The sequence below is a fragment of the Methylobacterium sp. Leaf361 genome, from assembly GCF_001424445.1.
GTDB lineage: Bacteria > Pseudomonadota > Alphaproteobacteria > Rhizobiales > Beijerinckiaceae > Methylobacterium.
In genome coordinates, this window is the sequence record NZ_LMPY01000017.1 from 1 (window position 1) to 55,195 (window position 55,195).

At 72.3% G+C, this 55,195-nt stretch carries 53 protein-coding genes and 2 pseudogenes (1 of these 55 cut by a window edge); 28 read left to right on the top strand and 27 right to left on the bottom strand.

Features of this window, described 5'->3' with window-relative positions; all coding sequences use genetic code 11:
- Positions 1-330: pseudogene (locus tag ASG32_RS13905) on the bottom strand (hypothetical protein); the annotation flags it as partial.
- 111 nt (positions 331-441) lie between these two features.
- Here ASG32_RS13905 and ASG32_RS13910 point away from each other — a divergent pair.
- Positions 442-783, top strand: coding sequence for an MmcQ/YjbR family DNA-binding protein (locus ASG32_RS13910; RefSeq protein ID WP_056526985.1), 342 nt, complete (start codon positions 442-444; stop codon positions 781-783).
- A gap of 84 nt (positions 784-867) precedes the next feature.
- On the opposite strand, the gene ASG32_RS13915 is transcribed toward ASG32_RS13910, so the two are convergent.
- The 3 genes from ASG32_RS13915 to ASG32_RS13925 form a co-directional block, all read right to left on the bottom strand.
- Positions 868-1,347 (bottom strand): YidB family protein, encoded by a 480-nt coding sequence (locus tag ASG32_RS13915; protein WP_056526988.1) that lies wholly within the window; start codon positions 1,345-1,347, stop codon positions 868-870.
- 126 nt (positions 1,348-1,473) lie between these two features.
- Positions 1,474-1,863: a nuclear transport factor 2 family protein gene (locus ASG32_RS13920; RefSeq protein ID WP_056527156.1), complete on the bottom strand. Its 390-nt coding sequence runs from the start codon at positions 1,861-1,863 to the stop codon at positions 1,474-1,476.
- A gap of 160 nt (positions 1,864-2,023) precedes the next feature.
- Positions 2,024-3,040: an LLM class flavin-dependent oxidoreductase gene (locus ASG32_RS13925; RefSeq protein ID WP_056526992.1), complete on the bottom strand. Its 1,017-nt coding sequence runs from the start codon at positions 3,038-3,040 to the stop codon at positions 2,024-2,026.
- A 235-nt stretch (positions 3,041-3,275) separates the two neighbouring features.
- Here ASG32_RS13925 and ASG32_RS13930 point away from each other — a divergent pair, with 235 nt between their 5' ends.
- On the top strand, positions 3,276-4,562 hold the full coding sequence (locus tag ASG32_RS13930; protein ID WP_056527000.1) for a hydantoinase/carbamoylase family amidase: 1,287 nt from the start codon (positions 3,276-3,278) through the stop codon (positions 4,560-4,562).
- Between the two features lie 11 nt (positions 4,563-4,573).
- Here ASG32_RS13930 and ASG32_RS13935 read toward each other — a convergent pair whose 3' ends face one another.
- Together ASG32_RS13935 and ASG32_RS13940 are read right to left on the bottom strand one after the other, a co-directional pair.
- Positions 4,574-5,893: a dihydroorotase gene (locus ASG32_RS13935; RefSeq protein ID WP_056527002.1), complete on the bottom strand. Its 1,320-nt coding sequence runs from the start codon at positions 5,891-5,893 to the stop codon at positions 4,574-4,576.
- A 13-nt stretch (positions 5,894-5,906) separates the two neighbouring features.
- Entirely contained in the window at positions 5,907-6,587 is a 681-nt protein-coding gene (locus ASG32_RS13940; protein WP_020094496.1) for an aspartate/glutamate racemase family protein, read from the bottom strand.
- Between the two features lie 169 nt (positions 6,588-6,756).
- Between ASG32_RS13940 and ASG32_RS13945 the strand changes: the two genes are divergently transcribed.
- The gene (locus ASG32_RS13945; protein ID WP_056527005.1) at positions 6,757-8,223 is read left to right on the top strand and encodes an amidohydrolase family protein; all 1,467 of its coding nucleotides are present in this window, start codon (positions 6,757-6,759) and stop codon (positions 8,221-8,223) included.
- A gap of 19 nt (positions 8,224-8,242) precedes the next feature.
- Here the strand turns inward: ASG32_RS13945 and ASG32_RS13950 are convergent, their stop codons facing one another.
- From ASG32_RS13950 to ASG32_RS13975, 6 genes are all read right to left on the bottom strand, one after another.
- On the bottom strand, positions 8,243-9,835 hold the full coding sequence (locus ASG32_RS13950; protein WP_056527008.1) for an ABC transporter substrate-binding protein: 1,593 nt from the start codon (positions 9,833-9,835) through the stop codon (positions 8,243-8,245).
- 180 nt (positions 9,836-10,015) lie between these two features.
- Entirely contained in the window at positions 10,016-11,182 is a 1,167-nt protein-coding gene (locus ASG32_RS13955; protein WP_056527011.1) for a Xaa-Pro peptidase family protein, read from the bottom strand.
- A gap of 26 nt (positions 11,183-11,208) precedes the next feature.
- Complete coding sequence (locus ASG32_RS13960) at positions 11,209-11,889, bottom strand: GntR family transcriptional regulator (RefSeq protein ID WP_020094492.1); 681 nt, start codon at positions 11,887-11,889, stop codon at positions 11,209-11,211.
- 67 nt (positions 11,890-11,956) lie between these two features.
- On the bottom strand, positions 11,957-12,766 hold the full coding sequence (locus tag ASG32_RS13965) for a transporter substrate-binding domain-containing protein (RefSeq protein WP_020094491.1): 810 nt from the start codon (positions 12,764-12,766) through the stop codon (positions 11,957-11,959).
- Positions 12,767-12,831: 65 nt separating this feature from the next.
- Entirely contained in the window at positions 12,832-13,515 is a 684-nt protein-coding gene (locus ASG32_RS13970; RefSeq protein WP_020094490.1) for an amino acid ABC transporter permease, read from the bottom strand.
- Between the two features lie 34 nt (positions 13,516-13,549).
- Positions 13,550-14,356: an amino acid ABC transporter ATP-binding protein gene (locus tag ASG32_RS13975; RefSeq protein ID WP_056527014.1), complete on the bottom strand. Its 807-nt coding sequence runs from the start codon at positions 14,354-14,356 to the stop codon at positions 13,550-13,552.
- Positions 14,357-14,679: 323 nt separating this feature from the next.
- Here ASG32_RS13975 and ASG32_RS13980 point away from each other — a divergent pair, with 323 nt between their 5' ends.
- Genes ASG32_RS13980 through ASG32_RS14000 form a run of 5 tightly spaced genes read left to right on the top strand, consistent with a single transcriptional unit; the run spans position 14,680 to position 18,941 of the window.
- Positions 14,680-15,936 carry a Zn-dependent hydrolase gene (locus ASG32_RS13980; RefSeq protein WP_056527017.1) on the top strand — a complete coding sequence of 419 codons (1,257 nt, stop codon included), beginning with the start codon at positions 14,680-14,682 and terminating at the stop codon, positions 15,934-15,936.
- Positions 15,937-15,962: 26 nt separating this feature from the next.
- Positions 15,963-16,736, top strand: a complete 774-nt coding sequence (locus ASG32_RS13985) for a 5-oxoprolinase subunit PxpA (protein WP_056527019.1) — start codon at positions 15,963-15,965, stop codon at positions 16,734-16,736.
- Positions 16,729-17,463 carry a 5-oxoprolinase subunit PxpB gene (gene pxpB, locus ASG32_RS13990; protein WP_056527022.1) on the top strand — a complete coding sequence of 245 codons (735 nt, stop codon included), beginning with the start codon at positions 16,729-16,731 and terminating at the stop codon, positions 17,461-17,463. The genes ASG32_RS13985 and pxpB overlap by 8 nt, the downstream gene beginning before the upstream one ends.
- A complete protein-coding gene (locus ASG32_RS13995; RefSeq protein WP_056527025.1) occupies positions 17,456-18,490 on the top strand; it encodes a biotin-dependent carboxyltransferase family protein in 1,035 nt (344 codons plus the stop codon). The genes pxpB and ASG32_RS13995 overlap by 8 nt, the downstream gene beginning before the upstream one ends.
- 37 nt (positions 18,491-18,527) lie before the next feature.
- Complete coding sequence (locus ASG32_RS14000; protein WP_012329553.1) at positions 18,528-18,941, top strand: VOC family protein; 414 nt, start codon at positions 18,528-18,530, stop codon at positions 18,939-18,941.
- Between the two features lie 63 nt (positions 18,942-19,004).
- Here ASG32_RS14000 and ASG32_RS14005 read toward each other — a convergent pair whose 3' ends face one another.
- The 10 genes from ASG32_RS14005 to ASG32_RS14050 all read right to left on the bottom strand — a co-directional run bounded on the left by ASG32_RS14005 (position 19,005) and on the right by ASG32_RS14050 (position 28,831).
- Positions 19,005-20,600: an ABC transporter substrate-binding protein gene (locus ASG32_RS14005; protein ID WP_056527028.1), complete on the bottom strand. Its 1,596-nt coding sequence runs from the start codon at positions 20,598-20,600 to the stop codon at positions 19,005-19,007.
- 132 nt (positions 20,601-20,732) lie between these two features.
- On the bottom strand, positions 20,733-22,256 hold the full coding sequence (locus ASG32_RS14010; RefSeq protein WP_056527159.1) for a class I adenylate-forming enzyme family protein: 1,524 nt from the start codon (positions 22,254-22,256) through the stop codon (positions 20,733-20,735).
- Positions 22,253-23,065 (bottom strand): VOC family protein, encoded by an 813-nt coding sequence (locus tag ASG32_RS14015; protein ID WP_020094481.1) that lies wholly within the window; start codon positions 23,063-23,065, stop codon positions 22,253-22,255. The genes ASG32_RS14010 and ASG32_RS14015 overlap by 4 nt, the downstream gene beginning before the upstream one ends.
- Positions 23,062-23,481: a PaaI family thioesterase gene (locus ASG32_RS14020; protein WP_020094480.1), complete on the bottom strand. Its 420-nt coding sequence runs from the start codon at positions 23,479-23,481 to the stop codon at positions 23,062-23,064. The genes ASG32_RS14015 and ASG32_RS14020 overlap by 4 nt, the downstream gene beginning before the upstream one ends.
- Positions 23,482-23,507: 26 nt before the next feature.
- The gene (locus ASG32_RS14025; RefSeq protein WP_056527031.1) at positions 23,508-24,524 is read right to left on the bottom strand and encodes a zinc-binding dehydrogenase; all 1,017 of its coding nucleotides are present in this window, start codon (positions 24,522-24,524) and stop codon (positions 23,508-23,510) included.
- 31 nt (positions 24,525-24,555) lie between these two features.
- Positions 24,556-25,536 carry an ABC transporter substrate-binding protein gene (locus tag ASG32_RS14030; RefSeq protein ID WP_056527163.1) on the bottom strand — a complete coding sequence of 327 codons (981 nt, stop codon included), beginning with the start codon at positions 25,534-25,536 and terminating at the stop codon, positions 24,556-24,558.
- 64 nt (positions 25,537-25,600) lie between these two features.
- Positions 25,601-26,416 (bottom strand): ABC transporter permease, encoded by an 816-nt coding sequence (locus ASG32_RS14035; protein WP_020094477.1) that lies wholly within the window; start codon positions 26,414-26,416, stop codon positions 25,601-25,603.
- A complete protein-coding gene (locus ASG32_RS14040) occupies positions 26,407-27,177 on the bottom strand; it encodes an ABC transporter ATP-binding protein (protein WP_056527034.1) in 771 nt (256 codons plus the stop codon). Before ASG32_RS14040 ends, ASG32_RS14035 begins: the two co-directional genes overlap by 10 nt.
- A complete protein-coding gene (locus tag ASG32_RS14045; RefSeq protein WP_056527037.1) occupies positions 27,174-27,938 on the bottom strand; it encodes a GntR family transcriptional regulator in 765 nt (254 codons plus the stop codon). The genes ASG32_RS14040 and ASG32_RS14045 overlap by 4 nt, the downstream gene beginning before the upstream one ends.
- Before the next feature lie 365 nt (positions 27,939-28,303).
- On the bottom strand, positions 28,304-28,831 hold the full coding sequence (locus ASG32_RS14050; RefSeq protein WP_056527040.1) for a MarR family transcriptional regulator: 528 nt from the start codon (positions 28,829-28,831) through the stop codon (positions 28,304-28,306).
- A 121-nt stretch (positions 28,832-28,952) separates the two neighbouring features.
- Between ASG32_RS14050 and ASG32_RS14055 the strand changes: the two genes are divergently transcribed.
- The 13 genes from ASG32_RS14055 (at position 28,953) to ASG32_RS14120 (ending at position 43,705) form a co-directional block, all read left to right on the top strand.
- Entirely contained in the window at positions 28,953-30,236 is a 1,284-nt protein-coding gene (locus ASG32_RS14055; RefSeq protein ID WP_056527044.1) for an amidohydrolase/deacetylase family metallohydrolase, read from the top strand.
- A gap of 10 nt (positions 30,237-30,246) precedes the next feature.
- On the top strand, positions 30,247-31,116 hold the full coding sequence (locus ASG32_RS14060; RefSeq protein ID WP_056527166.1) for an alpha/beta hydrolase: 870 nt from the start codon (positions 30,247-30,249) through the stop codon (positions 31,114-31,116).
- The gene (locus ASG32_RS14065) at positions 31,113-33,467 is read left to right on the top strand and encodes a xanthine dehydrogenase family protein molybdopterin-binding subunit (protein ID WP_056527047.1); all 2,355 of its coding nucleotides are present in this window, start codon (positions 31,113-31,115) and stop codon (positions 33,465-33,467) included. Before ASG32_RS14060 ends, ASG32_RS14065 begins: the two co-directional genes overlap by 4 nt.
- The gene (locus tag ASG32_RS14070; RefSeq protein WP_056527050.1) at positions 33,464-34,336 is read left to right on the top strand and encodes an FAD binding domain-containing protein; all 873 of its coding nucleotides are present in this window, start codon (positions 33,464-33,466) and stop codon (positions 34,334-34,336) included. The genes ASG32_RS14065 and ASG32_RS14070 overlap by 4 nt, the downstream gene beginning before the upstream one ends.
- On the top strand, positions 34,333-35,532 hold the full coding sequence (locus ASG32_RS14075; RefSeq protein WP_056527053.1) for a 2Fe-2S iron-sulfur cluster-binding protein: 1,200 nt from the start codon (positions 34,333-34,335) through the stop codon (positions 35,530-35,532). Before ASG32_RS14070 ends, ASG32_RS14075 begins: the two co-directional genes overlap by 4 nt.
- A 34-nt stretch (positions 35,533-35,566) precedes the next feature.
- Complete coding sequence (locus ASG32_RS14080) at positions 35,567-36,715, top strand: ABC transporter substrate-binding protein (RefSeq protein ID WP_020094468.1); 1,149 nt, start codon at positions 35,567-35,569, stop codon at positions 36,713-36,715.
- Between the two features lie 83 nt (positions 36,716-36,798).
- The gene (locus tag ASG32_RS14085; protein WP_056527058.1) at positions 36,799-37,671 is read left to right on the top strand and encodes a branched-chain amino acid ABC transporter permease; all 873 of its coding nucleotides are present in this window, start codon (positions 36,799-36,801) and stop codon (positions 37,669-37,671) included.
- A complete protein-coding gene (locus ASG32_RS14090; RefSeq protein ID WP_056527061.1) occupies positions 37,668-38,702 on the top strand; it encodes a branched-chain amino acid ABC transporter permease in 1,035 nt (344 codons plus the stop codon). The genes ASG32_RS14085 and ASG32_RS14090 overlap by 4 nt, the downstream gene beginning before the upstream one ends.
- Complete coding sequence (locus ASG32_RS14095) at positions 38,699-39,517, top strand: ABC transporter ATP-binding protein (RefSeq protein ID WP_056527063.1); 819 nt, start codon at positions 38,699-38,701, stop codon at positions 39,515-39,517. Before ASG32_RS14090 ends, ASG32_RS14095 begins: the two co-directional genes overlap by 4 nt.
- Positions 39,510-40,214, top strand: a complete 705-nt coding sequence (locus ASG32_RS14100; protein WP_056527068.1) for an ABC transporter ATP-binding protein — start codon at positions 39,510-39,512, stop codon at positions 40,212-40,214. Before ASG32_RS14095 ends, ASG32_RS14100 begins: the two co-directional genes overlap by 8 nt.
- The gene (locus ASG32_RS14105) at positions 40,207-40,605 is read left to right on the top strand and encodes a Rieske (2Fe-2S) protein (RefSeq protein WP_056527071.1); all 399 of its coding nucleotides are present in this window, start codon (positions 40,207-40,209) and stop codon (positions 40,603-40,605) included. Before ASG32_RS14100 ends, ASG32_RS14105 begins: the two co-directional genes overlap by 8 nt.
- A 665-nt stretch (positions 40,606-41,270) precedes the next feature.
- Positions 41,271-41,867: a response regulator transcription factor gene (locus ASG32_RS14115; protein WP_056527077.1), complete on the top strand. Its 597-nt coding sequence runs from the start codon at positions 41,271-41,273 to the stop codon at positions 41,865-41,867.
- Entirely contained in the window at positions 41,864-43,705 is a 1,842-nt protein-coding gene (locus tag ASG32_RS14120; protein ID WP_056527080.1) for a hybrid sensor histidine kinase/response regulator, read from the top strand. Before ASG32_RS14115 ends, ASG32_RS14120 begins: the two co-directional genes overlap by 4 nt.
- 81 nt (positions 43,706-43,786) lie before the next feature.
- Here the strand turns inward: ASG32_RS14120 and ASG32_RS14125 are convergent, their stop codons facing one another.
- Positions 43,787-44,230 (bottom strand): PACE efflux transporter, encoded by a 444-nt coding sequence (locus ASG32_RS14125; protein WP_020094459.1) that lies wholly within the window; start codon positions 44,228-44,230, stop codon positions 43,787-43,789.
- 89 nt (positions 44,231-44,319) lie between these two features.
- Here ASG32_RS14125 and ASG32_RS14130 point away from each other — a divergent pair, with 89 nt between their 5' ends.
- Both ASG32_RS14130 and ASG32_RS14135 read left to right on the top strand, forming a co-directional pair.
- Positions 44,320-45,219, top strand: a complete 900-nt coding sequence (locus ASG32_RS14130) for a LysR family transcriptional regulator (RefSeq protein ID WP_056527083.1) — start codon at positions 44,320-44,322, stop codon at positions 45,217-45,219.
- 167 nt (positions 45,220-45,386) lie between these two features.
- On the top strand, positions 45,387-46,289 hold the full coding sequence (locus tag ASG32_RS14135) for a LysR family transcriptional regulator (protein WP_020094457.1): 903 nt from the start codon (positions 45,387-45,389) through the stop codon (positions 46,287-46,289).
- Positions 46,290-46,457: 168 nt separating this feature from the next.
- On the opposite strand, the gene ASG32_RS14140 is transcribed toward ASG32_RS14135, so the two are convergent.
- From ASG32_RS14140 to ASG32_RS33370, 4 genes and pseudogenes are all read right to left on the bottom strand, one after another.
- Positions 46,458-47,150, bottom strand: coding sequence for a helix-turn-helix domain-containing protein (locus tag ASG32_RS14140; RefSeq protein WP_056527092.1), 693 nt, complete (start codon positions 47,148-47,150; stop codon positions 46,458-46,460).
- A 156-nt stretch (positions 47,151-47,306) separates the two neighbouring features.
- Positions 47,307-47,645, bottom strand: a complete 339-nt coding sequence (locus ASG32_RS14145; protein WP_082557873.1) for an SPW repeat protein — start codon at positions 47,643-47,645, stop codon at positions 47,307-47,309.
- Positions 47,646-47,988: 343 nt separating this feature from the next.
- Positions 47,989-48,804: methyl-accepting chemotaxis protein (locus ASG32_RS33365; protein WP_244491942.1), on the bottom strand; the 816-nt coding region annotated here is incomplete at its 5' end.
- 1 nt (position 48,805) lies between these two features.
- Positions 48,806-49,765 (bottom strand): annotated as a pseudogene (locus tag ASG32_RS33370) (MCP four helix bundle domain-containing protein); the annotation flags it as partial.
- A gap of 409 nt (positions 49,766-50,174) precedes the next feature.
- Here ASG32_RS33370 and ASG32_RS14155 point away from each other — a divergent pair.
- The 5 genes from ASG32_RS14155 to ASG32_RS14175 all read left to right on the top strand — a co-directional run.
- Positions 50,175-50,597, top strand: a complete 423-nt coding sequence (locus ASG32_RS14155; protein WP_056527098.1) for a response regulator — start codon at positions 50,175-50,177, stop codon at positions 50,595-50,597.
- A gap of 249 nt (positions 50,598-50,846) precedes the next feature.
- Positions 50,847-52,010 (top strand): allantoinase PuuE, encoded by a 1,164-nt coding sequence (gene puuE, locus ASG32_RS14160; protein WP_056527101.1) that lies wholly within the window; start codon positions 50,847-50,849, stop codon positions 52,008-52,010.
- A gap of 178 nt (positions 52,011-52,188) precedes the next feature.
- A complete protein-coding gene (locus tag ASG32_RS14165; RefSeq protein ID WP_020094451.1) occupies positions 52,189-53,685 on the top strand; it encodes an NCS1 family nucleobase:cation symporter-1 in 1,497 nt (498 codons plus the stop codon).
- Between the two features lie 178 nt (positions 53,686-53,863).
- The gene (locus tag ASG32_RS14170; RefSeq protein ID WP_020094450.1) at positions 53,864-54,601 is read left to right on the top strand and encodes an aspartate/glutamate racemase family protein; all 738 of its coding nucleotides are present in this window, start codon (positions 53,864-53,866) and stop codon (positions 54,599-54,601) included.
- Positions 54,602-54,700: 99 nt separating this feature from the next.
- Positions 54,701-55,195 carry the start of an MFS transporter gene (locus ASG32_RS14175; protein WP_056527107.1) on the top strand. The gene runs 873 nt beyond the window's last position, so only the first 495 of its 1,368 coding nucleotides appear in the window; its start codon is at positions 54,701-54,703; the stop codon falls past the right edge of the window.

The following is a 55,195-nucleotide window of genomic DNA, read 5'->3' on the forward strand; positions in this document are numbered from 1 at the left end:
CGTCGTCGACACCGCCCGCATCACAGGCAGCAGCCCCTTCAGCACCGTCCTCAAAACCATCGGCGCCTGAACCCCGCCATCACAGGCCTGGGTAATCACGACCGTCTCGTCGATCAGCGTACGCAGGAACGTCTCGTACGGGTCGAGCTTGGAGCGGCGGGCACGCCCCTGCGGCAGGGCGGCCACCGTCCCAGTCGCGGCGAGCGCCGCCATCCAGCGGATCGCGGTTGCTTGGCCGACCCCGAAGCGGGCGGCCGCCTGACGGCGCGAGGTCGCCGCAGCCGCGGTCACCACCCGCTCGCGCAGGTCCAAGCTGTAGGGGCGGCCCATGCATCACTCCGGCTGTCGACCGGCCTGAGTGAATCAGCCTCCCAGCGCCGAGTGAACCCTACCAACCCGACTCAGCCCAAACCGAAAACGCTCTAGGGGAGGAGGGCCGCGATGGGCGTCGATATCGCGCGCGTGAAGGCGCTCATCGCGACGTTGGAGGCTGTGACCTCCGCCCCCCACTTCCACAGGACGGCCTTCCGGACGCCGCGCAAGACCTTCGCGACGCTGGACGAGGTGGGCCACGACATCAACCTGATGTTCGACCCGGACCTGCGCGACTTCTTCTGCGAGCAGGTGCCGGCGGCTTTCAGCCCCGTTCCGGGCGGCTGGGGGCGGATGGGCGCGACGCGGTGCGACCTCGCGATCGTCGACGAGGCGACCCTGATGTCGGCCCTGACGGCGGCCCACCGGCTCGCCGCGCCGAAGCCGCGCGCGCGGCGCGGCGGCGCCTGAGACCGGCGCCCGTCGCCCACGCCCCGCCGACCGTGACGGTCCCGACCCCCAAGGTCGGGCCGGGATCCGTCCGCCGGCCTGACCTCAGGCCGGGATCCGTCCGTCGGGCGTGTAGCGGTCGACGGCCCGGGGGAGCTCGCGGGACAGCCGGGAGAGCAGCTCATCGCGGGACAGTCCCGTCCGCTGGGTGAGAGCCGAGAGGACGTCGGGTCCGATCGCCTGTTCCAGGTGGTGCGGCGCGATCTCCTGGTTCGGTCCCGTCTTGACCCAGGACTGGGCGGCCGTCCCGTGACCGGCCTGCTGGAAGCGGTCCAGCATCTCGCCGAGTCCGCTGTGCAGGAACCCGCCGGGAGCCTCGCCGCGCCGGTCGCCCAGGAGGCCGCCGAGGAGACCGCCCAGGCCGGCACCGGAGCCGCCGTTGGAGCCGCCGGCCGGACCGCCGGGGCCCGCGGGCGCGGTCTGACCGGCGCCGCCCAGCAGCTCCGCGAGCTTGTCGCGGTTCTGGTAGCCTGCCAGGGCGAGGAGGCCCAGGAGCGCCGTCATCGAAGGGTAGCCATCACTCATGGTTCGTCTCCCGCTGCGGGCAGCGGGCCCGCGCCCGTTCGCCACGCGACGCCAACCAACGCGCGCGGACCCGGTTGCGATGCGGGCGGCCCCGCCGAGGCCGGCGCGGCCGCATCGCGAACGGCTCTAGCCCGCCGCGGCACCGACGGGGTTGTCGACGCCGATCGGGTAGGTGCCGTGCCCCGCCCGCACGCGGCCATCCTCGAAGACGAGCACCTCGCTGACGCTCACACCCTTCTGGTTGCGATACTGGATCACCAGCGTGTCGATGCCCGCGAAGACCTGCTCTACCGCGAAGTGGAGGTCCGGGATCCGCCGCAGGGCCTCCGTCCAGTAGGCGCGCAGCGCATCCTTGCCCCGCACCGTTCCGCCCGAAGCGGGAGCGATCCGCGCGGCGCCCGGCGAGGTGAACACGGCGTCGTCGTGGAAATGGGCCAGCACCCGCTCGACATCGTGGGCGTTCCAGGCGGCGCACCACGCGTCGGCGAACGCGTTCCAGTCCACGGGGTGCGACATCCCGGTGATCTCCATGCAAGTGCCGGACTCGGGCACCGCGTGACGGGCCGACGGGAGGCTACCGCACGCTCGCGGCGATGGGTAGGCCGACGGGCCCCGGGACAGGGCCGGCCGAGGGGCTGCATGCCCTCGGCGCCGGTGAACCCGGCCGGAGGTCGGCTCAGCGCCACCCGAGCGCGGGGGCCACGTGCGTGAGCAGGCTCTCGATGAGGTGGGCGTTGTAGGCGACGCCCAGCTGGTTCGGGACCGTCAGCAGCAGGGTGTCGGCCTCCGCGATCGCCGCGTCGGCGCGCAGCTCGTCGACCAGCCGGTCCGGCTCCGCGGCGTAGGAGCGGCCGAATACCGCCCGCATGTTGTCGATGATGCCGACCTGGTCGCTGCTCGTTCCGCGCCCGAAATAGGCGCGGTCGAGGTCGTTCACGAGCGCGAAGATCGAGCGCGAGACCGAGACCCGCGGCGTGCGGGCGTGCCCCGCATCCTGCCACGCCTGCCGGTAGCGGCGGATCTGCCTGGCCTGCTGGACGTGGAACGGCTCGCCGGTCTCGTCCGCCTTCAGGGTCGAGCTCTGCAGGTTCATGCCTTGCTGCGCCGCCCAGATCGCGGTCGCGTCGGAGGCCGATCCCCACCAGATGCGGTCCCGCAACCCCTCGGAATGCGGCTCCAGGCGCAGGAGTCCCGGCGGGTTGGCGAACATCGGCCGCGGGTTGGGCTCGGCGAACCCCGTTCCCTTCAGGAGGTCGAGGAAGACCTCGGTGTGCCGGCGCCCCATATCGGCGTCCGTCTCGCCCTCGGCCGGGGCGAAGCCGAAGTGCCGCCAGCCGTCGATGACCTGCTCGGGCGAGCCGCGGCTGAGCCCGAGCTGCAGGCGTCCGCCCGCGATGAGGTCCGCCGCGCCGGCATTCTCGACCATGGAGAACGGGTTCTCGTAGCGCATGTCGATGACGCCGGTGCCGATCTCGATGCGCTTCGTCCGGGCGCCGACTGCCGCCAGCAGCGGGAAGGGCGAGGCGAGCTGGCGCGCGAAATGGTGGACCCGGAAATAGGCGCCGTCCGCCCCGAGCTCCTCCGCGGCGACCGCGAGGTCGATCGACTGGAGGAGTGTGTCGGCCGCACTGCGCGTCGCCGACCCGCCGGTCGGCGACCAGTGCCCGAAGGACAGGAACCCGATCGTCTTCATTTGCAGAACCTCCGCCCGCCTGCCGGGACCGGCGATAGCCGCCGGAATCCGGCCGGGCAACGATCCCGCGCCGCGGTGCTGACCCGCGCGGCTGGCCGCGCGCCCGGCGATCCGGCAGACTCGGTCCCGGTGACCGGGCTCGGTGACCGGTCCCGGTGATCCGGCGGGCCGGCACGAAAGTGGCAGGGGCACCGGCGGGCCCGTCCTGGGGACCGGCGCTCGGGGAGGCGTAGCGATGGATCGCGTGTCCGCCATCACGGCCGCCGTGCGCGCGCAGCGCGCCCGGGTCGAGGCCCTGTTCGCAGAGCTGGCCCGGTGCGGCCGGACGGAGCCCGGGTTTACCCGGCCCTCCTACAGCCCGGAGGAGACCGCGGCGCACGCGGCGGTGGCGCGCTGCGCCTCCGATCTCGGCCTCGCGATCGCCCGGGACGCCGCCGCCAACACCGCCATGACGCTGCCGGGGCGGGACCGAACCCTGCCTCCGATCCTGATCGGCTCCCACCTCGACACCGTGGCCCAGGGCGGCAACTTCGACGGTGCCGCCGGCGTGGTGGCCGGGCTCGCCGCCGTCGCGGCCATCCGCCAACTCGGCCTGGAGCCGGAGCGGGACATCTCCGTCCTGGGCATCCGCGCCGAGGAGAGCGTCTGGTTCCAGGTCTCGTATATCGGGAGCCGCGCGGCGCTCGGAGCCCTGCCGGACGGGGCGCTCGACGCGGCCCGGATCGACACGGGCCTCAGCCTCGCCGACCACATCGCCCGGGAGGGTGGCGACCCGGACGCGCTCGCCCGCGGCCCGGCGGCCTTCGACGCAGCCGCGATCCACGCTTTCCTGGAGGTGCATATCGAGCAGGCGCCGAGCCTCGAGGAGGCCGGGATCCCGGTCGGGCTTTGCACCGGGATCCCCGGCAACGTCCGCTATCCCGACGTCCGCATCGCCGGCCGCTACGACCATGTCGGGACGCCGCGCCGCTTCCGGCGCGACGCGGCCATGGCCGGGGCCGAGATCGCCCTGGCGCTGGACCGGGTCTGGGCGGAGCGCGAGGCGGCCGGGTGCGCGATGGCCGTCACCTTCGGCCGGTTCCACACCGACGCCGCGGCGCACGGCCTGACCACGGTCCCGGGCGAGTTCCGGTTCAGCCTCGACATGCGGGCCTACGCGGCCGCGGTGCTGGCGGAACTGGAGGCGGCGTTCCTGGCAGCGGTGGCGGAGGTGTCCGACCGCCGCGGCGTGACGGTGACGCTGGGTCCGCGCGCCGAGGCGGGCGTCGGCGCCGTCGCGCCGCGGATCCGTGACGGGTTCGCGGCGGCCGCGGACGCCCTCGGCATCGCGACGCGGCCCCTCGGCAGCCCGGCCTCCCACGACGCCGCCGCCTTCGCGAAGGCCGGCGTGCCGATGGCGATGCTGCTCGTGCGCAACGCCAACGGCAGCCACAATCCCCGCGAGGCCATGGTGATCGACGACCTGCTCGACGCCGTGGCGATCCTCACCGCGTGGCTCGTGGCGGAGACCTGCGGCGGCTGACGGGCGCCCGGTCAGGCGGCGAAGCGCGCGAGGCGGCCGACGGGTTCGCCCAGCACCGCGTCGTCGCGCATGACGGGGATCCCGCGCACGATCGTGGCGACCGGCCAGCCGGTGACCGTCAGTCCCGCGAACGGCGTCCAGCCGCAGGGCGAGACGATCCAGGAATCCTCGATCCTGCGGCGGGCCTTCAGGTCCACCAGGGTGAAGTCCGCGTCGTAGCCGGCCGCGATGCGGCCCTTGCCGAGGAGCCCGTAGACGCGGGCCGGCCCGGCCGCCATCAGGTCGACGAGGCGGGCGAGGGACAATCGCCCCGCCGCGACGTGGTCGAGCATCACCGGCACCAGGGTCTGGACCCCGGTGAGGCCGGCCGGGCAGTCCGGCCAGGGCTGCGCCTTGGCCGCCCGCGCGTGGGGCGCGTGGTCGCTGCCGACCGTGTCGACGGTGCCGTCGTGCAGGGCCGCCCAGGCGGCCGTCCGGTGGCGCGCATCGCGGATCGGCGGGTTCATCACGCCGAGGCCGCCGAGCGTGTCGTAGCACTCGGGTGCCACCTGGGTGAGATGGTTGACCAGCACTTCGACGGTGGCGAGGTCGCGGAAGTCGCGCAGGTAGGCGAGTTCCTCGGCGGTCGAGACGTGCAGGATGTGGGTCGCCCGGCCGGTCCTGCGGGCGAGGGCCATGAGGCGCCGCGTGCCCAGGAAGGCGCATTCCGCGTCGCGCCACTCCATGTGAGTCCGGTAGGGCTGGCCCCGGCTGAACAGCGGCCTGCGCGCCTGGAGCCGGTACTCGTCCTCGCTGTGGAAGGCCATGCGCCGGTGGCCGGCGCGCATCGCCCGCTCGAGATGCGCGTCGTCCTCGATCATCAGCGCCGCCGTGGAGCTGCCGGCGAAGACTTTGACGGCGCAGACCCCCGCCTCGCGCTCCAGGGCGGCGAGCGCGTCGATGTTGGTCTTGGTGCCGGCCACGTAGAGGCCGATGTCGCACCAGCTGCGGCCCGCGACGTAGTCGCGCTTCCAGGCGAGGCGCCCGGCGTCGGCGATCGGCGGGACGGTGTTGGGCATGTCAAAAAGGGTTGCGATGCCGCCGAGGATCGCGGCCCGCGTGCCGGTCTCGATCGTTTCCACCGCCGGGTCGCCGGGATCGCGCAGGTGAACGTGACTGTCGATCAGGCCGGGCAGGACGTGCAGGCCCGCGGCGTCGATCACCGCCTCCGCCGTCGCTCCGGCCGGGACCCCGAGGGCCGCGATGCGCCCGTCGCGGATCCCGACATCCGCCGTCTCGGTGCCCCACGGCGTCACGCAGGTACCGCCGCGGATCAGGAGGTCGTACTGCATCGCCGGTTCCTTCTCACGGGGCGGCCCGGAGCAGCACGGCCCCGAGGGCCGCGGCGGCCGCCTGCTGGCAGGGCTCGATGACGGGGCAACCGATCGCGGCCTCCGCGGCGGCCCGGTGGCGCGCCATGCCGGCGCAGCCGAGCACGACCACGTCGGCGCCGTCGCGCTCGACCAGGGTCCGACCGGCCGCGATCAGGCGCGGGCCCATCGCGGCGTCCGCCGTCTCGGAGGCCCGCGCCTCCACCGGCCGGCTCCCGGCATAGCGATCCCCGAGGCCCATCTGGCGCACCGTGCGGCGCTGGCGCCGGACGCTGCCCTCGGACAGGGCCACGATGCCGAAGCGCTCCCCGAGCGTCAGGGCCCGCAGGATCCCCCACTCGGCGATGCCCATCACCGGGCGACCGCTCGCCGCCTCCCGGACCGCGTGCAGGCCCGGATCGCTGAAGCAGGCGATCACGAAGGCGTCGGACGGATCGTCCGCCACGCACCGGACGAGCGGCATCACCACCGAATCCGCGTCCCGCTGGGTCGCGATGCTCTCCGGGCCCTCCGGCAGGTCGGTCACCGCGAGGATGGGGCCGCCCGGCAGCCGCAGCGGCGCCAGGGCGGCGTCGATGGCGGCCGTCACCGCCCGGGACGCGTTCGGGTTGATGATCAGGATGCGCGCGGGCTCGGTGGTGTCGCGAGGCCGCATGGCGCCTTCCCTCTGAATACCGGTCGATCGGGATCGACCGCGATGCCGCGACGTCGACCGACCCATCGTGACCGCGGAAGACCTCAAGCGAAACCCGGGCCGCATGGCCGCCGATCCGATCGGGAGGCACCGTTCTTGCCCGCCCGCTTACGCAAGGGAGAGGTTATCGATGCAGGACGAAGCTCCGGACGCCACCGCCGAAATCACGCTGGTGAAGGGGGCCCGGTGGGTCGTCGCCTGGGATCCGGACAGCGGCGGTCACGTCTACCGCACCGGCGCGGACGTCGCCTTCGCGGACGGCGCCCTCATCCATGTCGGGCCGGGCTACGCGGGTCCCGAGCCGGCCCGGACCGTCGACGCCTCCGGCTGCATGATCATGCCCGGGCTCGTCGACATCCACACGCACCTGTTCTCGGAGCCGATGAACAAGGGGATGTGGGACGAGGTCGGCAGCCAGCGGCTCTACAACACCTCGCTCTACGAGTACCTGCCGATCCTGCGGCCCGACGCTGAGGGGACGCGGGCCGCCTACGGGGTCGCGCTCGCGGAGCTCGCCCTGTCGGGCGTCACCACCGTCTGCGACCTCGCCCTGCCGAGCGCGGGCTGGCTGGATCTCCTCGGCGCCTCGGGCCTGCGGGTCTGCATCGCCCCGATGTTCCGATCCGGGCGCTGGCTCACCCGCAACGGCCACAGCGTGGACTACGAGTGGGACGCGGCGGCGGGCCAGCGCGGCCTGGAGCAGGCCCTCGCCGAGATCGCGGCGGCGGAGGGGCACCCTAGCGGGCGCCTCTCCGGCATGCTCTGCCCGGCGCAGGTCGACACCTGCACGGCGGAGCTGCTGCGGGACGCCCATTCCGAGGCGGTCGCGCGCGACCTGCGCTTCCACACCCACGCGGCGCAGTCCCTGTCGGAATTCCACGAGATCACCCGCCGCACCGGGATGACGCCGATCGAGTGGCTCGACGATCTCGGCGTGCTCACCGAGCGGACCATCGTGGGCCACGGGATCTTCCTCGATGACCATCCCTGGACCCACTGGCACAGCCGGGGCTCGGACCTGCGCCGCCTGGCCGAGCGCGGCGCCACGGTCGCCCACTGCCCGACGGTCTTCGCCCGGCGCGGCATCGCGCTCCACCATTTCGGGCGCTACCTCCAGGCCGGAGTCAACATGGGGATCGGCACCGACGTCTACCCGCACAACATGCTCGACGAGATGCGCCTCGTCTCGTACCTCGCCCGGGTCGTCGCCGAGAATCCCCGCGACACCCGCGCGGCGGACGTGTTCCACGCCGCCACGGTGGGCGGCGCCAGGGCGCTCGGGCGCGAGGACATCGGCCGGCTCGAACCGGGCTGCAAGGCCGACTTCGTGCTCGTGGACTGCGGGCATCCGGCCATGCGCCCGTGCCGCGATCCCGTGCAGTCGCTGATCTACTCGGCCGGCGACCGCGCGGTTCGGCAGGTCTTCGTCGGCGGCCGCGAGATCGTCCGCGACGGGCGCGCCCTGACGATCGACTACGCCGCCGCCGCGGCCGCGCTGGAGGAGGCGCAGGGCCGCGCGCTCGCGCAGGTCCGGCAGCTCGACTGGGCCGGGCGCGGCCCCGACGCCATCGCGCCGCCGACCTTCCCGAGGCTGTGAGGCCCCGGAACTCGCCCCCTCAGGCGGGCCGGACGTTCCAGAACGTCGGGAACCCGTCGAGGATCCCGGTGAGGCGGGAGCGGTAGGCGGTCGGCTGCAGGTACTGGCCCAGCGGGTAGTAGGGCACGTCCTGCATCGCCTGGAGCTGGATGTCCCGGCACAGGGCGGCACGCGCCGCCTCGTCCGGGGCGGTGAGCCACGCGTCGCGCAGGGACTCGATCCGCGGGGTCGTGGCCCAGCCGGCGTAGCCGCTCTCGCCGGTGCCGCGCAGGGCGATGTAGCCCGCGGGGTTCAGCCAATCCATGCCGGACCAGTTGGTGACGAAGGCGCTCCAGCCGCCCTCCGAGACCGGCCCCTTTCGGTTGCGCCGCTGCAGCATCGCGTTGAACTCGACCGCGTAGACCTCCACCGTCATGCCGACCCGCTGCAGCAGGTCGGCCGCGACCTGGCCGAGCGCCAGCAGCGGCGCCGAGTTCGACGGCACCATCAGCAGCACGGTCTCGCCGCCGTAGCCGGCCGCCTTGAGATCGGCGCGCACCCGCGCCGGATCGCGCGGATCCGTGAGCGGCTGCAACCCGTCCGTCGAGGCCATCGGCGTGCCCGGGCAGAAGAAGCCGAGGGGCACGTGGAACAGGCCGGGATCCTCGACGCCGACGACCCCCTGCATGCACGCGGTCTGGTCGATCCCGCCCCAGAGAGCCCGCCGGATCGCCGGGTTGTTGAAGGGCGGCTGCAGGTGGTTGACCCGCAGCATGGTCACGAAGCCGGTCGGGTCGAGGACGCGGGTGCTCACGCCCTTGGCCGCCTGCAGGAGCGCGATCTGGTCGTGCGAGGCGTATTCCTGCCAGTCCGCCTCGCCGGCGATCAGCGCGGAGGTCGCCGTGGAGGTGTCGCCGATGACGCGCCACTCGACCCGGTCGAAATGGACGACCTTCGGACCCGAGGTCCAGGTCAGCGGGCCGTCCGGGCGCGGCACGTAGTCCTCGAAGCGGGTGTAGACGACGCGGTCGCCGGGCACCCGCTCGTCGGGCTTGAAGCGGAACGGTCCCGAGCCGATGAGCTCCGGCACCTGCTGGAACGGGTCGATGGCGGCGAGGCGCTCCGGCATCATGGCGCAGACCGGGACGGACGCCTTGCCCAGCGCGATTGGCAGCAGCGGGAACGGGTGTTTCAGGCGGAACCGGATCGTCCGGTCGTCGGGCGCGGAGAGTTCGTCGGTCGCCTCCATGAGGGAGCCGCCGAACGGGTCGCGCTTCGCCCAGCGCCGCAGCGACGCGACGCAGTCGCAGGCCAGCACCGGCGTCCCGTCGTGGAAGCGCAGGCCCGCCCGCAGGATCAAGTCCCAGCGGCGCCCGTCCGCCTCGACCCGATGGCCCTCGACCATCTGCGGCGTGGCGCGATAGGCCGCGTCCATGCCGTAGAGCGTGTCGAAGACCATGTAGCCGTGGTTGCGGGTGATGTACGCGAAGGTCGTCACGGGATCGAGGGTGACGAGATCCTGCTGCGGGATGAAGCGCAGGGTCCGGGCCGCCTCCGCGCGGACGAGGGCCGGCGCCGCGACGGCGCCGGCGACGAGGGCGCCGGCTCCCTGCAACAGCGTGCGTCGCTTCATCCGAGACCTCCCGCTCCGCTCCGGCACCACGCACCGGTGGGCCGGGTCCCCGCGGGAAGCCCGGCCCGGCATCGCTTGCAGGAATGGGGCCGGCTCCCGCTCGGCGTCGCCGACCAGTCCGCGACCGCGGGAGCGGTACGGCGGCCCGTCAGTTCAAGCTCCGCTTGTGAAAGCAACGCCTCACCGCACCGACAGGGTGCGCGGCAGGTCGGACAGGGGCTCGACCCCGTCTGCGGTGACGATGACGGTCTCCGAGGCGCCGACCGTCCAGGCGCCGTAGCGGCGCAGGGTGGCCGGCAGGTGGAAGACCATGCCGGGTTCGATCGGCCGGTCCTGTCCGGTGAACAGCGAGAGCAGGGCACCCTCTCCCCAGTCCGGCGCGAAGGCGACGCCCATCGAGTAGCCGATCCGCTTGCGGAAGGCCGGGCCGTAGCCCGCCGCGTCGATCACGGCCTGCGCCGCCGCGTGCGGGGCGGCGCAGGGATGGCCGGGGCGGATCGCGCCGAGCGCCGCGTCGAGGGCGCGCAGGGCGCAGTCCATCATCCGCTGCGCCTCGGCCGGCGGCGGGCCGATCCAGACGCTGCGCATCAGCGCCGCGTGGTAGCGGGCGTGGCTGCCGGCGAGCTCAAGGAAGACCGCGTCGCTCGGCTCCAGCCGGCGGCGCCGCCACGTCATGTGCGGCAGACCGCTGCGCGGTCCCGACGCGACCAGCGGCTCCATCGCCATGGCCTCGGATCCGGCGGCCGTTGCGGCCGCCAGCATGGCGGCGGCGACGGCGTTCTCGTCGGTGCCGGCCGCGCAGGCGTCGAGCCCCGCGGCGAGACCGGCCTGCGCGTACCGGGCGGCGGCCCGGATCGCCGCCAGTTCGGCCGACGACTTCACCGCCCGCAGGGGGGCGAGGAGGCCGGATCCGTCGGGCAGCGGGCCGCTTCCGAGGGCGGCGTCGATCCGCGCCGCGAGCGCCGGCGCGACGAACCAGCCGTCCCGCTCCAGGGCCGGCCGGGCGACCCCGCGCCCGCGCACGAGGGCCGCCAGGGCCGCGGCCGGGTCGGCGCCGTCCGGGTAGGCCCGGATGTCGTCGAGCCACGTGTTGGCGGCCGCGCCCGGCAGTTCGAGCTGCCGGACCAGGAGGGCCGGGTCGCCGTCCACGGGCACGAGGAGTGCCTGGAAGGCGAAGTAGCCCGCCGTCTGGCGGCCGGTCAGCCAGTAGATCGTCTCCGGGCCGGTCACCACGAGGGCGTCGTGGCCGGCACCCGCGATGGCGGCCCGGGCCGCCGCCTGCCGGGCGGCGAACTCCGCCTCCGGGAAGGCCGCCTCGCGGCCGCGCAGCTCCGTGAACTCGTGCATCGCGCCGCCCTCGTCCCAGACTTCGCTCAGACTTCGCTCAGGCGCTGGATGATGCCCTGCTTGAAATTCTCGAGATGGGCCGCGATCGCGTCCGCCGCCGCCGCCGCGTCCTTGGCCCGCAGGGCGGCGACCACCGCGAGGTGCTCGCGATGGACCGCCTCGAACCGCTCGGGCATCCGGCTTAGGTTGAACATCTGCGTCTTGAGCCGCAGGTCCTTGATCGTCTTGGCGAGGGTCGCGTTCTGGCTGTGCTCCGCGATCAGGTCGTGGAAGCGCCGGTCGACCTCCCAGTTGCCCGGCGCGTCCGGGTCGCCCGCCGCCAAGAGTGCCTCCATCTGACGCTGCAGGTCCGCCAGCACCGCGTCGGCGATGCGGCCGGTGGCCAGCGCGACGCTCTCCCGCTCCAGCAGGCGGCGGACATGCAGGATCTCGATCAGCTCGCGCAGGGAGAATTCCTTGACCACGAGCATCCCGCCGGGTTGCCGCTCGATCAACCCCTCGGTCTCCAGCCGCGACATCGCCTCGCGGGTCGGGGTCCTGGAGATGTCGAGCATCTCGGCGAGGCGGCGCTCGTGCAGCACGGTGCCGGCCGGAAGGTCGCGGCGGACGAGCATGTCGAGCAGGCGGTCGTAGGCCATCTGGCCGAGGCTCTGCTCGCGCCGTGCACTGAGCGCCGTCGTGTACGACGCGGCGTCGAGGGTCTTCATGGTGTCCTCCCGGAGCGGCCGGCTCAGCCGCTCCCCATTCTTGTTCTCGCGCGTCCGCCGTGCCCGCTCACATGGCGGGCGTGCGGATCGGCTCCTTCGGGGCCGGATCATAGCCGATCAGCGGGGTAACGAGCTTGGCGTAGGTACCGTCCGCGACCATCTCGCCGAGCGCCTTGTTGACGGCGGCGTGCAGGTTCGGCTTGCCCTTCTTGATGGCGAAGCCCTTCTGGACCGTGCTCAGCGGGGTCTCGATCATCACCAGGGGCAGCTTGCGCGCCTTGATGGCGTAGTTGCCGGCCACCGCGTCGTTGATCACCGCGTCGATGTTGCCGCCGACGAGGTCCTGCATGGCGTCCGCGGCCGTCTTGTAGCTCTTCAGGGTGGCGCCGTTCTCCTCGGCGAGCTTGCCGAAGGTCGAGGCCGAGAGGGCGCCGACGTTGCGGCCCTTGAGATCCGCCGGCCCCTTGATGCCGGTATCCTTGCGGGTGACGATCCGCGCGCCGGATTCGAGCCACCCGTCCGCGAAGGCGACCTGCTTCTGCCGGGCGGGGGTGATGTCCATCGACTCGCTGGTGATGTCGTACTGGTCGGCCATCAGGCCCACCAGCAGGGCGTCGAACTTGATGTTGACCGGGCTGTACTCGAGCCCGAGCCGGCGGCAGACCTCGCGCATGACCCGGACCTCCAGCCCGTCGAGCTCGCCGCTCGGCGTGCGCATGCTGAAGGGCGCGAAGGTGCTGTCCGTCGCCACGATCAGCTTGCCGGGCTCGATCAGCTCCAGCTTGCCCTCGGCCGCGCGGGTCGCGGGGGCGGCGAGGATCCCTGCGCCGAGGCTGGCGCAGAGGGCGGCGAGGGCGAGGACGTGGCGGCGGTTCATGGTGATCTCCGGTCTCGGGACGGGGCGGGAAGGATCGGCCGCGGCCCGTCCCGCGGCGGGGGGGCTCAGGACAGGCGGGCGTAGCGCCGCTCGAAATAGGCCGAGAGCTGCGACAGGATCGACGTGAGGCCGAGGTAGATCAGCGCCGCCGCGATGTAGAAATCGAACGGCCGGAAGGTCGTGGCGATCATGAGCTGCGCGTAGAGCGTCAGCTCCACCACCGTGATCGTCGACAGCAGCGAGGTATTCTTCACCGCCGAGATCGCCTCGTTGGTCAGCGACGGCAGGATCATGCGGAAGACCTGCGGCAGGACGATGCGCACCATCATGATCCGCGGGTTCATGCCGAGCGCCAGCGCCGACTCGACCTGACCCCGGGGGATCGCCGCGAGGCCGGCCCGGATCGTCTCGGCCACGTAGGCGCCGCTGCTGACACCCAGCGCGATGATGCCGGCGGTCACGGGCGAGAGCTTCACCCCGACCTGCGGCATGCCGAAATACACGATGAAGACCTGCACGAGGGTCGGCGTGCCGCGGATGAACCAGACGTAGAAGCTCGCCAGCGCCCGGAAGGGCGCGAAGGACGAGCGCTTGCCCAGCGCCCCGAGCAGGCCGCAGGCCCAGCTCACCAGGATGCTCGCCACCGTGACGCCGAGCACCACTAGGGTCGCCGAGAGGAAGCCGGGGCCGTAGGTGACGACCTCGTCCGAGAGGGTGAGCCACCACTCCTGCAACGCCGCGACGCTCATCGCTGTCCCTTCTCCCCGGTGATGGGCCGGCGCCTCACGCCGTCTGTCCCGGCGCGGCGGGCTGGTGCAGGACGCGCCGGAGGAACTGGCGCAGCCGCTCGCTCCGGGGCGCGCCGATGATGGCGTCGGGCGGCCCGTCCTCGGCGATCACGCCGCCGTCGAAGAACAGGGTGCGGGTGCCGACATCCCGGGCGAAGGCCATCTCGTGGGTGACGAGCAGCATCGTCATCCCGTCCGCCGCGAGGGAGCCCATCAGCGCCAGCACCTCGCCGACCAGCTCCGGATCGAGGGCCGAGGTCACCTCGTCGAACAGCATCACCTTGGGCGCCATCGCCAGGGCGCGCACGATCGCCACGCGCTGCTGCTGCCCGCCCGAGAGCTTCGACGGGTAGGCGTGCCGCTTCTCGTAGAGGCCGATGCGCTGGAGCAGCGCCTCCGCCTCCGCGACGGCCTGCCGGCGCGGCATCCGACGTACCCGGATCGGCGCCTCGATGACGTTCTCCAGCACGGTCATGTGCGGCCAGAGATTGTAGCTCTGGAAGACCATGCCGATCCGCGCCCGCAACTCGCAGAGCTGCTGCGGCGTCGGCTGGCGGCGGGCGCCCTGCTCGTAGTCGAAGGCGAAGCGCTCGAAATCCATGAAGCCGGAGGTCGGCGTCTCCATGAGGTTCAGGCAGCGCAGGAACGTGCTCTTGCCCGAGCCGCTCGCACCGATGATCGACACGACCTCGCCCTCTCGGATGTCGAGGGAGATGCCCTTCAGGACCTCGTTGGTGCCGTAGCTCTTGTGCAGCTTCCTGATCTTCAGGAGCGGGGGCGCGGCCGTCTCGGTCTGAGCCATCGTTAAACCTGATGTTTTTCAGTCGCTTCGCGGATCGATGCTTAGATCCGCACGCAGATCGCATTATGTTGCTGTTTTATCGTTCATAAAATCTCTCAATATAGAGATTTAATTTTCCATCCGCCGACGTTTTACATTGCCAAATCGGATGGGATGCCTTAGCAGAACCGGTATACCGCCGGCATTCAAGCGGTATTTTTGAGCATGGCTGCCTCCGACATGGTCATCGAACTTCCGGATCCCGGTATTCCCTTCGCGACTGCGCCGGGCGCGTGCCTCATTGTTCAGCCGATGGACCGGGTCGGACCCGCGCGGCAGCCGGCATGACCCGGCTCGCGATCGATCCGGATCTCTGCGCGGGCCTGTTCGCCGAGCTCCTGAGCTTCAGCGAGGACGCGCCGGGCGTGACGCGGGCGGCCTACGGCGTCGGCGAGGAGCGCGCCCACGCCCTGATGCGAGCCACCGGGCTGGCACTCGGGCTCGCCGCCGAGACCGACGCGGCCGGCAACCTGTTCCTGACGATGGCGGGCCGCGACCCGGCACTGGCGCCCTGGATGGTCGGCTCTCACGTCGACACGGTGCCCCACGGGGGCAATTTCGACGGGGCGGCGGGCGTGATCGGCGGCCTCGCGGCCGTGGAGGCCCTGCGCCGGGCTGGGATCGTGCCGGCGCGTCCCGTGACGGTGGCGGTGTTCCGGGCCGAGGAGAGCGTGTGGTTCCCGGCCTCCTACGTCGGCAGCCGGGCCGCGCTCGGCCTGCTGCCGCCGGAGGTGCTCGACCTGCCCCGCGCCGATACCGGCCGGAGCCTGCGCGACCACATGGCCGAACTCGGCCTGCGGCCGGGGGCGGTGGCGCGGGGCGAGCGGCTCCTCGATCAGGCGCGGATCCACGGCTTCGTCGAGATGCACATCGAGCAGGGCCCGGCGCTGGAGGCGGCCGGGCTCCCCGTGGGCTTCGTCACGGCGATCAGCGGCAGCTTCCGCTACCGCAAGGCGGCCTGCTTCGGCCGCTACGGCCATTCCGGCGCCGTGGCGCGGGGCGACCGCAGCGACGCCGTCTTCGCCCTCGCCGACCTGATCACCGGCCTGGACGCGCTCTGGGGCAGGCTGGAGGCGGAGGGCTGCCCGGCCACGATCACGCTGGGCGAGGTCGCCACCGACCCGGTTCAGCACGCCTTCGCCAAGATCCCCGGCGAAGTCCGCTTCTGCCTCGACGTGCGCAGCACCGAGCCGGCCGTTCTCGACCGGGTCGAGGCGGCGCTCGCCGAGCATATCGCCGCCATCGAGGCCGCCCGCTCGGTACGCTTCGTGCTGGGCGAGCGGACCGGCAGCACGCCGGCGCGGATGAGCGCCGCGCTGGTCGAGGCCCTGTCCGGCCACGCGCGCCGGCTCGGGACGCCGTTCCGCACGATGGCGAGCGGGGCGGGGCACGACACCGCGACGCTGGCCGGCCAGGGCGTGCCGAGCACGATGATCTTCATCCGCAACCAGAACGGCAGCCACAACCCGGACGAGGCGATGCGGATCGCGGATCTGTGCGCCGCCGCCACCCTGGTGGCCCACCTGGTCGCCGAAGCCTGACCCCGCGCGCGAGAAGGGATGCACCGATGATCGTCGATCTGAACTGCGACATGGGCGAGGGCTTCGGCGTCTACCGTCTGGGCGACGACGCCGAGATGCTGACCGTGGCGACCTCGGCCAACATCGCCTGCGGCTTCCACGCCGGCGACCCGCTGGTGATGCACGAGACCCTGAGCCGCGCCGCCGCGAACGGCGTGCAAGCGGGCGCCCACCCGAGCTTCCTCGACCTCTGGGGCTTCGGCCGGCGGCCGATCCACGGCGAGCGCCCCGCCGACATCGAGAAGGCGGTGCTCTACCAGGTCGGCGCGCTGCTGGCGCTGGCGCAGGATGCCGGCTGCCCGGTGCGCCACGTGAAGACCCACGGGGCCATGGGCAACATGGCCAACGAGGATGCCGACCTCGCTCTGGCGGTGGCCCGGGCGATCCGCACCCTCGACCGCGACCTGATCTTCGTGGTGATGCCCGGCCTGGAGACCGAGCGGGCCGGCGAGAAGCTCGGGCTGCCGATCGCGCGCGAGATCTACGCCGACCGCGCCTACGCGGATGACGGCACCCTGGTCTCGCGCAAGCTCCCCGGCGCCGTGCTGCACGATCCCGATTCCGTCTCGGAGCGCGTGGCGCGGATGCTGGAGGACGGGGCGATCACCTGCCTGTCCGGGCGGCGCATCCCGACGCGGATCGACACGGTCTGCGTCCACGGCGACACGCCCGGCGCGGTCGCCATGGCGCGCCGCCTGCGCGACGACTGCGCCGCCAAGGGGATCGCCCTGCGCCCGATGGCCGAGGTGCTCGGTGTCTGAGCCCGGCTACCGCCTCCTCGATAGCGGCGACCGGGCGCTCACGGTGGAGCTCGGCCGCGCGGTCGATCCCGCGATCAACGCGCGGGTCATCGCCCTCGACGCGGCGCTCCGTGGCGCCGGGCGCCCGGGCCTCTTGGAGACCGTGCCGACCTACCGCTCGCTCCTCGTCCTCTACGATCCGGACCTGCTGCCCCGGGCCGACCTCGCCGCGCTGATCGCCGCGCACTGGCCGCCGCCGGACGGGGCGGCGGGCTCGCTGCGCCGCTGGCGGGTGCCGGTCCATTACGGCGGCGCGCACGGCGCCGACCTCGACGACCTCGCCGCCGGGGCCGGGCTCAGCCCGGAGGCGGTGATCGCCCTTCATTCCGGCCGCGACTACCGCGTCTACATGATCGGCTTCGCCCCCGGCTTCGCCTATCTGGGCGGCCTCGATCCCCGGCTCTACGCGAGCCGGCGCACCGATCCCCGACCCAGGACCCCGGCGGGCAGCGTCTCGATCGGCGGGAACCAGACCGGCGTCTCGCCGCCCCTGGAGCTGCCGAGCGGCTGGCAGCTCATCGGCCGCACGCCCGCGCGCTCCTACGATCCGGGCCGGGCCGAGCCGTTCCTGTTCGCGGCCGGCGACCTGATCCGGTTCGAGCCGATCGACCGCGCCGCGTTCGACGGCCTCAGCGAGGCCGCCCGCGCCGGCGAGACCGTCGCGACCCTGGAGCGGATCGATGCCTGAGGGCCTGCGCGTCATCGCCCCCGGCGTGGCCTCGACCCTGCAGGATGCCGGGCGGCCGGGCTACCTGCGCTACGGCATCTCGGGGTCCGGCGCGATGGATCCCGACCTGCTGGCCCTGGCCAACGGCCTCGTCGGCAACCCGCTCGACGCCGCGGTGATCGAGATGGCGATGGTCGGTCCGACCCTCGCCTGCGAGACGGATATCTGCCGCGTCGCCCTCGCCGGCGCGCCCTTCGCGATGAGCCTGAACGGCCGCGCCCTCGACCCGTTCACGGCCCACGACCTGCGGCGGGGCGACCGGCTCGTCCTGGGCGGACCGCGGCAGGGCCTGCGCGCCTGCCTCGCGGTCGCCGGGGGCTTCGCCGTCGCGCCGATGCTCGGCAGCGTGGCGACGCACACCCGCACCCGCCTCGGCGGCCTCGACGGTCATCCCCTGGCCGCGGGCGACCTGCTGCCCCTCGCGGCGCCCGCGCCCCGCGACCGTCCGCTGACCCTGCCGCCGGCCCACCGGCCGACCTTCGGTGGCCCGATCCGGGTGGTGCTCGGGCCGCAGGCCGACGGCTTCACCGAGGACGGCCTGCGGACGTTCCTCTCCGAGCCCTACACCCTCACGGCGCGGGCGGACCGGATGGGCTGCCACCTCGACGGGCCGCCGATCGCCCACGCGGACGGTTTCAACATCGTCTCGGACGGGATCGTGAACGGCTCGATCCAGGTGCCCGGACACGGGCGCCCGCTGATCCTGCTGGCCGACCGCCACACCACCGGCGGCTACCCGAAGATCGCCACCGTGATCTCGGCGGATCTCGGCCGCCTCGCGCAGGTGCGGCCGGGGGAGACGATCCGGTTCGCGGCCGTCGCCGTCGCGGAGGCCCAGGTCATCGCCCGCGCCGCGCGAAGCGCTCTGGCCGCGCGGCTGACGGCGCTGGTGCCGGCCGGCGGCGGCGATCTCGACAGCGCGTTCCTGCTGTCCTGCAACCTCGTCGGCGGCGTCGTCTCGGCGCGTGCCCCCGATCCGGCGCCCTGACGGCGCCGCACCTCCTCCATCCAGCAAGAGACCGTCGATGCTCACGCCGTTCCACCTCGCCTACCACGTCACCGACCTCGACGCGGCGCGCCGCTTCTACGGGGGCGTCCTCGGCTGCCAGGAGGGCCGCAGCACCGAGACCTGGGTCGATTTCGACTTCTTCGGCCATCAGCTGTCGCTGCACCTGGGCGAGCCCTTCGCCACCACCCGGAGCGGGAAGGTCGGCGACCACACGGTGATGATGCCGCATCTGGGCGTGGTGCTGCCGCTCGACGCCTGGGAGGCGCTCGCCGGCCGTGTCGAGGCGGCCGGCATCGCCTTCGACATCCCGCCCGTCGTCCGCTTCGCCGGCGAGCCCGGCGAGCAGCGCACGATGTTCTTCTTCGACCCGAGCGGCAATCCGATCGAGATCAAGGGTTTCCGGGATCTGGCCGGCGTCTTCGCGCACTGAGGCGCGTATCCGCGAAGCCGCCCGTCGCCGGAGCGGCGACGGGCGGCCAGGACGCGACGTCCGTCAGGCGCGGCGGGCGTTCCAGAAGACGAACTGGCCGTCGACCACGTCCCGAAGGTCGCGCCGGAAGGCCGTCCGGTAGAAGTACTGGCCGGTCGGCAGGTACGGCACGTCGCGCATCGCGAGAGTTTGCATCCGGGCCGCGATCGCCTTGCGGGCCGCCTGGTCCGGCGCCTCGATCCAGGCCTCCCGCAGGCTCTCCAGCTCCGGCAGGTCCGGCCAGCCGAAGAAACCCTTCTCGCCGCCGCAGCGCAGGACCTGCTCCACGACCGGGTTGGCCATGTCGAGGCCGGTCCAGGTCGTGGTGAAGATGTTCCAGCCGCCCTGGTCGGGGGGCGCCTTGCTGGCGCGGCGGGTGACCAGCGTGCCCCAGTCGGAGACGACGTACTGCACATTCATCCCGAGGCGCTGGAGCAGGTCGTGCATGATCTCGCCGAGGGCGCCGAGCACGGGGTTCTCGCTCGTCGACATGAGCACGACGCGCTCGCCCTTGTAGCCGGCCGCCACGAGGTCGCGCTTGGCCTTGGCGAGATCGCGCGGCCGGGTGAGCACGTCGAGCCCGGCATCGGTGGCCATCGCGGTCCCCGGCGTGAACAGGCCGACATCCTTGCGCCACAGCTTGGGATCGTCGCCGGCGGCCGCCGCCATGAAGTCTGCCTGGGACAGGGCCTCGAGGACCACGCGCCGGACCGCCGGCTTGTCGAAGGGCGGGTGGAGATGATTCATCACGCCGGTGCCGAGATTGCCGAGCGGCGAGGCGAGCTGCGTCGCGATCTGCGGGTGCGCCTGAAGCGTCGGCACGAGATCGCTGATCGGGTTCTCCCACCAGTCGACCTCGCCGTTCTGAAGGGCGGCGGCCGCGGTGCCGGGATCCGGCATGACCTGCCACTCGACCCGCTCGAAATGGACACGCTTCGGCCCCGCCACCCAGGAGACCGGGCCGTTCTCCCGGGGCCGGTAGTCCGGGTTGCGGTCGTAGACCACGCGGGCGCCGACGAGCCGCTCCTTGGTGTTGAACCGGAACGGCCCGGAGCCGATCAGCTCGGGGATCTGCTGGGCCGGGTCGGTGGCGGCTAGGCGCTCGGGCATGATGACGAGGACCGGCGGACCGAGCTTCGCCAGCGTCTCGAGCATCAGCCCGTAGGGCCGCTTCAACCGGATGACGAAGGTGCGGTCGTCCGGCGCCTCCAGGGCGTCCGTGCGCGCCATCAGGGCCTGCCCGAGGCTGTCGCGTTGCGCCCACCGCCGGATCGACGCGACGCAGTCGCGGCCCCGCACCGGCTCGCCGTCGTGGAATCTCAGGCCCTCGCGCAGCCGGAAGGTCCAGCGCCGCCCGTCCTCCTCGACCGTGTGGCCCTCGACCATCTGCGGCTGCGGCGTGAACTGCGCGTCGAGGCCGTAGAGCTGGTCGAACACCATGAGCGCGTGGTTGCGCGTGACGTAGGCCGTGGTCGTCACCGGATCGACGATGGTGAGGTCGGATTGCGGCACGAAGCGCAGGACGCTCGCCCGGCCGCCCTGGGCCAGGGCCGGGCGGGCCGGAAGGAAGGGCGCGGCGGCCGCGACGGCGGCACCGCCGAGGAAGGTTCGTCGCAGCATGGGGTCACTCCTGGCGTTCCGGGGCAGGCGGGCGGGGACGGGTGCGCCGGGCGGGATCCCTAGCGAGGATGCCTTCTGCGGGCGCGCATTCCGCAGGAACACAACCTGCAAGCGCCATTCCGCCCGGCACGGTCACGGGACGCGGACGGCCTCTTCGGCCCGCCGGCGCAGGGCCGCGCGGTCGATCTTGCCGGTCGAGGCGAGCGGCAGCGCCTCGACGAACCAGACCCGACGCGGGTGCTGGTAGGCCGGCGCGTGTTCGAGCGCGTAATCCTTGAGAGCGGCCTCGTCGACGGTGGCGCCGGGCCGGCGGACCACGAAGGCGACCGGCTTGGTGCCCTTGATGGCGTCGTCCACCGGCACCACGCAGGCTTGGAGCACCGCGGGGTGGCGCTCCAGCACCAGCTCGACCTCGCCCGGAAAGATGTTCTCGCCGCCGGAGACGAACATGTCGTCGGTCCGCCCGAGGAAGTAGAAGAACCCGTCCGCGTCGCGGCGGAAGACGTCGCCGGTGTCGTAGAACCCGTCCGCGGTGATCGGGACGGGCACGTCCGGCCGGTTGTGGTAGCCGAGCATGATCGCGGGGCTGCGCATCTGCAGGATCCCGGTCTCCGGGGCGTCCGGTCCGACGAGGCGCACCGCCACCTGGGGATGCGGCACGCCGACCGACGCGACCGGCGTCGGCAGGCCGTCCGGATGGTCGCCGAACACGACCGGGCCGCCCTCGGTGGTCCCGTAGGCGTTGAGGATGCGGGCGTTCGGCAGGAGGGCGCGGATCTGCCGGGCGAGGGTGTCGTTGACCGGCGCCGAGCCCATCCGGACCGTCCGCACGCCGGTGAGGTCGGCTTCCGCGAGGAGATCCGGCTCCCGCAGCATCATGGCGATCATCGGCGGCACGGCGGTGAGCCACGTGCAGCGGTACCGGTCGATCGCCGCGATGTAGGCCCGCGCCTCGAATTGCGGCAGCAGCACCATCGTGGCGCCGGCCGCGCAGACGAGGAGCGCCAGGGCGAGCGCGTTCATGTGGTAGAGCGGCGCCGCCACGAGCAGCCGGTCGTCGCGCAGGTCCGTCTCCGCGGCGCGGGTCCGCGCCACCCAGAGGTGGCTGGCATGGCTCAGCCGCACGCCCTTCGGCCGGCCCGTCGAGCCGGACGTGTAGAGGAACAGGGCCGCCTCGTCGGGCTCGGGCACGACCGGCACGAACGGACCGGGGTCGAGCCAGGCCGCGAAGCCCTCCGGCCCGTCATCGTCGAACCCGGCGATCCGGATATCGGGGCCGAGATGGGCCAGCAGCGCCCGGCGCGGGCCGTCGCAGAGCACGAGCCGCGCCCCGCAATCGGCGAGCACGGCGGCGATCGTGGCCGGCGGGAACTTGTGATTGACCGGGACCGGGACCACGCCGGCGCGCATCGCCCCGAGCAGCGCCGCGATCGTGTCGGGCCGGTTGGCCGCGAGGATCGCGACCCGCGCGCCGCGGGCGATCCCGCCGCGCAGCAGGCCGCGCGCGAAGGCGTCGGCCCGGGCGTCGAGGCCGGCGCGGGTCATCACGGCGGGCTCGCCATCGGGGGCGACGCCGATGATCAGCGGCCTGTCCGGCGGCCCGGACCGGTCGACGAGATCGCCGAGATTGGTCGGAGCCGTGGCCGCGCGCGTCATGGGGCCGCCCTGCACGGGAGGTTGAGGTCGAAGGTCGGCAGCGTCAGCGTGGCCGCGCCCGGCCCGTGCCGAACCCAGCCCGCCTCCGGGAGCGCGCCCGCGCGGGCTTCGAGGGCGTCGAGGCTGCGGAAGCGCAGGGTCAGGGTGGCGAAGCGGCCGGCCGGCCCCGGCGCGATCGCGACCCGCGTCTCCCCGAGCCGGAGGGTCCAGCCGTCACCCACGGCCTCGGCCGGCGCACCGCTCGCGGCGGCGTAGAGACGGGCGTCGGCATCCGGTGCCGGGCTCTCGATCTTCAGCGCGTCGATCCCCGTGAAGCCGTTCGGATGGTCGAGCCATTCGGGGCGCCAGACGAGATCCGGGGTCAGGTGCTCACAATGGTAGAGGCGCCCCGCCGGGAACCGGTCGACCGGCACCCGCACCGTGCGGAACCGGGCCGTGTCCTCGCGGCCGTCGACGGTCACGGGGCGCGTGAAGGCGACGGTCGGCCCGGCCGCGAGCCCCGCCGCGGCGAGGCGGGCATGCGTCGCGTCGGCGTCCCGGCTCGCCACGACGAGCCCGTTCAGGCCGAACGGGCTGTCCAGAACGTCCTGCCGCTGCGGACCCGTCTCGGGCAGGCCGACGAGTTCGAGGTAGGGTCCGGCCGTCATCATCAGGTGGTTGATGGAGCCCAGCGAGTGGTGGCCGCGCGGTGTCAGGCGGAAGCCGAGGGCGGCGAACAGCTCCGCCGCCTCGTCCATCCGCCGCAGCACGTTGATCACCACGTGGTCGAGGGCCCCATCCGCCGGGGCGCCGGGGGCCGGTCCGGTCATTTCGGCGGCGCCGTCATGTAGACGCCGCGGCCGCTCGCGAGCAGGCGCCCCTCCGGGTCGAGGATCTGCGCCTCGGCCACCGAGAGCTGGTTGCCGAACTTCACCACCGTGCCGCGGCAGGTGAGATCGCCCTGCATCGCGGCCCGGTGATAATCGACCCGCAGGTCAACGGTGGGGACGCCGCGGCCGGTCTTGGAGACCAGCGCCCAGTCGGCGGTGAGATCCACGAGCGTCGCCAGGATGCCGCCGTGCACGTAGCCGCGCTCGGCGTTGACGACCCATTCCGGCCGCCACGTCGCCTTCAGCTCGATCGTCCCATCGCCGACGGCGACGACGGAGAGGCCGAGCCACTGGTGGAACGGGCCGCGCAGCAGCAGCGCCTCGACCTGCTCCTTGGTGAGGGGGGTGTCGGACATGGCTTGGGGGATCTCCTCGGGCGGTGTCAGGGGGTGACGACGATCTTGCCCATGACCTCGCGGTCGCGGATCATCCGCAGGCCCTCGGCGGCCTCCTCGAGGGGCAGGAGCTTGTCGATGGTCGGCTTCAGCGTGCCGGCCTGGATCATGTCCATCAGGGCCGACAGGTTGTCGTCGTAGAAGCTGTTGGAGCCGATCACCTTGAGCTCGAAGCTCCAGATGTAGCGGAGATCCTCCTTGGGATCGTGCCCCGCGGTGGCCCCGCAGACCAGCAGCGTGCCGCCGCGCTTCAGGCACTTGAGCGAGGGCACCCAGGTGTCGCCGCCGGTGAAGTTGATCACCACGTCGACCCCGCCCTCGTAGGTCCGGCGCTGCGGCTTGCCGTACTGCTGGATCGCCCACTTGGAGAAGTCGGTCTCGCGGTAGTTGACGACGTGGTCGGCCCCGAGGGCCGTCAGCGCCGCCATCTTCTCCGCGCTGCCCGCGCAGGCGATCACCTCGGCGCCGAGCTGCTTGGCCAGCATCACGCAGCCGGTGCCGACGCCGCCGCTGGCGCCGAGGATCAGGACCTTGTCGCCGGCCTTCACGGTGTTGTGGGTGATCAGCATGCGGTGGGCCGTGCCGTAGGCCACCGGCAGGGACGCCGCGTCCGCGTAGCTCACGTCCGGCGGCATCGCGATGAGCTGGCTCGTCGAGACCCGGCAGTACTCGGCCATGCCGCCGTCGAGCATCTCGCCCATCAGGCCCTTGGCCTTGTTGAGCGGGTTGACCAGCACCCGGTCGCCGACGCGCCACTCCGCGACGCCCGCACCGAGCTCGACGACCTGCCCGGCCATGTCGAGGCCGATCACCACCGGCATCGGCACCTTGATGCCGGGCATGCCCTTCACGGTGAACACGTCGTGGTAGTTGAACGAGGACGCGCCGACCCGGATCAGGACCTCGCCCGGGCCGGGGGACGGCCTCGGATAGTCGGTCACCACCTTCAGCGTGTCGATGTCGCCGTGCGCCTCCAGAACGAGCGCCTTCATCGTCTGAGCCATCGTGGAAACCCTCTTCTGCAGGTCGGAAAGGCTACGGGATCGACTTCGACCGCTCGTAGGGGCCGGGGACCAGGGCCGTGTCCGGCAGGCTGCCCTGGACGGCGCCGACCGCCTTGAACACGTCGAATTCCCGCTTCAGCGAGGCGATGTCGGCGGGCTCCAGGCTGACCGTGTAGATGCCGTCCCAGAGGCCCGCGTAGGCCGCGGCGTCGGCGTCGCTCAGGTTCGCGGCCGCCTTCAGGATCTTGGCCACGCCGGGCTTGTCGGCCTGGCCGAACGCGTAGGCCTTGCGCATCGCGGCCACGACCTTGGCGGGCGCGTCCGGATTCTGCGCCATCCAGGCATTGCGCATCAGGCCGACGCCGAGGACCGGCGGCGCGTCCTGCTGGGTGAGGCGCCTCCACTCCTGCCGGAAGGTGCCGAGCCGGCGCAGCTTCACGTCCGGCAGGAGCGCGAGGGTCACGGTGCGCAGGGCCGCGGCGTCGATGTCCTTCTGGACGAGGAATTGCGCCAGCCGGGAATCGTTGCCGGGGACGGCCTGATAGTCGGCGGGCTTGAGGCCGTGATTGGTCTCCAAGATCGCCGCCGCGATGGCGGCGGTGCCGCTGCCGGCCGGCGAGGTGCCGATCTTCCTGCCCCTGAGGTCGGCCATCGTCTTGATCGGCGAGTCCTCCGGGACGACGAAGTCGAGGTCGGCCACCTGGGTCGCCAGGACGATGCTCATCGGCAGCCCGTCGGCGGTGACGCTCAGCGCCGTCCCGGCGCTCGCCGCGATCGCGAAATCGATCGCCCCGGCGGCCATGGCCTTGGTCGGCGCGTTCACGTCCGGGAACTTGACGTACTCGACCGTCAGGCCCTCCTTCTCCATGAACTTCCCGGCCTCCAGCACGGCGCCGAAGCCGAGGCTGATGCCCGAGCTCCAGTAGCCGATGCGCACCGTCTCGGCGCGCGCGAGGCCGGACAGGCCGACCGCGCAGAGCGCGGCGACGGCGAAGGCGCGGATCCGTTTCAAGGCGTTCTCCAGGAGCTGCAATGGGAGGACGTGCGGCGGGCGTGTCCCCGGCTGGCGCCGGCCGTCACGGCTGCGCCACCTTCTTCCAGGCGAACAGGCGCTGCTCGGCCGGCTTCAGGACGAGCGTCTCGAGCCCGATCATCAGGGCGACGAGGGTGAGGGTCCAGGCGAAGACCTGGTCGGTCTGGACGAGGTCGGCCGCCTGCCGCAGGCGGTAGCCGATGCCGCTGCTCGCCCCGAGCGATTCCGCCACGAGGACGACCCGCGCCCCGAAGCCGATGGCGAGGCGCGCGCCCGCGAAGAAGGCGGGCAGGATCGTCGGCAGGTAGATCTTGGTCAGCACCTTGCGGCGCGGCATCCGGAAGGTGCGGGCGAGCTCGAGATGCTCGGCGCTGACCGTGCGCGTGCCCTGCCAGACGTTGGTCAGGATCAGCGGCATCGCGGTCATGAACACCACGAAGATCGTGGTCCAGTTCGAGAGGCCGAACCAGATCAGCGCGAAGATCGCCCAAATCGCGGAGGAGACGGTGTTGGTCACCGTCAGCACCGGCTCGAAGAAGCGCCCGAGGCGCGGGCTCGCGCCGAGCAGCAGGCCGAGCGGCAGCCCCACGAGGGCCGCGAAGGCGAGGCCGGCGCCGATCCGGCCCAGCGTGATGCCGAGATCAGCGGCGAAGCTCGGCGTGGCGACGAGGCCGAGCCACGTGTGCCAGACCCGCGCGGGGCTCGGCAGGACGAAGCTCGGCGCGTGCAGCGATCCGAGCTGCCACGCGGCCAGCGCTAGGGCGAGCAGGGCGAGCCGCTGGAGCAGCACGCCCGCCCGGCGTCCGGCGCCGGACGTCCGCGTCCGCCGGATCAGGCGCGGCGGGGTCTTCACGAGCATCGCGCGCTCGCGGCGGAGAGGCTGATGCGCAGGCGCCGGACCTCCTCGGCGACCTCCGTCGAGAGCGGGTCGCGGGGGTACGGCAGATCGATGGCCCGGACAGTGCCGATCCGGCCCGGCCGCGGGTGCAGGACAACCACCTGGCTCGCCAGCACCACCGCCTCCTCGACGTCGTGCGTGACGAAGACCAGGGTCATCGCCCGCAGGCCGGCGATGCGCAGCAGCTCCGCGTGCATCTGCGCGCGGATCTCGGGATCGAGCTTCGAGAACGGCTCGTCGAGGAGCAGGATCTTGGGCTCGGTCACGAGGCTGCGCGCGAGCGCCACCCGGCTGCGCATGCCCCCCGACAATTCGTGCGGGTAGGCGTCGCGGAAGGCCTCCAGCCCGACGAGCCGCAGGGTCTCGTCGACCCGCCGCGCCCGCTCCGCCCGGCCCATGCGTCCGGCCTCGAGGCCGAAGGCGACGTTCTGGGCGGCCGTGCGCCAGGGCAGCAGCCGGTCCTCCTGGAACATGTAGGTCATGGCCCGCCAGTCGCGGAAGGCGTGCGACGGGATGCCGTTCAGGAGGACGGCGCCCTGATCGGGCTCGACCAGCCCCGCGATCATGTTGAGGAGGGTACTCTTTCCGCAGCCCGACGCGCCCAGGATCGCGACGATCGCGCGCTGCGGGATCGCGATGTCGACGGTGTCGAGGACGTGGAGCGGCCCGCCCTCGCGCCGGTCGAACCACTTGCTGACATGGTCGAGCTCGACGGCGTTCACGGCTCGCCCCCGTCGACCCGGGCCGGCCGCACCGGCGCCACCACCGCGGTGTCGCGCAGGCTGGCGATGACCTTCTCCAGCGTCATGTCGCGGAACGTCTCGACGTGGCGGCGGGCCACCAGGGCGGCGCTGTCGGCGTCGCCCGCCACCAGATGCTCGATCAGCGCGGTGTGGTCGTTCTCGATGTTCGGCCGCACCCCCTGCACGCCGAAGCCGAGGGCGACGAGGCGGGTCATCTCGTCGAGGAGGCCCGACAGCGTCCGGTACAGGCGCCCGTTCCCCGCGGCCGCGGCGATCGCGAGGTGGAAGCCCCGGTTGGCCTCAAGGAAGAAGTCGATCTGGTTGCCCATCTCCACCGTGATCTTGCGGCGGCAGGCCTGCTCCAGGCGCTCCAGATGCGCCCGGTTCACGCGGCCGGCGGCGCCCCGCGCCGCGAGGGGCTCGAGCTCCATCCGGAGGGCGAAGACCTCGTCGACATCCTTCACGGTCACCGGGCTGACCCGGTAGCCGTGCCGCGGCATCGAGCTGACGAAGCCTTCCTGGGCGAGGCGCTGGAGCGCGATCCGGCAGCTCGCCTTGCCGATCTCGAACCGCTCCATCACCTCGGCCTCGGTGAAGCGCGTACCGGGCAGGAGGCGGCAGGCGACGATCTCGCGGCGCATCAGGTCATAGGCCTGGTTGCCCTTGCGCGTGGCGTCGGGGACGGCGAGCACCGTCGCGGTCGGGCGAGCGGGCCGGGACCTGTCATCGCGGGTCGTCATCGCACCTCGCTGTTCGGGCATTGAGGCTCCCACAGCATGCTGTGAGCTGCCCACCGCACGCAGGACATGTGCCAACCCCGCGCCGGCCCGCCTGCGCGCGGCGCGCATCGGCGGGCGGAACGATTGTCGGGTGCCGGCATTCGTCGCGCTGTGGGAAGCTCAGCTACGACGCGTGATCAGCTCAGCGCGCGCTGTGGGCATTCCATGGCGTATTTATGCGCAACGTCTCCGCGTTGTGTAAATGGAATGCGCGTCCAATTTTCGCGAAGATATTGGAAGAAAGAGCTTTTCGCGGCGCTCCGACGCGGAACGATCTGTGTTTTCTTTGAGCAGTGAGGCGTGCTGCCGGCCGCGTCTGCGACGCCCTACAGGATGTCGGGCTGGCCGCGCCGGTGCTCGTGCCCCGCGATGACGCGGCTCAGGAGCCGGGTCAGGGTGTCCTGCTCCGCCGGGGTGAGGGCCTCGACGGTCGCGGCGTGCGCGGCCCGCGCCGCCGGCTCCATCGCGCCGTGGAGCGCGGCGCCCTCGTCCGTCAGCCGGCAGACCTGCGCGCGGCGGTCGAGGGGCGAGGTCGTGCGGCTCACCAGACCGCGGGCCGCGAGGCGCTTCAGGGCGCCGGTCGTCGTCGTCCGGTCGAGGGCGACCGCGCTCGCGAGCGTCGTCTGATCGGCCTCCCCCAGATCGCGCAGCAGCGAGAGCAGGCTGTACTGGAGCGGGGTGACACGAAACGCGGCACAGCGTTCGGCGAAGAGGCTGACGTGGATCTGGTGCATGCGGCGGGCGAGGAAGCCCGGGCGCTCGGCCAGGGGCCAGTGCCGCGCCTCCGCCGCCTCCGCGGCGGCCCCCGCCTCTGCCGACCCCGCCGCGAACCCGGCGTCTGGGACCTCATCCATCGTCCGCCTCCGCAGAACGGTTCCAGCCTTGGCACGCGGTGTGCAACGCCGGAATACGAAGCATGCTTCGCTTTTGGCAAGGGCGAGGCCGGCGCGCGCCGGCCGGGACCACGAGGTCGACATGGACAATCGCCGCTATGATCTGGTTCTGCGGGGTGGGCGGGTCATCTGCCCGGCCTCCGGCATCGACGGCATCCGCGACGTGGCGGTGCGGGACGGGCGCATCGCCGCCGTGGCGGAGACGATTTTGCCCTCGGCCGCCGCCGAGGTGGTCGACGTCTCGGGCAAGCTCGTCCTGCCCGGCATGATCGACACCCACGCCCACGTCTACCAGTACGTCACCGGCCGGTTCGGCCTGAACCCCGACATGGTCGGCGTGCGCTCGGGCGTGACCACGGTGGTGGACCAGGGCGGGCCGTCCTGCATGACCCTGCCGGGCTTCCGCCACTTCATCGCCGAGCGCTCCGAGACGCAGGTCCTCGCCTTCCTGTCGGCCTACCTCGTCGGCGGCCTGGAAGGGCATTTCTACCCGAACCTCTACAGCCCGGACGGCGTCGACATCGACGCCACCGTGAAGTCGGCCACCGAGAACCGCGACCTCGTGCGCGGCATCAAGGGCCACGCCGAGATCGGCGGCTTCGCCCGCTGGGGCATCAAGGTGATGGAGATGGCCGCCGAGATCAGCCGGCGCGCCGACCTGCCGCTCTACGTGCATTTCGGCCAGCTCTGGGGCCTGCCGGAATCGGGCGCCAACGGCGAGGATGCCGACACCATCGTCGAGCGGGTGATCCCGCTGCTGCGGCCCGGCGACGTGCTGGCCCATCCCTTCACCCGCCACCCGGGCGGCTTCATCAACGAGCAGGGCGAGGTCCACCACATCATCCGCCGGGCCATGGAGGCCGGGCTGAAGGTCGATGTCGGCCACGGGAGCCACTTCTCCTACCGCGTGGCCCGCGCGTCCCTGCCGGCCGGCGTGATCCCCTACACGCTCGGCGCCGACATGCACGGCTACAACACCGAGGTGCCCGAGGTGACGAAGCCCGCCGGCACCCCGGACGAGCACCACGACGACGAGAACCACCCGTTCCTCGGGCAAGCCCGGTTCAGCCTCACCCAGGCGATGAGCTCGATGATGGCGCTGGGCATCCCGCTGGAGGACGTGGTGCCGATGGTGACCTCGCACCCGGCCGAGATGCTGCGCATGGGCGACCGGATCGGCGCGCTCAAGGTCGGCTACGCGGCCGACGTCTCGGTGCTGCACGACGATCGCGGCCGCTTCCTGCTGCGCGACAACGAGAACACGCGGGTGATCGCCGACCGCCTGCTGCGCCCGGCCTTCTGCCTGCGCGCGGGGAAGCGCTTCGAGGCCGACTCGCCGATCCTGCCCCAGGCGATCGCGGCCTGAGGTGGCGCCGGTGACCGCCTTCGTCCTCGACGACCCGACCCCGCCGGACCCGCGCCGCCGCTGGGACAGCCTGGACTTCGCGGCCCGGGGCGCCTGCTACGACAACAACGCGGGCGTGCCCGACAGCGCCGCGCAGGTCGCGGCCCGCAACGCGGCCTCCGCGGCCTACCGCGCGGCGCACCCGGCCGGGCTCGACATCCCCTACGCCGCCGGCGCACGCACCGGCTTCGACCTCTACCCGGCGGCGGAGACGGGGGCGCCCTGCCTCGTCTTCGTCCACGGCGGCTACTGGCAGCGCAACGCCCGGGCCGATTTCGCCTGCTTCGCGGAAGGGCTGAACGCCGCCGGCTGGTCGGTGGCGATGCCGGGCTACACCCTGGCACCCGAGGCGAGCCTCACCGGGATCGTCGCCGAGATTGGGGCCGCCCTCGACTGGCTCGCCGCGCACGGGACGGCGCGCGGGATCGGCGGCCCGATCGTCCTCGCCGGCTGGTCCGCGGGGGCGCAGCTCGCCGCGCTCCATCTCGGGCATCCCGCCGTGTCCGCGGGTTTGGCGATCTCCGGCGTCTACGACCTCGCGCCGATCCGCGAGACCTACCTGAACGAGAAGCTCGGCCTGACCGACGGGGAGATCGAGACCCTGTCGCCCCTGCGGCTGGCCGTCGTGCCCAAGCCCATGACGGTCGCCTACGGCAGCCGGGAGCTGCCCGCCCTCGTCCGCGACGCGCGCAACCTCCACGCCCGGCGCGGCGCCGCCCACGCGCCGGGCGCCCTGCTGCCGGTGCCGGGCGCCGACCACTTCTCGATCCTCGACGAATTCCGCCGGCCCGACGGCCTCCTGGTCCGCGCCGCCCAGGATGTTCTCGGAGGCGCCCGATGAGCCGCGAGGGCGTCGGGGCTCCCCTGCCCCGCAAGGAGGACGAGCGCCTGATGCGCGGGCGCGGCCAGTATGTCGGCGACCTCCGGCTGCCGGGGATGCAGGACGTCGCCTTCGTGCGCAGCCCGCTCGCCCATGCCTGGATCCGCGCCGTCCACGTGCCGGAGGCCTACCGCGACCGCGTCTTCACCGCCGCCGACCTCGACGGCGTGCTGCCGATCCGGGCGGTCTCGGGGCTGCCCGGCTTCAAGGTTTCCGAGCAGCCGGTGCTCGCCACCGGCAAGGTCCGGCAGGTCGGCGAATTGGTGGCGATGTGCGTCGCCCCGACCCGCGCGGAGGCCGAGGACATCGCCGCCGCCGTCGTGCTCGACCTGGAGGAGCTGCCCGCAATCCACGACATGCTGGCTGCCCGCGCGCCGGGCTCCGCCCTCGTCCACGAGCACTGGGGCGACAACGTCTTCCTGGAGACCCTGGTCGATGTCGGCATCGAGAGCGCCCTCGACGCGCCGATCAAGGTGAGCCGCACCATCTCGACGGGGCGGCAATGCATGGCGCCGATCGAGGGCCGCGGCACCGTGGTGAGCCTCGATCACCGCCTGGACCAGCTCGTGGTCCACACCGCGAGCCAGATGCCGCACATCGTGCGCAACGGCCTCTCCGAATGCCTCGGGATCGAGCAGGGCCGCATCCGCATCGTCTCGCCGGATGTCGGCGGCGGGTTCGGCTACAAGGCGATCCTGCTCGCCGAGGACGTGGCGCTGGCGTGGCTCGCGCTCCGCTGCGGCCATCCGGTCCGCTGGCTGGAGGACCGGCGCGAGCACCTGACCGCCAACGCCAATTGCCGCGAGCACCATTACCGCATCACCGCCTACGCGGAGCGGGACGGGACGCTGCGCGGCATCGACTGCGAGGCCACCGTCGATTCCGGCGCCTACTCGGCCTACCCGTTCTCGGCCTGCCTGGAGGCCGCGCAGGTCGCCAGCATCCTGCCGGGGCCCTACGACTTCCCGGCCTATCGCTGCCGCACGTGGTCGGTGGCGACCAACAAGTGCCCGATCCTGCCCTACCGGGGGGTGGCGCGCACCGGAGTCTGCTTCGCCCTGGAGCTCGTCCTCGACGCCGTCGCCCGCGCGGCCGGGATCCCGCCCGAGGCGGTGCGCGAGAAGAATCTCGTGCGGCCCGGGCAGATGCCGTTCGAGAACATCACGAAGAAGCACTTCGACAGCGGCGACTACCCGGAGGCGCTCGCCCGCGCGCTGAAGGCCGTCGACGTGGCGGCGGTCCGCGCCCGCCAGCGTGAGGGCGAGCCGGACGGGCGCCGGATCGGCCTCGGCCTCGCGATCTACTGCGAGCAGGCCGCGCACGGCACCTCGGTCTATTCCGGCTGGGGCATCCCGATGGTCCCCGGCCACGAGCAGGCGAGCGCCCGCCTCACCCCGGACGGCGGCCTGGAATTGCGGATCGGCGCCCATTCCCACGGCCAGGGCCTGGAGACGACGCTGGCCCAGGTCGCCCACGAGATCCTGGGCGTCCCGGTGGCGCGCACCCGCCTCGTCCACGGCGACACCGCCATGACCCCCTACTCCACCGGCTCCTGGGGCTCCCGCGTGATGGTGATGGCGGGCGGCGCGGTGGCGGCGGCCTGCGAGGAACTGCGGGCCCGGGCCGTGCGGATCGGCGCCCACCTGCTCCAGGCGCGGCCCGAGGAATGCCGGTTCGAAGGTGGCCACGTCGTCGGCCCCACGGGCGATGTCCCGCTCGAGGCGATCGCCCGCACCTGGTACCGCCGCCCGCAGGACCTCGCGCCCGACACCGATCCCTGCGGGCTCGAAGTCACCGCCGGCTACAAGCCGGTGCGCGATTCCGGCACCTTCTCGTACGCGGCGCACGCGGCCGTGGTGGCGGTCGATCCCGATCTCGGGGCGGTGGAGATTCTCGACTACGTCATCGTCGAGGACGGCGGCACGCTGGTGAATCCCCTCGTGGTCGACGGCCAGATCTACGGCGGCCTCGCGCAGGGGATCGGTACGGCCCTGTTCGAGGAGATGCGCTTCGACGCCCGCGGCCAGCCGCTGGCCTCGACGTTGGCCGACTACCTCCTGCCCGGCGCCGCCGACGTGCCGATGGCGCGCATCGACCACATGGAGACGCCCTCGCCCTACACGCGCTTCGGCCAGAAGGGCATCGGCGAGGGCGGCGCGATCGCGCCGCCGGCGGCGCTCGCCAACGCCGTGAACGACGCCCTCGCGCCGCTGGGCGTCGAGCTGCTGCACTCGCCCCTCACCCCCCGGCGGATCGTGGAGGCGGTGCTCGCCGCCCGTGATCCCGCCGAGACCGCGCGGGAGGCCGCATGAAGCCCGCCGCCTTCGCCTGGGAGCGCCCCGACAGCCTGCCGGCGCTGCTGGCACGCCTCGCCGAAGCCCCCGCGGGCGTGAAGCTGATCGCGGGCGGCCAGTCCCTCGGGCCGATGCTGAACCTGCGCCTCGTCGAGCCCACCCTGATCCTCGACATCACCGGCGTGCCCGAGCTCCGGACCGCGCGGGTCGAGGGCGACACGCTCGTGCTCGGGGCCTGCGTGACCCACGCCGACGTCGAGGACGGGCGCGTCCCGGACCTCACCGGCGGCGCGCTGCGGCGGGTCGCGGCCGCCATCGCCTACCGGCCGGTGCGCAACCGCGGCACGATCGGCGGCAGCCTCGTCCACGCCGACCCGGCCGCCGACTGGGTGAGCGCCCTGACCGCCCTCGGCGCCGAGGTCGAGATCGCGGGGCGCAACGGCCGCCGCACCCTGCCGGTGGAGCATTTCGTGACCGGCGCCCTCGAAGTGGCGCTCGGCGCGGACGAGATCCTGGTCGCGGTGCGCGTCCCGGCGCTGCCGGCGGGCGCGGCCTGGGGCTACGTCAAGCACTGCGCGAAGATCGGCGAGTTCGCCCACGCCATCGGGGCCGTGCGCCTCGAGCCCGGCGCGGGCCGGGGCCGGGCCGTGATCGGCGCGGTCGAGGGGCCGCCCGTGCTCCTGGCCGATGCCCGCCCTCTCTTCGGCGGCCGCATCGGCGCCGACTTCGCCGCGCGCTTCGACCTTCGGGCCGCCGACCTCGCGCTGCGGGAGGCCGGGATGGCCGACGCGGTCGAGCGGCACATCCACGTCACCGTCCTGAGCCGCGCGGTGGCCGCGGCGGCTGCGCCCGATCCCCGATCCGACACCCTTCCGGAGGCCGCATGAGCGCCGCGCTGGTCGAACCCGGGCCGTCGCGCATGGCCCTGGCGCTGACGGTGAACGGCCGGGCCGTGCGGGTCGCGGCCGAGCCGCGCAGCCACCTCGGCGACGTGCTGCGCGACGGGCTCGACCTCACCGGCACGCATCTGGGCTGCGAGCACGGCGTCTGCGGCGCCTGCACGGTCCTGCTCGACGGCGAGCCGGCCCGCGCCTGCCTCACCTACGCGGGGGCCTGCGCGGGCGCCGCGGTCACGACGATCGAGGGCCTCGACGCGGACGCGATCGCGGGCGAGCTGCGGGCCGCCTTCAACCGCGAGCACGCGCTCCAGTGCGGCTACTGCACGCCCGGGATGCTGGTGGCCGCCCGCGACCTGGTCCTGCGGCTGCCCGAGGCCGACGAGCGGCGGATCCGCGTCGGCCTGTCGGGCAACCTGTGCCGCTGCACCGGCTATACCGGCATCGTCCGGGCCGTGATGGCGGTGATCGCGGAAAGGCGTGGGCGCGGCATCCCCCCCGAGACCAGCGCGGCGCGGCCGCTCGGCCCGGTCGGCGCCCGGATCGGCGACGCGGCTTTCGCGCCCCTGGAACCGCCGGCGGATCGGATCGCCCCGGCGGCGCCCGCGGCCGTCGCGGACCTGTCCGACGCGTTCACCCCGGCCCACGGCTTCACGCAGGTGCTCGACCTCCTCCACCCGCCGGAGGCCGTCTTCGCCCTGCTGGGCGACCTCGCGGCGGTCGCCGCCTGCCTGCCGGGCGCGGTGCTGACGGCGCGGCCCACCCCCGACACGGTCGAGGGCGGCCTGCAGGTGCGGATCGGGCCGATCGCCGCGACGTTCCGCGGCCGCGCCCGCCTCGCGCGGGACGAGGCCGCCCGGACCGGCGCGGTCCACGGGGCCGGCACCGACGCGGGCGGCCGCTCGGCGACCGAGGGCCGGATCCGCTACCGGGTCGAGGCCGGGCCGACGCCCGGCACCGCCCGGGTCGAACTCGACGTCGGCTACACCCTGACCGGGCCGCTCGCGCAGTTCGGCCGGCCCGGCCTCGTGCGCGACCTCGCCGGCCGCATCGCCGCGGAGTTCACCCGCAACCTCGATGCCCGGCTCTCGGGCGTCGCGGCGCCGGCGCCCGCCGGCCTCAACCCGCTCCGCCTGCTCCTCGGCCTCGCCCGCGCGCGCCTCGCCGCGTGGTTCGGCCGCGCCTGATCCCATCCCGCCCCAACGCACCGGAGACACGCGAATGCTAGGCAGGTTCACCCTCACGACCGCGATCCTGCTGGCGCTGACGGCCACCGGCGCACGGGCGGAGGCGATCCGCATCGGCGTCAACGAGCCGCTGACCGGGCCATTCGCGGCCTCGGGCACCTACGTGGTCAACGGCGCCAAGATCGCCGCCGACGAGATCAACGCCAAGGGCGGCGTCCTCGGGAAGAAGCTCGAACTCGTGATCGAGGACAACAAGAGCAACCCGACCGAGGCCGCCGCGGTCGCCGAGAAGCTGATCACCAGCGATAAGACCCCGGTGATGATGGGCGCTTGGGGCTCCAGCCTGACGCTGGCTGTGATGCCCAAGCTCGCGGATTACGAGACGCCGATGCTGGTCGAGACCTCCTCGTCCGGCAAGATCACGACCTCCGGCAACCCCTACGTGTTCCGGATCTCGCCGCCCTCGTCGCTCGAGGCCGAGACCTTCGCGCCCATGGTCGGCCGCCTCGGGCTGAAGAAGGTCGACTTCCTCGTCCTCAACAACGATTTCGGCCGCGGCGCCGCGACCGATTTCGGCAAGATGCTCAAGGACAAGGGCGTGACGGTCGGCCTCGTCGAGACCATGGACCAGGGCGCGCAGGACATGAGCGCCCAGCTCGCCAAGCTGAAGGCGTCGGATTCCGACACGATCATGATCACGAGCTCGGTCGATCAGCTCGTGCTGCTGTTCAAGCAGATGGCGGCGCTCGGCCTGAAGAAGCGGGTCATCACCACCGGCGGATCCCAGAACCCGGACCAGATCATCGCCCAGGCTGGCGCGGCCGCCGACGGCACGATGCACCTGACGACCTTCCTGCCCTGGTCGCCCGACAAGACGCCGGACCCGAAGGCTACCGAGGCCTTCATCGCCGCGTGGAAGACGCGCGGCTTCGACTTCGCCGGCGTCACCGAGAGCTTCCGCGGCTACGACGGCATCCGCGCGATCGCCCACGCCATCGAGAAGGCGGGTTCGGCCGATCCGTCCGCGATCACCAAGGCCTTCTGGTCGGTCGACTTCGTCGGGCTCAACGGGCCGATCCGCTTCGCCAAGGCCGGCCCCGCCGGGAAGGAGAGCGGCCAGAGCAAGCCCGACGTCTACCTCATCGAGATCAAGAACGGGACGGTGATCGTGCCGGCGCTGTGAGCGCCCCTGAGCCGGCGCTCTGATGCCGGCCCCCTCGCCCGTCCGCCGGCCCCCGGGCCGGGGCGCACCCTCGGAGGCCGCCCGTGAACGAACTGATCCAGCACCTCGTCAACGCCCTCATCCTCGGCGGCACCTACGCGCTGCTGGGGATCGGCCTTACGCTGATCTTCGGGATCATGAATGTCGTGAACTTCACCCACGGCGCGCTCTACACGGTCGGCGCCTACGTCATGTACCTCGCGGTCGCCGCGCTGGGACTGAACTTCTTCCTGGCGCTTCCTGTGGCGATCCTCGGCGGGCTCCTGCTCGGGGCCGCGATCGAGTTGCTGCTGCTGCGCCCGTTCCGAGGTTCGGACATCGACACCACCATGCTGGTGATGATCGGCGCCGGCATCGTCCTGCAATCGGGCACGCTCTGGACCTTCGGCGGCGTCGCCAAGGCGATCCCCGCGCCCTTTCCCGAGGCGCCGCTCCAGGTCGGCCCGGTCTCGGTGTCGTGGCTGCGGCTGTTCGTGCTCGGGGCGGCGCTGACGCTGATCGCCCTCACCTACGCGCTGATCAACCGGACCAAGCTCGGTCTCGCCATGCGCGCCGCGTTCCAGGATTCCGACACGGCGGCGCTGCTGGGCGTCGACGTCCGCCGGATCTACACCGCGACCTTCGCGCTCGGCTCGTCGCTCGCCGCGGCCGCCGGCGCGCTCCTCGGTCCGGTCTACGTCGTGTTCCCGCAGATGGGCGGCCTCGCCGAGCTCAAGGCCTTCGCCATCGTCATCCTGGGCGGGCTCGGCAACGTCACCGGCGCGGCGATCGGCGGCTTCATCCTGGCGCTCGCCGAGGAGCTGGGCGCCGGCTACGTCTCCTCCGGCTACCGGGACGCGATGGGCTTCCTGATCATCATCGCGGTCCTGCTCTGCAGGCCGACCGGGTTGTTCGCCAAGGCGGAGCGCATCGGATGAACCGGCTCCTCCCCCTCGCCCTGCTCGCCGGCCTCGTCGCCCTGCCCCTGGGGCTCGGCGCCAACCCCTACCTCCTCAACGCGCTGATCGTGACCGGCATCCTGACGATCGGCGCCATGAGCCTGAACCTGCTCCTCGGCTTCACCGGGCAGCTCAGCCTCGGCCACATCGCGTTCTTCGGGATCGGCGCCTATGTGAGCGCGCTGACCAGCCTCGGCTTCGACGTGGATCTCGGCTTCGGCATCCGTGCGGTCCACGAGCCCTGGCCGGCGGTGGTCGGCCTCCTGCTGGCGACGGCGGCGGCGGGCGGCTGCGGCTACCTGATCGGGCGGCTCTCCTTCCGGGTGCGGGGCGCCTACTTCGTGATCGTGACGATCTCGTTCGCCGAGGTCGTGCGGCTCGTGGCGCTTAACTGGGTGGAGCTGACGCAGGGGCCGCTGGCGCTCACCAACATCCCCGCCATCACCCTCGGCCTGCCGGGCCTCGGGATGTGGACCCTCAAGACCAAGCTCCAGAACTACTACCTCGTGCTGGCCGTGGGGACGCTCTGCTACGCCGTGATCGCCCGCTTGGTCGGCGGGCGCTTCGGCCGGGCGATGCGGGGCCTCAAGGAGAACGAGCCGCTGGCGCTCTCGGTCGGCATCAACGCCACGCGCACGCTGACGGTGGCGGCGGTGATCTCGGCCGCCATGGCCGGCGCGGCCGGCAGCCTCTACGCCCATTACCTGCGGATCATCGATCCCGACGTGTTCCTGTTCGCCACCACGGTCACCATGGTCATCATGGTGGTGGCGGGCGGCAAGGGCACCCTGCTGGGCCCGGTCGTCGGCGGCCTGATCTTCGGCCTGCTGCCGGTGGCGCTCCGCCCGGTCATGGCGCCGGAGGCGCAGTGGATCGTCTACGGCCTCGTGCTGATCGTGATCCTGTTCGTGATGCCGCGGGGCATCGTGCCGGGATTGGCGGCGCTGCTGGGCCGCCGGCCGGCCCCGGCCGCGCCCGTCCTCGAGGCCAACCCGGCGGTGCAGCGATGAGCGCGATCCTCTCCGTCGAGCATGTCGGCGTCCGCTTCGGGGGCCTCGTCGCCATCGCGGACCTGCATTTCGACGTCCGGGCCGGCGAGATCGTCAGCCTGATCGGCCCGAACGGGGCCGGCAAGACGACGGCCTTCAACGTGATGACGGGCTTCCTCAAGCCCAGCCAGGGCGCGGTCCGCTTCCGCGGCACGTCCCTGAAGGGCCTGCCGCCGCACGCGATCACGCGGCTCGGCCTCGCCCGCACCTTCCAGCGCACCAGCGTCTTCCCGGACGACACGGTGTTCGACAACGTGATGATCGGCCTGCACCAGATGGGCGCCGCGGCGGGCCGCGCGCCCGTTCTGGACGCGCTTCTCGGCCGCGCGGGGGCTGGCGAGAGGCAGCTGCGCGCCCGGGCCGCGGCGCTCCTCGACTGGGTCGGGCTCGCCGGGCGGGCGCAGGAGAAGGCCGGCGCCCTCGCCTACGGGGAGCAGCGCCTCGTCGGCGTGGCGCTGGCGCTCGCCACCGAGCCCGCCATGCTGCTTCTCGACGAGCCGGTCTCGGGGATGAACGCTTCCGAGACGCGGGTCTTCGTGCGCCTGATCCGGCAGATCCGGGAGCGCGGCGTCACCATCCTGCTCGTCGAGCACGACATGCCGATGGTGATGGAGGTCTCCGACCGCATCGTCGTCCTCAACTACGGGCGCCTGATCGCCGAGGGGCCGCCGGACCGGATCCGCAGCGACCCGGCGGTGATCGAGGCCTATCTCGGCCAGGGCAGTGCCGCCCGGCAGGCCGCCGCGGCTGCCGCGCAGGAGGCGGTCCATGCTTGAGATCCGCGACCTCGTCTGCGGCTACGGCCACGTCACGGCGCTGAAGGGGCTCACGATCGACGTGCGCGCGGGCCAGCTCGTGGCCCTCGTCGGCGCCAACGGCGCCGGCAAGTCCACGACGCTCCGGGCGATCTCCGGCCTCGTCCCGCCGCGCTCCGGCGCGATCCGGTTCGCCGGCCGGGACATCGCGGGGGCGGAGCCCCGCCGGATTTTGGCGGCGGGCATCGCCCATTGCCCGGAGGGCCGGCGCGTCTTCCCGCAGATGACGGTCGCCGAGAACCTCGCCATGGGCGCCTACCTGCGCCGCGACCGGGCGGCGGTCGCGGCGGACCTAGCGCGCATCTACGGGGAGTTCCCGCGCCTCGCGGAGCGGCGCGACCAGGCCGCCGGCACGCTGTCGGGCGGCGAGCAGCAGATGCTGGCGATCGGCCGCGCGCTGATGGGGCGCCCGAAGCTCGTGCTGTTCGACGAGCCGTCCCTGGGGCTCGCCCCCAACATCGTCGAGCGGATGTTCGCGGTGATCGGCGCGATCCGCGACGCCGGCACGACCGTGCTCCTCGTCGAGCAGAACGCCTTCGCGGCCCTCGAACTCTGCGACTACGCCTACCTCCTCGAAGCCGGCCGCATCGTCCTCGAGGGGCGCGGGCAGGACCTCATCGCCGACCCCCACGTGCGGGACGCCTATCTCGGTGGCTGAGCGGGATCTGCCGGGCCGGATCCGCCTCGGCCCGGTCGACCTTCTCGGCGACCGGGACCTGCTCCCCGTCACCGCGGGCGGCCGCCGCCTGCTCCTCGTCCGGGACGGCGCGCGGATCGTGGCCGCCGAGCGCGCCTGCCCGCACGAGGGGGCCGACCTCGCACTCGGCCGCTGCGTCGCGGGCCGGCTGCACTGCCCCCGGCACCAGGCCTCGTTCGACCTCCGGGACGGTGCCGTCTCGCCGGGCTGGTCGTTCCGGGCCCTGCGCCTGTCCGCGGTCGAGGCGGCGCCGGACGGGCTCTGGCTCAGGACCGGCTCCGGCCTTCTCGCGCCGGACACCGCGCCGCCGGGCGGCCGCGGATTCCCGGCCGGCCCGGAGATCCGACGGTAGAGCGATCGAGATCAGCCGATCCGTCTCGCTCTACGGCAGCGAGGTCGGGATCGCGGCGCTCACCGCCTGTCTCGTGCGGACGAACGGCCCGCACGCGCGCCTGCTCGCGCGGGGACGCATCGCGAGGACGGTCGCGGGTCCCACCGGCCGCTGAGGATCGGCGCTGATCGCCCGTCCGAAGGTGTCGGCCCAGGACAGCCTCGTCACGTTGTCCGGGGTCGGAGCGGGCGGAGCTTCCCGGTCGGCCGCCCGGCCGCGCTTGCGGGCCGCGGCACCGATCCACCGCACGATCAGGGGACCCTTCGCGTCGAACGTCGGATCGGACGCGGTCCGGCCGATGCCTCGTCTCTGACGGCGATGAATCATGGACTTCCCTCGAGTCGACTTGGGAGGGCCGCGCGCGCGGTCCGACGGACGTCACCGCCCGCGATCACCGGACCGTCGCCGCGACGGCAGCGGTGTGAAGCGCAGGCCGCGCGGGATGGCGGACGCCCTCGCCCAGCATCCGATCCCGTCCGCGTGGTCTCCAGCTGCATGTCCGGGCGCGCGCGATCGAATTCCTCGACCCGTGGCTTAGCCGATCGGGATGGCTTCGTGGACCAGTCCACATGGACTGGTCCATGACCCGTGACGGCGCCTGTGCGGTTGCTCTAGACAGGATCCGCATGGCGCAGGAAGCAATCCTCATCATCGATGACCACGCGCTGTTCCGGTCCGGCATCGTCTCGATGCTGTCGACGGCGTTCGATGAGATCCCGGTTCTCGACAGCCCATCGCTGCACGAGGCGCTCGCCATCGTGGCCGTCGTCCCGACGATCGTCCTCCTCGACATCCAGTTGCCGGGCATCGGCGGGCTCGAGGGGATGGGCCTGCTCCAGCAACGCTGGCCGGCCGCCCGGATCGTCGTCGTGTCCGGCCTGGATCTGCCCGATACCGTCAGCACGGCGCTGGCGCAGGGCGCCTGCGCGTTCCTGTCCAAGACCGACCGCCCCGAGCGGATGATGACGGTCCTGCGCGAGATGCTCGCCCGGTCGTCCGCGGTCCCGCGGGTCGGGGGCGCCCTCTGCCCGACGCTCACGCCGCGGCAGGCCGAGGTGCTGACCCTCGTCGGGCGCGGATTGTCCAACAAGATGATCGGACGCAATCTCGGTCTGTCGGAACACACGGTCCGCGGCCACGTGCAGGGTCTGCTGTCGGTCCTGGGGGTGACCCGGCGCGCCGAGGCGGTGTTCAAGGCGCAGCAGTTCGGCCTGATCCGATGAGCCCGTCGCAGGAGGAGCGGATCGCGGCCGAGCAGTTGCGCCTCGTCCTGGACGGCGTCACGCAGTCGGTCGCCGTCGGTTTCCTCGTCTCGACGCTCATGCTGGCCGTGCTGTGGAGCCTGGTGCCCCACGCCGTCCTGCTGAGCTGGTACGGCGCGTTCCTCGTCGAGCGGTTCGGGGCGGCCGCCTACGCGCGTCGTGTCCGCGCCGCGATCGGCGAGCCCGACCGCGCCCGCCGGGTCGAACGGGTCATCTTCCTGAGCAAGATCGTCGAGGGCGCGATCCTGGGATCGCTGATCTGGATCGCGCTGCCGCTCCAGGTCCCGGCGGTGAGCATCCTGACCATGTCGCTGCTGGGCGCGACCTGCAGCAACGGCGTCTCGCTCCTGGCGCCGCGGCGGCACCTCTACCTCGCCCTCGTCGTGCCCGTCGCCGTCCTGGCCGCGGGAACCCTCTGGTCGCTCGGCGGCGCGCCCTACCGCGCCCTGGCAATCTGCTCGATCCTCTTCGTGGTCGGGCAGTACGGTCAGGTCGTGCTCGCCAGCCGCCGCGTGCGGGAATCGATCGAGCTCCGCTTCGAGAACGCGGCCCTCGTGGAGCAGCTGCGCGCGGAGACCGCCGCGGCGCACCGGGCCCGCCGCGACGCCGAGCACGCCAACACCGCGAAGTCGCAGTTCCTCGCGGCGGCCAGCCACGACCTGCGCCAGCCGGTCCACGCCCAGGGCCTCTTCCTCCAGGCGCTGAGCCAGACGGATCTCGCCGCGCCGCAGCGGCGGATCCTGCAGAACGCCCAGACCGCGAACGTCGCGTCGACCGACATGCTCAACACGCTTCTGGACTTCTCGCGCCTGGAGGCCGGAGTCATCACGCCGCGGCCCCGCGCCTTCGAGCTCCAGCCGCTCCTCGACAAGATCGAGAACGAGCTGGCGCCGCTGGCCGACGCCAAGCGCCTGATCTATCGGACGCCCCAGACGGACCTGGCGATCGTCTCGGACCCGGCCCTGCTGGAGCTGGTCCTGCGCAATCTCGTCCTCAACGCCATCCGGTACACCGAGCGCGGCGGCGTCCTCATCGGCTGCCGGCGCCGGCGCGCGGGCGTGTCGATCGAAGTCTACGACACCGGGATCGGCATCCCGGTCGACAAGCGCGAGGACATCTTCCGGGAGTTCTACCAGCTCGGGAATCCGGAGCGCGATCGTCACAAGGGTCTGGGGCTGGGACTCGCGATCGCGCGCGGGATCGCCGCCTCGCTCGATCACCCGCTCTCCCTCTCATCGAAGGTGGGGAGCGGCAGCGTCTTCCGCATCCTCGTCCCCCGGACGCTCGATGCCGGGCGGGACGCGAGGCTCGACGACGCGCCCGCGGCCGCCAGCGCGGAGAGCGGCCGCCTGGTCGGCGCCCGCATCCTGATCGTCGACGACGATGCCATCGTCCGCGACGCGATGGTGGCGCTCCTCTCCGGCTGGGGTTGCCTGTGCTGGGCCTTCGAGGACCCGACCGACGTCACCGAACGGCCGCCGCAGGGGCCGCCGCCGGACGCGCTGATCTGCGACTACCGCCTGCGCAGGGGCCAGACCGGCGCCGAAGCCATCGCGACGCTGCGGCAGCATTGGGGACGGCCGATCCCGGCGATCCTCATCACCGGCGACACCGCGCCCGTCCGCATGCGGGAGGCCTTGGACAGCGGGGTCCCTCTGATTCACAAGCCGGTCCGGCCCGACCTTCTCCAGAAGGCGCTCGCCGCGCTGATCCTGCCGGGCCGGCCACCCGTCGGTCCCGTGGGCGCGGAGGTTCGGCGCGGACCGGAGACGACGGATCTCGTCCGCGCGGAGGGATAGCGGGCGCCTCACGCGGCGCCGCGGACCCTCGAACGCCCGCCGCGCCGCCGTCGCGGTCTCGCCGCGCGGCCGGCGCGAGCGTCAGCGGGACGGCTCGGCGGCAGCCTCGGTCCAGCTCGGAAGCGGGAAGGTTCGATCGTAGGCGAGATTGAACACGAAAGCGTAGGCCACGTAGAAGGCCGCGATCGCCAGATCCATGAAGAAGGCCTCCACGAGGCCGATGCCGAGATACCACGCGATCGGCGGCAGCAGGATCAGGAGCAGCCCCGCCTCGAACAGCACCGCGTGGGCGACCCGCAGGACGAGGCTCTTGCGCGTGTGCCCGGCGAGCCGCTGCATCGTCCGGTCGAAGCCGAGATTGTAGACGTAGTTCCAGCTCGTCGCGACGAGGGCGCTGCCGATTCCGATCACGCCCATGTCGGCGGCGTGCAGGCCGAAGGCCGCGGTCCCGAGCGGGACGATGAGGAGCAGCCCGATCACCTCGAACAGGATGGCGTGGCGAATGCGGTCGCGGGTGGTGCGCATGGTCTCGCTCTCGAGAGGCGGATTGGTCGGCCGCTCTCTATCTGCGATAAGGCGATCCACAAGTTAGGAAGTATCGGGTAATCAGATAGATGGCGGTCTCGCTCGACCAGCTCCAGGCTTTCGTGGCGGCGGCCGAGGCCGGGTCGTTCTCGGGCGCGGCGCGGGTGCTGCGGAAGGCGCAGTCGGCCGTCAGCACGCAGGTGGCCAACCTCGAGACGGATCTGGGGCTGGCGCTGTTCAGCCGCGCGGGCCGGAACCCGGTGCTGACCCCGGCGGGCGAGCGGCTGCTGCTGGAGGCGCGCGTGGTGCTCGACCGGCGGGAGCACCTGATCGGTGTGGCGAGCAGCCTGGAGCAGGGCGTCGAGAACCGGCTGGTGGTCGCCATCGACGAGCTCTACCCCGAGCACGCCCTCGGCGCCCTCTTCGCCAGCTTCGCCCAGTGCTTCCCCTTCGTGGAGCTTGAGCTGCTCTTCCCGCTGATGGAGGATGTCAGCCGCATGGTCCGGTCGGGCGCCGCCGACCTGGGCGTGATGTGGCGCCAGGAGGGGCTCCCGACGGAGCTCGGGTTCCGGACCATCGGCTGGGTGCCGCTCAAGCTGGTCTGCGGCCGCGATCACCCGCTCGCGAAGGAGCGGGTGGCGTGGGAGGAGCTGAAGCGCCACCGCCAGATCCTCGTGGCCGCCCGCGGCGACGGGGCGGAGAAGCGCCGTCTGCGGGTCGCCGCCGAGGTGTGGTGGGTGGAGAGCCACTGGGTCATCTTGGAGATGGTGAAGCACGGGATCGGCTGGGCCTTCGTCACCGACCACGTCATCGCCGCGTCCCTCACGGCGCCGTACCTCGTGACGCCCGACCTCCAGTTCGATGAGGGCGACTGGCCGATCGCCCTGGAACTGGTCTGGCACAAGCAGCGGCCCTGCGGCCCCGCCGCGGCCTGGCTCCGCGAGCGTTTCGCCGCGGAGCGCGTCGGGATCCACCCGGGCGGGACCTGAGCGCGGTGCGGGACGGACGCCTGCCGGGCCCCGCCTCGGCGACACGCCGCTGTCGACGGTCCTGACGGGCCGGCGAGATCCCGGCCGTCGAGGACGTCCACCCCGCGAGTCTAGACGCAAAAGACCTTCCGTGCTTCTATCCATTCGAAATTCCTATGGGTCGGCCCATGGAACTCCGGCATCTTCGCTACTTCGCCGCGGTGGCGGAGCATCTCAGCTTCACCGCCGCCGCCCAGAGCCTGGGCGTGTCGCAGCCGCCGCTGAGCCAGCAGATCCGCGATCTCGAGGTGGAGATCGGCGTCAACCTGTTCGAGCGCTCGAGCCGGCGCGTCGTCCTGACCGCGGCGGGCGAGGATTTCCTCGGGAACGCGCGGGCGGTCCTCGCGCAGGTCGCCGACGCCGTCGACCGGGCGCGGACGATCGGCACCGGAACGGCCGGCATCCTCAACATCGGCATGACGAGTTCCGTCCTCGCGGGGCCGGCCGGTTGCCTGATCCGGGCCTTCGAGCAGCGCTTCCGGGCGGTGGACGTGCGCATCCACGAGATGGCGCCGGCCGACCAGATCGCGGCCCTCAAGGCGAACCGGACGGATCTCAGCTTCCTCCGCAGCCCCCCCGAGGATCCGGATCTCGTCGCCCACCTGGCGTGGCCGGAGCGGCTCTGCGTGGCCGTGCCGCGCGAGCACACCCTCGCCGCCGGTCGCAGTGTCGCGATCGACGTCTTCCGCAGCGAGCCGCTGATCTCGCTCGGCCTCGAGAGCTCGCGCTTCGCGGCGGATATCTACCAAGCCTGCATCGCGCGCGGGTTCACGCCGAGCATCTCGCAGCAGGTCCGCGAGGCCTCGTCGCTGATCAACCTAGTCGCGGCGGGCTTCGGTCTCGCCATCATCCCAGAATTCGTCGGCCGACCGAGGCATCCGGACGTCGTCGTCCTGCCGATCAAGCCGCCGTTCCTGTCGGCGGACGTCTACGCGCTGCATCATCAGCGCCGGAACCCGGTGATCGACAATTTTCTCGGGCTGATCCGCGAGGAGGCCCCGGGCTTGATCGCGCGCTTCCAGAGGCGGTGACGCCCTTCGTCTCCGCACCCGCTCGCCGGCGCCGTCCGCGACCGTCTCCGAGGCAGCGTCCTGCGCGCAGGCGCCACCCCGAAGCCACCCCGAAGCCACCCCGAAAGCCAACGCGAAACCACGCGGTAGCCCGCAGCGGCGTTCCCGGTGGCGTCCGCGGCGCCTGTCTCAATCCTCGACGAGCCGGCGCAGCCGGGTCCGATGCAGGCACACCTGTCGGCCGCCGTCGCGTCGCAACACCCCGTCCTCCTCCAGCTGCGAGAGGGTGCGCGATACGGTCTCGATGGTCAGGCCGAGGTAGTCGGCGATGTCGCGGCGGGTCATCGGCAGCGCGAAGGTGCCGGCGGAGCCGAGGCGGTCATCGACTTCCAGCAGGAAGGCAGCGACCCGCTCCTGGGCCGAGCGCCGTCCGAGCAGGAGCGCCAGGTCCTGCGCATGTCGCAGGTCGCTCGTGGCCATGCTCCAGAGTCGGCAGGCGACCTCGGCCCGCCCGGTCGCGGCGCGCTCGACCTGTCGTCGCTTGAAGATCAGCACCTTGGTGCTGGTGAGGGCCTCGGCGGTCTGGCGATTGGTCTCGCCCTGCCCGAGCCCGAACAGGTCGCCGGGCAGGTGGAAGCCCGTGATCTGGCGGCGCCCGTCGCTCAGGACCCGGTGGGTGCGCACCGCGCCGCTGAGGACCTTGTAGACGAACTCGGCCTCCTCGCCCTCTCCGTAGATCTCCTCCTCGCGGGCGTAGGAGAACGGTGTCCCGACGACGTCGGGGCATCCCGCGAACAGGGTGCTCCCCTCGATCTCCGGGACGGGAGCGGGACGGGCTGCGGGCCCCTCCGGTGCTGTCCGTGCCGTGAACTCGGTGCTCATCGCTGCGCTCCTCGCCTGCGTCGGTCGGGACGAGATTGGCAGCGGGCGGGAGGCGGAGAAATTCCGGTCGGAGCCTTAAGGCGCGCCCCTTAAGGGCAATCCCGTAGTCGCGGGTGCCGGCCGGATGCCCGCGGCCGCGGCGGCGACGGGCGCGCCTCAGACGGAGCGCGCCTGGGGCGACACGAAGAGCCGCCACAGCGCGTACGCGGCCAGGGCGGCCACGGCGAGCCCGGTCAGGCCGTGCACCCACACGGGTGCCGTCGCGTCGGCGAAGCCGAGAACCCAGGGCGCCATGGCCGCCCAGAGCCCGAGGGCGACGTTGAGGTATTCCTCCCAGGCGCAGGTCACGCCGAGGGCCAGGAGTGCGACCACGGTGATGGCGCCCCCGGTCACGAAGGCGTTGCGCGCGGCGGCCGTCTCGTAGCCCAGATTCAAGTACCACGGTGCGAGGAGGAGCGCGACGCCGAGGAGCATGTTGAGCGCGTTCGGGACCATATCCGCCGTTCGGTTCTCGATCGTTCTCACCGGATTCCCCGCGCGGGCTGACGGCATCGGCGGCCCGATGTCCGGGCACCCGAGCCCTGAGCGACAGACGACCTGCCATCTTTCACGGCCCGAGCATCCGGTATCCGTGCAGCCGATCATTGATCTGGCTCAAGTCGATCGCGGCCTTGCCCGCGTGTCGGGATCCGGCAAGCTTGGCGCGCCGCGGATTTGCTGCGCGCTGTGGGTGGCAGACTCGATTCTCGAGATTGTCGTCGCCGACGGGACGCGCGCGTCGGCGAGATCCGCGTCCTCCCGTCGGACCGGGCGGACGCGGATCTCGGGCGTGGCGACCTCAGGCGGCCCGGACGGTGGCGAGGAAGCGGGCGACCTCGGCGCCGAGATGCTCGGATTGCCGCGACAGCTCCGAGGCCGCCGACAGGACCTGCGAGGCCGCCGCCCCCGTCTCCTCCGAGGCCTGCGCCACGCCGGCGATGTTGCCCGTCACTTCGTTCGTCCCCGCCGAGGCCTGGGCCACGTTGCGCACGATCTCCTGGGTCGCCGCGCCCTGCTCCTCGACGGCCGCCGCGATCGAAGTCGCCACGCTGTCGATCTCCCGGATCCGGCCCGTGATCCCGCCGATCGCCGTCACCGCCTGCGCGGTCACCCCCTGGACCTCGCCGATCTGGCGCGCGATCTCCTCGGTCGCCTTGGCGGTCTGCTCGGCCAGCGCCTTCACCTCGGAGGCCACCACCGCGAAGCCCCGCCCGGCCGCGCCGGCGCGGGCCGCCTCGATCGTGGCGTTGAGCGCCAGCAGGTTGGTCTGGCCGGCGATGCCGGAGATCATCCCGACCATGTCGCCGATCCGCGCGGCGTTCTGGCTGAGCGCCTGGACGAGGTGGGCGGTCTGGTCAGCCTCGCCGACCGCGGCCTGGGCGAGGTCGGCCGAGCCGGTCACCTGCCGGCCGATCTCCTGCACGGAGGAGCCGAGCTCCTCGGCGGCGGCCGCGACCGTGTTGACGTTGGTCGACGCCTCCTCGGCGGCCGCGGCCACGGTGGTCGACTGGGATGCGGTCTCCTGGGCGGTGGCGGTCATCTGCTGGGCGGTGGCCTGGAGCTCGGTGGCCGAGGACGAGACCAGGCCGACGATGCCGCCGACGGCGCGCTCGAANAGCGGTCTCCTGGGCGGTGGCGGTCATCTGCTGGGCGGTGGCCTGGAGCTCGGTGGCCGAGGACGAGACCAGGCCGACGATGCCGCCGACGGCGCGCTCGAAGCCGTCGGCGAGCTCGACCATGGTGCGCTTGCGCTCGGCGGCGGCGGCCGCGTCGGCGCGGCGCCGGACCTCGGCCTCCTCGGCGGCCTTGCGGGCGACCATGGTCTTGATCCCCTCGACGGCCTGGCCGACGGCCCCGATCTCGTCGCCGCGGGTGGCCTCGCGGATCTCGGCATCGACCTCGCCGCGGGCCATCCGCTGCAGGACGCCCACGAGGCTGCCCAGCGGCCGGGTGACCTGGACCACGATCACGTACACGCCGTAGGCGATGCTGAGCGCGGCGAGCGCGAGCGCGGCCAGGAGCGCGAGGCGCGACCAGCCGGCAATCGTCTCCGAGCGCCGGAACTCCGCCTCGGCTTCCCGGACCTGCAACGCGGTCAGCTTGCTCAGCGTGGCGTTGGTGGCCTGCATGCTCTTCAGCAGGTCCGTGTGGGTGGCCTCGAAATCCGAGGCCGCGCCGGCTGTGACGCGCTTGAGGATCTCGGCCGCGATGGCGTCGTTCCGATCGACGCGCACCTGCAGCTCCTTGGCGAGGGCCTCCTCCTCCGGGGTCAGGTAGGTCGCCAGATAGGCCGACCACTCCTTGTGGAGCTTCGACAGATCGCGCTCGATCTTGTCCTTGGCCTCTGCCGGCTCGATCTGCTTGCCGCGCAGCTGGCGCGAGGCGTCGAGCAGGTCATCGTAGGCGTCGCGGATGATGCTGAACTGCCGGAGACAGACGACGCGATCGTCGAAGACGGTCTTCAGGCTCTGATGGCTCCAGTGGAGCGAGAGATTTCCGAGCGCCGCCGTGGCGAGCAGCACCAAGCCGAGTCCGCCGAGCAGCGAGACGAGTCGCAGTTTGATGGTCATTTTCATGAGGCGGATGTCCAGGCGACGGAACCCAGGGCTGCGAACGCGTCAGCCAGGCTGAGCAGTCATGATCGGGTTGCGTAAAATATACGCAAACTGATTAAGATTTATTCTGAAGAGTTTCCCGTTACGGGGTCTGTCATTCGGTCTCCGGCTCGCGATATCGTGCGTGCAAAGGCGTTTCTTCAACTTCAAGATGAGGAATCGGAGCTGAATCAATCGGAAAGGGCCTCCGGGGCGGACAGGAGCGTCACCGCCCAACGTGTCGGATCGCCGCACAGCGGGCGGCGCGGGAGCCGGGATCGACCGGGGCAGGAACGTCGCCGGTCTCGGGATGGGGGGCCAGCACGGACGCGGTCCCGGTCTTGAGGCAGGTCAAGGTCGGCCGCCGCGGACCACCCCTAAGCTCGGCACCATGACCTCACTGGACGCCACGCTCCCGGCGAACGCCACGCTGTCCGCCGCGTCGAGCCTCATCTACGTCGTGGACGATGACCCGGCCATCCTGCACTCGACCCGCTTCCTCTTGGAGAGCGAGGGCCACCGGGTGGAGACCTTCGCCGACGGACGCGCGCTGCTGGCCGCCTTCCCCGGCCCGCACCCGACCTTCGTCCTGCTGGACCACGTCATGCCGGGGATGGACGGGCTCGCGGTGTGGGGCCGGCTGCGGGACCTCGCTGCCGGCGTGCCGGTGATCCTGATCACCGGCCACCCCGATCCGGGCATCCGGAGCCGCGCCCGCGCCGCCGGCATACCCCTGGTCGAGAAGCCGCTGGCGTTCGACGCCCTGATGGGCATGCTCGCCGCCGGCCCGATCCCCGCCAGCCGCGCCCGTTAGGGGCCGCGGTGCCCGCTCGGGACGCCCGACCGTCGGGCCGCCGACGTGGCGGCGCGTGAGGTCGTCGACCCGGCACGGGCAGGTTCCGCCGGCTCGACGACAGGCCGGTGGCGATCCGCCCGACGGCGCTCCGATACTCAGATCAATGATCGCACCATCTAAACGCGCAACCTATCAATCAAGCCGAACAAGATATTGGACCAACGGTCGGCCGTGCGTCTATCTCGCGTCGGAACGAGGGATCACGCCATGTTCGACCTCGACCAGGACTATCCCCGCGACATGGTCGGATACGGCCGGCATCGACCGGACCCGGCCTGGCCCGGGGGCAAGCGCGTCGCCGTCCAGTGCGTCATCAACTACGAGGAGGGCGGCGAGAACTGCATCCTCCACGGTGACGCGGCGTCCGAGGCCTTCCTCTCAGAGATCGTCGGGGCCCTGCCCTGGCCGGGGAAGCGCCACGCCAACATGGAGTCGATCTACGAGTACGGCGCCCGCGCCGGCTTCTGGCGCCTCTGGCGCGCGTTCACGCGCCGCAACCTCCCGGTCACGGTCTTCGGCGTCGCCTCGGCGATGCAGCGCAACCCCGAGGCCGTCGCCGCGATGGTCGAGTCCGGCTGGGAGATCGCCAGCCACGGCCTGCGCTGGATCGACTACCGCGACCACAGCCCGGAGGCCGAGCGCGCCGACATCGACGCCGCCGTCGCGCTGCAGGCATCGCTGACGGGCAGCAGGCCCCTCGGCCTGTACCAGGGGCGCACCTCCGCGAACACGCTCGCCATCGGCGCCGCCGAGGGCGGATTCCTGTACCTCGCCGATTCCTACGCCGACGACCTGCCCTACTGGCTGCGGATCGGGGGGCTTCAGCAGCTCGTCGTCCCCTACACCCTCGACGCCAACGACATGCGGTTCGCCACCGCCCAGGGCTTCAACAACGGCGACCAGTTCTTCGGCTACCTCAAGGACACGTTCGACGTCCTGTACCGCGAGGGCGAGGCGGGACGGGGCGGCATCATGTCGGTGGGGCTGCACTGTCGCCTGGTCGGGCGTCCGGGGCGGATGGCCGCGCTGGAGCGGTTCCTCGACTACGTGGGCGATCACCCCGACGCCTGGGTGACCACGCGGCTGGACATCGCCCGTCACTGGATCGCGGCCCACCCGCCGCGCGGCGGCTACCGGCCGACCTGCATGGGCCGCGCCCTGTTCGGCGCGGTCTTCGGCCCGGTCTGCGCCGGGCTGGCCGACGCGTCGCCCGCGGCGGGCGTGGCGATGGCGGAGCGGGTCCACGCGGCCGGACTCCCCGCGGAGGCGGACGACCCGTCCGGCCTGGCCCGGCTCCTCGCGGAGGCCGCGGGCGCCCCGGCCGACGCGGGCGGCCTCCGGACCCGCCTCGCGGCGGTCGTCGCGGGATAGACAAGTCGACGTCACGACCGGGACTTGAAGATCCGAACTCGGTCGTGATCTGTATTCAGGTCGTGTTTTCAGAAGTCAGGAGACGGAGAGTTCCAGGTTTTGCATGGCGGTCCCAGCGGGTCGTCAGCGTCACGGAAAAAGCCCGGCAACAGGGCTGCGCCAGTCAGGGAGAAACGCCATGTACGCACAGGTTGAGGCCGCCGGCATCAGCACGGCCGTGTCGGACGAACGGGAAGCCGTCGTCATCAAGCCGAGCTACGATCCAGATCTCGTGAACAAGGATCTGGCCCCGCTGCGCAAGCAGACCTGGGGCACCTACAACATCTTCGCCTTCTGGATGTCTGACGTCCACAGCGTCGGCGGATACGTGACCGCCGGCTCCCTGTTCTCGCTGGGCCTCGTGAGCTGGCAGGTGCTGATCGCCCTGCTCGTCGGCATCGTGATCGTCCAAATCTTCTGCAACCTCGTCGCCAAGCCGAGCCAGCAGACCGGCACGCCCTATCCGGTGATCTGCCGCGCCTCCTTCGGGGTCAAGGGCGCCAACATCCCGGCGATCATCCGCGGGCTGATCGCGGTCGCGTGGTACGGCATCCAGACCTACCTCGCCTCGGCGGCGCTGACGGTGGTGGCGCTCCGCTTCTACCCCGAACTCGCCGTCTACGCCGACGTCAAGCAGTACGGCTTCGCCGGCCTGTCGGGTCTGGGCTGGGCCGCCTTCATGACGCTCTGGGTCCTGCAGGCGCTGGTCTTCTGGCGCGGCATGGAGGCGATCCGCGTGTTCATCGACTGGGCGGGGCCGGCGGTCTACGTGGTGATGATCGCGCTCGCCGCGTACCTCGTCGCCAAGGCCGGGATCGGCGAGATCGGGCTGACCCTGGGCACCGTGAAGTATACCGGCTGGGACGCCCTGCCGGTGATGATCAACGCCGTCGCCCTCGTGGTCTCCTACTTCTCCGGGCCGATGCTGAACTTCGGCGACTTCTCGCGCTACGGCGCGAGCTTCGAGGCGGTGAGGAAGGGTAACTTCTGGGGTCTCCCGGTGAACTTCCTCGGGTTCTCGCTCCTGACGGTCGTCACCGCCTCGGCGACGGTTCCGGTCTTCGGCCACCTGATCACCGACCCGGTGGAGACGGTGAGCCGCATCGACAGCACCTTCGCGGTCGTGCTCGGCGCCTTCACCTTCATGACCGCGACCATCGGGATCAACATCGTCGCGAACTTCGTCTCGCCCGCGTTCGACTTCTCGAACGTGTCGCCGCGGCGGATCTCGTGGCGCATGGGCGGGATGATCGCGGCCGTCGGCTCGATCTTCATCACGCCCTGGAATCTCTACAACAATCCCGCGGTGATCCACTACACGCTCGACGTCCTCGGCGCGTTCATCGGCCCGCTGTTCGGGATCCTGATCGCCGACTTCTACTTCGTGAAGAAGCAGAAGGTGGTCCTCGACGACCTCTACACGATGAGCCCCGCCGGGACGTACTGGTACAGTGGCGGATACAACCGCGCCGCGGTGACCGCCATGATCCCCTCGGCCCTCATCCCCGTGCTCTGCGTGATCCTGCCGGGCCTGGAGGGCGTGGCGAACTTCACGTGGTTCATCGGGTGCGCCCTGGGCTTCGCGATCTACACCGCCCTCATGCGCCGCCCCGCGGGCGCGGCCCGTCCTGCCTGAGGCCGTCCTGCCTGAGGCCGTCCGGACCTGGACCCGCCCCGGTCCGGATCGGAGACACGAACGGCCCGGCGGCGCGGCCTGACCCGCGCCGCCGGGCCCCCCGACCTCCCCATCCCCGGCCGGCTGCGTGCGGGCCTCTGCCCGGCCATCCGGCCGGCTCCCGCCACCCGAGGGCGCCATGCGGATCCTGCTGCTCAATCCGAACACCAGCACGTCTGTGACCGACCTCCTGGCCGGGCAGGTCGGGACGATGGCGGGCGCGACTGCGACCTTCGTCCCGGCCACGGCGCGGTTCGGCGCCGCCTACATCGCCAGCCGGGCGGCCCTGGCCATCGCCGGCCACGCCGCCCTCGACGCCTTCGCGGAGCACGGCCGGGACTGCGACGCGGTCTTCCTCGCCTGCTTCGGCGATCCCGGGCTGCTGGCCCTGCGCGAGGTCTCACCGGTCCCGGTGGTGGGGATGCTCGAAGCGTCGTGCCGCGAGGCCCAGCGGGTCGCCGGGCGCTACGCCATCGTGACCGGCGGGGCCCTGTGGAAGCCCATGCTCCGCGAGTGCGTCGCGAGCCTCGGCGTCGGTGACGGCCTCGCGGGCATCCGAACGATCGCGCGCACCGGCGGCGAGATCGCCAAGGACCCGGAGGCGGCGCTGTCCGACCTCGCGGCCGCCTGCCGGGCCTGCGCCGAGGAGGATCGCGCCGAGGCGGTGATCCTCGGCGGCGCCGCCCTGGTCGGCCTCGCGGCCCGCCTGCAGCCGCACGTGCCGGTCCCGGTCCTGTGCTCGGTCACGTCGGGGGTGAAGGCGGTCGTCGCCGCCGCGGCCGCGCCCTACCGGCGCCCGCCCGCCGTCGCCGCGGACAATGTCGGCCTCGGCCACGCCCTCGCGACGCTGCTCGCGCCGCGCGAAGCCATCGGCTGAGACGGGGCGGGCGGCCGCCGGCGCGAGACTGGCAGCCGTCCTGCATCGCTCGGAATTCCAACGCCCCGTTCCGGATGGGGCAACCCTGTGGGGCCAGCCATGACGATCCAGGCGCACCACGCGACCGACATGCCGGCCCTCGCGGCGCCCGCGCGCCTGGACGACGCCTACCGCCGGATCACGTGGCGGCTGCTGCCATTCCTGATGGTCCTGTGGATCCTGTCCTGGATCGACCGGGTCAACATCGGCTTCGCCAAGCTGCAGATGCTGGCCGAGCTCCGGTTCAGCGAGACCGTCTACGGCATCGGCGCGGGGATCTTCTTCATCGGCTACTTCCTCTGCGAGGTGCCGAGCAACCTGCTGCTGGAGCATATCGGCGCCCGGAAGACGATCGCGCGGATCACCCTGCTGTGGGGGCTCTGCTGCGTGGCGATGATGTTCGTGACCACGCCGGCGTTCTTCTACGTCCTGCGCTTCATGCTCGGTGTCTTCGAGGCCGGATTCTATCCAGGGGTCATCTTGTACCTGACCTACTGGTATCCGAGCGAGCGCCGGGCCAAGGTGTTCGGGCTGTTCATGTCGGCCTCGGCGCTG

Bases quoted from the DNA above. Each gene is read 5' to 3' on its own strand.
- ASG32_RS13910 (WP_056526985.1), top strand. From the start codon at position 442: ATGGGCGTCGATATCGCGCGCGTGAAGGCGCTCATCGCGACGTTGGAG.
- ASG32_RS13915 (WP_056526988.1), bottom strand. From the start codon at position 1,347: ATGAGTGATGGCTACCCTTCGATGACGGCGCTCCTGGGCCTCCTCGCC.
- ASG32_RS13920 (WP_056527156.1), bottom strand. From the start codon at position 1,863: ATGTCGCACCCCGTGGACTGGAACGCGTTCGCCGACGCGTGGTGCGCC.
- ASG32_RS13925 (WP_056526992.1), bottom strand. From the start codon at position 3,040: ATGAAGACGATCGGGTTCCTGTCCTTCGGGCACTGGTCGCCGACCGGC.
- ASG32_RS13930 (WP_056527000.1), top strand. From the start codon at position 3,276: ATGGATCGCGTGTCCGCCATCACGGCCGCCGTGCGCGCGCAGCGCGCC.
- ASG32_RS13935 (WP_056527002.1), bottom strand. From the start codon at position 5,893: ATGCAGTACGACCTCCTGATCCGCGGCGGTACCTGCGTGACGCCGTGG.
- ASG32_RS13940 (WP_020094496.1), bottom strand. From the start codon at position 6,587: ATGCGGCCTCGCGACACCACCGAGCCCGCGCGCATCCTGATCATCAAC.
- ASG32_RS13945 (WP_056527005.1), top strand. From the start codon at position 6,757: ATGCAGGACGAAGCTCCGGACGCCACCGCCGAAATCACGCTGGTGAAG.
- ASG32_RS13950 (WP_056527008.1), bottom strand. From the start codon at position 9,835: ATGAAGCGACGCACGCTGTTGCAGGGAGCCGGCGCCCTCGTCGCCGGC.
- ASG32_RS13955 (WP_056527011.1), bottom strand. From the start codon at position 11,182: ATGCACGAGTTCACGGAGCTGCGCGGCCGCGAGGCGGCCTTCCCGGAG.
- ASG32_RS13960 (WP_020094492.1), bottom strand. From the start codon at position 11,889: ATGAAGACCCTCGACGCCGCGTCGTACACGACGGCGCTCAGTGCACGG.
- ASG32_RS13965 (WP_020094491.1), bottom strand. From the start codon at position 12,766: ATGAACCGCCGCCACGTCCTCGCCCTCGCCGCCCTCTGCGCCAGCCTC.
- ASG32_RS13970 (WP_020094490.1), bottom strand. From the start codon at position 13,515: ATGAGCGTCGCGGCGTTGCAGGAGTGGTGGCTCACCCTCTCGGACGAG.
- ASG32_RS13975 (WP_056527014.1), bottom strand. From the start codon at position 14,356: ATGGCTCAGACCGAGACGGCCGCGCCCCCGCTCCTGAAGATCAGGAAG.
- ASG32_RS13980 (WP_056527017.1), top strand. From the start codon at position 14,680: ATGACCCGGCTCGCGATCGATCCGGATCTCTGCGCGGGCCTGTTCGCC.
- ASG32_RS13985 (WP_056527019.1), top strand. From the start codon at position 15,963: ATGATCGTCGATCTGAACTGCGACATGGGCGAGGGCTTCGGCGTCTAC.
- ASG32_RS13995 (WP_056527025.1), top strand. From the start codon at position 17,456: ATGCCTGAGGGCCTGCGCGTCATCGCCCCCGGCGTGGCCTCGACCCTG.
- ASG32_RS14000 (WP_012329553.1), top strand. From the start codon at position 18,528: ATGCTCACGCCGTTCCACCTCGCCTACCACGTCACCGACCTCGACGCG.
- ASG32_RS14005 (WP_056527028.1), bottom strand. From the start codon at position 20,600: ATGCTGCGACGAACCTTCCTCGGCGGTGCCGCCGTCGCGGCCGCCGCG.
- ASG32_RS14010 (WP_056527159.1), bottom strand. From the start codon at position 22,256: ATGACGCGCGCGGCCACGGCTCCGACCAATCTCGGCGATCTCGTCGAC.
- ASG32_RS14015 (WP_020094481.1), bottom strand. From the start codon at position 23,065: ATGACCGGACCGGCCCCCGGCGCCCCGGCGGATGGGGCCCTCGACCAC.
- ASG32_RS14020 (WP_020094480.1), bottom strand. From the start codon at position 23,481: ATGTCCGACACCCCCCTCACCAAGGAGCAGGTCGAGGCGCTGCTGCTG.
- ASG32_RS14025 (WP_056527031.1), bottom strand. From the start codon at position 24,524: ATGGCTCAGACGATGAAGGCGCTCGTTCTGGAGGCGCACGGCGACATC.
- ASG32_RS14035 (WP_020094477.1), bottom strand. From the start codon at position 26,416: ATGCTCGTGAAGACCCCGCCGCGCCTGATCCGGCGGACGCGGACGTCC.
- ASG32_RS14045 (WP_056527037.1), bottom strand. From the start codon at position 27,938: ATGACGACCCGCGATGACAGGTCCCGGCCCGCTCGCCCGACCGCGACG.
- ASG32_RS14050 (WP_056527040.1), bottom strand. From the start codon at position 28,831: ATGGATGAGGTCCCAGACGCCGGGTTCGCGGCGGGGTCGGCAGAGGCG.
- ASG32_RS14055 (WP_056527044.1), top strand. From the start codon at position 28,953: ATGGACAATCGCCGCTATGATCTGGTTCTGCGGGGTGGGCGGGTCATC.
- ASG32_RS14065 (WP_056527047.1), top strand. From the start codon at position 31,113: ATGAGCCGCGAGGGCGTCGGGGCTCCCCTGCCCCGCAAGGAGGACGAG.
- ASG32_RS14070 (WP_056527050.1), top strand. From the start codon at position 33,464: ATGAAGCCCGCCGCCTTCGCCTGGGAGCGCCCCGACAGCCTGCCGGCG.
- ASG32_RS14075 (WP_056527053.1), top strand. From the start codon at position 34,333: ATGAGCGCCGCGCTGGTCGAACCCGGGCCGTCGCGCATGGCCCTGGCG.
- ASG32_RS14080 (WP_020094468.1), top strand. From the start codon at position 35,567: ATGCTAGGCAGGTTCACCCTCACGACCGCGATCCTGCTGGCGCTGACG.
- ASG32_RS14090 (WP_056527061.1), top strand. From the start codon at position 37,668: ATGAACCGGCTCCTCCCCCTCGCCCTGCTCGCCGGCCTCGTCGCCCTG.
- ASG32_RS14095 (WP_056527063.1), top strand. From the start codon at position 38,699: ATGAGCGCGATCCTCTCCGTCGAGCATGTCGGCGTCCGCTTCGGGGGC.
- ASG32_RS14100 (WP_056527068.1), top strand. From the start codon at position 39,510: ATGCTTGAGATCCGCGACCTCGTCTGCGGCTACGGCCACGTCACGGCG.
- ASG32_RS14115 (WP_056527077.1), top strand. From the start codon at position 41,271: ATGGCGCAGGAAGCAATCCTCATCATCGATGACCACGCGCTGTTCCGG.
- ASG32_RS14120 (WP_056527080.1), top strand. From the start codon at position 41,864: ATGAGCCCGTCGCAGGAGGAGCGGATCGCGGCCGAGCAGTTGCGCCTC.
- ASG32_RS14125 (WP_020094459.1), bottom strand. From the start codon at position 44,230: ATGCGCACCACCCGCGACCGCATTCGCCACGCCATCCTGTTCGAGGTG.
- ASG32_RS14130 (WP_056527083.1), top strand. From the start codon at position 44,320: ATGGCGGTCTCGCTCGACCAGCTCCAGGCTTTCGTGGCGGCGGCCGAG.
- ASG32_RS14135 (WP_020094457.1), top strand. From the start codon at position 45,387: ATGGAACTCCGGCATCTTCGCTACTTCGCCGCGGTGGCGGAGCATCTC.
- ASG32_RS14140 (WP_056527092.1), bottom strand. From the start codon at position 47,150: ATGAGCACCGAGTTCACGGCACGGACAGCACCGGAGGGGCCCGCAGCC.
- ASG32_RS14145 (WP_082557873.1), bottom strand. From the start codon at position 47,645: ATGGTCCCGAACGCGCTCAACATGCTCCTCGGCGTCGCGCTCCTCCTC.
- ASG32_RS14155 (WP_056527098.1), top strand. From the start codon at position 50,175: ATGACCTCACTGGACGCCACGCTCCCGGCGAACGCCACGCTGTCCGCC.
- puuE (WP_056527101.1), top strand. From the start codon at position 50,847: ATGTTCGACCTCGACCAGGACTATCCCCGCGACATGGTCGGATACGGC.
- ASG32_RS14165 (WP_020094451.1), top strand. From the start codon at position 52,189: ATGTACGCACAGGTTGAGGCCGCCGGCATCAGCACGGCCGTGTCGGAC.
- ASG32_RS14170 (WP_020094450.1), top strand. From the start codon at position 53,864: ATGCGGATCCTGCTGCTCAATCCGAACACCAGCACGTCTGTGACCGAC.